Origin of the sequence: Dactylosporangium sp. NPDC000555 (assembly GCF_040300025.1) — a bacterium.
Classification (GTDB): Bacteria; Actinomycetota; Actinomycetes; order Mycobacteriales; family Micromonosporaceae; genus Dactylosporangium.
Genome location: NZ_JBEPDB010000075.1, coordinates 1 through 47,348 on the forward strand (window position 1 = coordinate 1; position 47,348 = coordinate 47,348).

A 47,348-nucleotide genomic window follows, 5' to 3' on the forward strand; every position below is an offset into this window, starting at 1 on the left:
GGTGTGCGCGGTGACGTTGGGAGTCGCCGTGCACACCACGACCGCCGCCGCCACGCCGGTCAGGATCCGCCGCCGGCGACGAACCTGGCCGGCCCGCACCCACACCGCCTCCGCCAGCGCCGGCGCCCTGACGTCCGCGGACGCCTGCTCGAGCAATTCGGCCAGCTCACGCGTGCCCATCTCGGCCCTCCTGTCGCACCACGAGCAGTTCGCCCATCTCAGTGCTCCCGCCCCGCCGTGAGCAGTTCGCCCAGCTCAGGCGCGAGCACCCGCAGCCGCCGCAGCGCGACGCTGGTCTGGCTCTTCACGGTGCCGACCGACACGCCCAGCACCTCCGCGGTGCGGGCCTCGGTCAGGTCGTCGAAGAACCTCAGCACGAGCACCGCCCGCTGCCGCGGGGCGAGCCGGGCCAGCGCCGCCGCGAACACCACCCGGTCCGCCACCGGCTCGACGCTGTCGGAGCCCGCGGCCGGCGGTACCACGTCGACCAGCGTCTCCCGGCGGCGGCGCCGCCACCAGGACACGGCGTCGCGGTACATGATTTTGCGCAGGTACGCCTCCGGCTCGCCGTGCCGGACCTGCCGCCACCGCAGCGCGAGCTTGACCAGCGCCTCCTGCAGCAGGTCCTCGGCCCGGTGATGGTCGCCGCACAGCAGATACGCCGAGCGCAGCAGCCGGTGCTGGCGGGCCTGCACGAAGGCGACGAACTCGGCCTGCTCGTCACTGGGCGTGGGGTTCACGTGTGGTCAACGCACGAGTACCCCTGGATGGTTGGGGATCCGCCCGCGCCACTGCAACGAATTTCCGCGCAGCGCCGGTGCTGACTCCTCCCGCGGGCTTGCCGGCTCAGCCTTGAGGACCACTGATCGGCACCTCAGACGGAGGCACCGCGGGAGCGCGCCGGTCAGGGTGGTTGCCGTGACCCTCCTGCTGTCTGATCCACGCGTGTCCGCTGTTCCGGTCCGTGATGTCGACGAACCACTGGTCGCTCTCGACCGCGGGTTCGGGCCGGCCGGGGCCCTCGTGCGTCGCGAGCTGGCCAACCGGCTGGAGTCCGCGCGGGCGGCCCTGCCGCCGGGCATCTTCCTGCGGGTGGTGGAGGGCTACCGCCCTTCGCATCGGCAGCAGGCGATCATCGAGCGCTACTCGGCCGAGATCCGTACCGAACGCCCCGGCATCACCGATCCCGAGCTTCGCGTGCTGACCAGCCGGTTCGTGGCCCCATTGGAGGTGGCGCCCCACGTGGCCGGCGCCGCCGTCGACCTGACGCTCGTCGACTCGCACGGCAGTGAGCTCGATCTGGGCACGCCGATCGATGCCACCCCGGAACAATCCGGCGGACGCTGCTACTTCGCCGCCGAGGGGATCAGCGCCCCGGCCAGGGCCAACCGCGAACTGCTCGCCCGGGTGCTGGGCCGGGAAGGGCTGGTCAACTATCCCACCGAATGGTGGCATTACTCGTACGGCGACCGCTACTGGGCCCTGGCGACCGGAGCCGGCGCCGCGCTGTACGGCCCGGTGCTCGGCGACGCCACATGAGTGTGCTCACGCTGCGGCCGCGCGCCGCATGCGGCCGAGCCATCCTTCAGGTGGACCTGGCGGCCATCACCGCCAACACGCGCACCATCAAGTCCCGGACGGCCGGCGAGGTGATGGCGGTGGTCAAGGCCGACGGCTTCGGCCACGGTCAGGCGGACATCGCGCGTGCCGCGCTCGCCGGCGGAGCAACCCGGTTCGGTGTCACCAGCATCGACGAGGCTCTGTCGCTGCGCGCCGCGGGCCTGACCGAGCGCGTGCTGAGCTGGCTCAACCCGGTCGGCGCCGACTTCGCCACCGCGCTGCGCCAACACATCGAACTGGGCGTTCCGGGCCTGGAGCACCTGCGCGCGATCGCCCGCGGCGCACCCGGGGCGCGTGTCCATCTCCAGTTGGACACCGGCATGGGGCGCGACGGCGCCGAACCCGCCGAGTGGGAACGCCTGTGCCGCGAGGCCCGGGAGGCCGAGCGGTGCGGACAGGTCCGCGTCGTCGGGATCATGGGTCACCTGCCCTGCGCCGATCGTCCCTGCCACCCCGCCAACGCGGTGGGCCGCGACCGGTTCGCCTGGGGACTGCGTGTGGCCAGGTCGGCCGGGCTGCGCCCGGCGGACCATCATCTGGCCGCGACCGCCGCCACCCTCTCGGACCCGCTCGCCCACCACACCATGAGCCGTATCGGCGCGGGCCTGGTCGGCATTGACGAGTCGGGCACGGCACGGCTGCGGCCCGCTCTGACCCTGACCGCCCCGCTGGTGAGCGTCCGCAGCGTGCCGGCCGGCACACCGGTCGGCTACGGGCACACCTGGACAACGCCGCGCCCGACCCGGCTGGGTCTGATCCCGGTCGGCTACGCCGACGGCTTGCCCCGGCTCGCCTCCGACCGCGCCGAGGTCTGGGTCCGCGGGGAGCGCCGACCCGTCGTCGGCCGGATCTCGATGGACATGACCGTCGTCGACCTCGGCCTCGACCCGTTGGCGCCGCCCGTAGCCGTCGGCGACATCGTGACCGTCTTCGGTCCGGGCGACCGCGGTGAGCCGACCACAGCCGAATGGGCCCGGTGGGCCCAGACCCTCGAACACGAGATCGTCACGGGCCTCAGCGCCCGCCTGCTACGAAGGAGTGCCCCTTGACCCACATTCGCCTCGCTGTGATCGGCGGCGGCCGCAACTGCGAACACGAAGTCTCCCTCGCCTCGGCCGCCGCGGTCGCGGAAGCTCTTGCCGAGGCCGGACACGACGTGGTTCGCCTCACCATCGATCCCGAAGGCGTCTGGCGGGAGCGGGAGAACCGCCCGATCGGCCTGGCCGGGGCGTTGCAGGTGCTGTGTTCCTGCGCGGTGGTGTTCCCGGTGCTGCACGGTCCGCACGGTGAGGACGGAACGCTCGCGGCGCTGTGCGACCTGGCGGACCTGCCATGTGTGGGTTCGCCGCTGGGCGCGGGGGTGCTGGCCATGGACAAGTGGGCGACCAAACTCGTCGCCGGTGCCATGGGCATCGGCACCGCGCCGGCTCGGTTGCTCACCCGGCGCACCGCGGCGTCGTACGCCTTCAACCGCCCGGTCGTCGTCAAACCCGTCGCCGCCGGGTCCAGCCACGGCGTGACCCTCGTGCGCGGCGCCGACGGGCTGACGGCGGCCCTGGATGCCGCGTTCGCCCTCGGCGACCGGGTCCTGGTGGAGGACGTCGTGGCCGGTCGCGAGATCGACGTGGCGGTGCTGGGCCGGCCCGACGGATCGCGGATGGTGGCGCCGCCGCTGGAGATCGTCGTCCCCGACGGCGAGATCTTCGACCACGCCGCCAAGTACGCCGGCTCGCCGCGGTTCCTTCTCCCGGCCCCACTGGACGACGCGGCCCGCAAGGACCTGGAGCGGGCGGCGGTGGACATGTACGACGCGCTGGGCTGTGCCGGGGTCGCGCGGGTCGACTTCTTCCTGACCGATCGGGGACCGGTCCTCAATGAGGTCAACACGATGCCCGGCTTCACCGCACAGTCGCAGGCGCCGCGGATGTTCGCCGCCCTCGGGATGTCCTTCCATGAGCTGCTCGATCTGCTGGTACGCGATGCGCTGTCCGCCTGACCACCGGCCCGCTGCGTGGCGACCGTCACCTCCGTGGTTCCCTTACCGGGACCTTCCCCCCACGTAGCTGGACGGACGCATGAGCGAAACAGGGTGGCGCCCCTGGCTGCCCGGGGCGATCGCGGCGTTCACCGTGCTGGTGATCGGATTCACCGAGACACAGCTGACGTGGGCGCTCATGGGTGGCCGTAAGGCGGAGGGCTACGCCCTGGCGATCGGCGTGGCGGTCGCCGTCGGCCTGTGCCGCCGCGCGCCGGGTGCCGCGCTCGGACTCGTCTGGGCGATGGGCCTTTTTCACATGGCCCTCGGCACGCCGATCATGCTGTTCGAATTCACGCTCACCGCCGTGTTCTTCGCCGGCGCCCGGTGGGGGAGCACCGCGACCGTGGTGCTGAGCGCGCTTTCGGTGCCACTGACCATGGTCGTGGCATTCGCGCTGCACGGGGGTGCGATCCTCAACCGACTCGTCGGCAGTTCGAGGCTGGACGACATCATCGGGTACGGATCGGCGATCAGGCTGGGCGTACCGCTCATCGGGGTCCTGCTGGTCGCCGGCCCTTGGCCGGCGGGCATGGTCATGCGTTTCCTCGAACGGGCGAGCACCTCGCGGGAATCCATGCTCGCCGCCGAGGAGGCCGCCGCCGGGGCCTGGCGCGAGACGGAACATGCCCGTGAGATCGCGCATCTGCGTGACCAGCAGACCCGGCTCGCCCGCGACGTCCACGATGTCGTCGGCCACTCGCTCGCGGTGATCCTGGCCCAGGCCGAGTCCGGGCAGTACGTGGAGGACACCGCGAAGCTGCAGAAGACCCTGCAGACGATCGCGACCTCGGCGCGCTCCTCCCTGCAGGACGTGCGCCAGGTGCTCTCCTCCACCCAGCACGCGACCACCATGCCCGGCGACGTCGGCAGGTTCGACGGTCTCATCGACGGGGTGCGCAGCAGCGGACATGAGATCCTCGCGACAGAGCTGGGCACACCGCATCAGCTGCCGCGCGAGACCGAGGCGGTGGCCTACCGGGTGTTGCAGGAGATGCTGACCAATGCGATCAAGCACGGCCGGCGGGACCAGCCGATCGTGGTCGAGCGGCACTGGCCCGCGGCGCAACCGGCCGGTGGCTTCGCCGACACATTGCGGATAGAGGTCAGCAACATGGCGGAGGCTTCCCCTCGGACCGACGGCGATGCCGGGCGCGGTTTGGACGGTATGCGACGCCGCCTCGAATCCATCGGTGGCCACCTCGACGTGCGCCGCCGCGACCAGCCCGAAGGGACGACCTTCACCGTGACCGCGTGGGTGCCGGCGCGGGGCGCGGCGCGATGAGCGACGAGATCACGGTGCTGCTCGTCGATGATCAGAAGCTCTTCCAGGAAGGGGTACGCGTCATCGTCGACGCCCAGGAAGGCATGCGCGTGGTCGGCACGGCCGGCGACGGGGTGGAGGCGGTCAGGCTGGTAGAGCAGTTGCAGCCCGACGTCGTGCTGATGGACATCCGGATGCCCGAGATGGACGGCGTCGAGGCGAGCCGGCAGATCTTCGCCCCCGAGCGGGTCGCGCAACGGACCAAGCCCGTACGGGTGATCGTGCTGACCACCTTCAACCTCGACGACCGGGCGGCGACCGCGATCCGCCACGGCGCCAGCGGCTTTCTCCTCAAGGACACCACGCCGCTGATGCTGCGCGACGCGATCCGCACGGTCTACAGCGGGAACGCCGTCCTCGCCCCGCAGGACCTCGCCACCTTGCTCGACAACCAGTTCCAGACCGAGGCGCCGCCGCCCGCGGCGTTCCTGGGGCTGACGGACAAGGAGCGCGAGGTGTTCACCGCTGTGGCCCGTGGGATGTCCAACGCGGAGATCGCCAGGACCGTGTACCTCAGTGAGTCGACGGTCAAAACCCATGTGGGCGCTATCCTTCGCAAGCTCGCGCTTCGCGACCGGGTGCAGATCGTCGTGTTCGCCTACGAGCATGGTCTGGTGTAGCACGGCGGCCGGCCCTTGCCGGGGGCGTCGGACCGGCCGCCCATCAGGTCAGTGCCTGCGGCCCAGTGTCTCGCGCTTGATGAAGCCGAAAACGCTGGTGGCCACGAAGAGGATGACGCCGATCACCAGCAGCCAGAGAAGGCCCTTCACCGCGGCCCCCAGAATGATGAAGGCCAGCCAGACCAGTAGCAACAGCACCAAGAGAGCAATCATGTTCTTCACTCCATGCTCGGACGAGCGCCCGTTACAGGCGGGGGTACATGGCAGGTGCCCACACGGCACATTGACCAAACGTCGGCTCAGTGAGGTGCGTGCGCGGCGAGCGCGGCGCGTACCTGCTCGGCGGAGGCGCCGATGCGTTTCAGCGTGCACAGGGCATATCCGGTGACGTCGGGCCGGTACCGCCGGCCGGTCAGTGTCGCTCCGTCGTTCGGGCCGAGGTGGGTCCGCACGATCAGGGCGGGCTCGACGCCGCGGCGTGACTGTCCTGGCCGGTCAGCAGGGCGCCGCCGGGCTCGGCTCAGATCGCCGAGGACAACAGCGGTGTGGCGTCGAAACTCAGCGGCCTCGTGCTGCCATCCGGCCTCGCCAGGACCGCCACGGTGTGCGATGAACCGTAGTCGACGCTGAGCCGCCACCCATCCACGACCACCCATCCTACGACCGGCCAACAGGGCCCGGCGCGGCGCGTCCAGACCGTCGCGCACCCGTATGCGGCGGCGTCACCCGGCCTTGATCGGGCGGTACGCCGGCTGCCACATGGCGTCCTGCACCTGCTGCACCGGATCGGTCAGCTCGGCGAGCGCGAGGGTTCAGCGGTGCCGGGCCGGGTCAGGTTGACCGGGACGACGACCCGGTCGTACAGCTCCTCGCTGACGCCGCGGTCGAGCGCCGCGGCCCTGAGGGTGAGGCCGCCGTCGATGGCGTGGTGGGCGATCTGCGATGCGTGGTCGTAGCCGATCACCGGCGACAACGCGGTCACCATCATGACCGACCGGTCCACGTTGTGGCGCAGCCGTTCCTCGTCGAGCTCGGCGCCTTCGACGAGGAACCGGCGAAAGTGGTCGGCGGCGTCGGCGAGGATGCGGATCGAGTGCAGAACGTTGTTGATGACGATCGGCCGGAAGGCGTTGAGCTCGAAGTTGCCCTCGCCGCCCGCGATGGCGACGGCCGTGTCGGCGCCTTGCACCTGGATGCAGACCATGAGCATGGCCTCGGCCTGGGTCGGGTTCACCTTGCCGGGCATGATCGACGAGCCGGGCTCGTTGGCCGGCAGGTTCAGCTCGTGCAGCCCGGTCCGCGGCCCCGACCCCAGCCAGCGCATGTCGTTGGCGAACTTGAACAGTGCCACCGCGATGCCGCGCAGCGCGGCCGACGTCCGCACGAGCGCGTCGAGCGAGCCCTGGGCGGCGAACTTGTTGGGCGCGGTCACGAACGGCTTGCCGGTCAGCTCGGCGATGGTCTTGGCGGCGGCCTCGTCGAAGCCGGGTGGGGCGTTCAGCCCCGTGCCGACGGCGGTGCCGCCCATGGCCAGCCGGTACAGGCCGGTCATCGTCGCGATGAGATGGGCCATCGCGTCGGCGAGCTGGGCGGCGTAGCCGGACCACTCCTGACCGACGGTCAGCGGGGTCGCGTCCTCCAGGTGCGTGCGGCCGATCTTGACGACGGCGGCCCATTTCCGGCTCTTCTCGGCGGTCGTGTCGTGCAGCCGGGCCAGCGCCGGCAGCAGCTGCTCGTCGATCGCGGTCACGGCGGCGATGTGCATCGCGGTCGGGAACGTGTCGTTGGAGGACTGGCCCATGTTGACGTCGTCGTTGGGGTGCACCGGAGTCTTGGCGCCCAGTTGTCCGCCGACGAGCTGGATCGCCCGGTTGGAGATCACCTCGTTGACGTTCATGTTGGACTGGGTGCCGGAGCCGGTCTGCCACACGTACAACGGGAACTCAGTGTCGAGGCGGCCGCGGATCACCTCGTCGGCCACCCTCGAGATCAGGTCCGACTTCCACTCCGGCAGCCGTCCGGCCCGCGCGTTGACCATCGCGGCGGCCTTCTTCACATATCCGTAGGCGTGGTACACCTGCTTCGGCATGCGGTCGTCGCCGATGTCGAAGTGCACCAGCGAACGCTGCGTCTGGGCGCCCCAGTAGTGCTCGGCCGGCACCTCGACCGCGCCGAGCGAGTCGGTCTCGGTGCGAGTGCCGGTGGCGTCCAGACCGATCGGCACGTCGCGCACCCGGTGTTCCACGGCGTCACCCGGCCTTGATCGGGCGGTACGCCGGCTGCCACATGGCGTCCTGCACCTGCTGCACCGGATCGGTCAGCTCGGCTCGGGCGAGGCCCTCGGCGGCGGCGCGCTTGGCCACCGCCACGGCGACCGTGGCCGAGACCATCCGCAGGTTCTCCACCAGGGGCAGCAGCGAGGCGCCCGGCGCGCTCACGTCCACCAGCCGGCCCACCGCGCCGGCCGCCGCGGCGAGCATCCCGTCGCTGACCTTCCGGGCGCGGGCCACGATCGTGCCCAGCCCCAGGCCGGGGTACAGCAGCGCATTGTTCGCCTGCCCGATGGCGTACGTGACGCCGTTGTGCGTGACCGGCGGTACCGGAATGCCGGTGGCGATCAGGGCGTGACCGTCGGTCCACGGGATGAGCTGGTCCGGCATCGCCTCGATGCGCTCAGTCGGGTTGGACAGCGGAAAGATGATCGGCCGGTCCACGTGATGGGCCATCGCCCGGACGACGTCCTCCGTGAACGCCTGATGCACCGTCGACGTGCCGACGAGCATGGTGGGCCTGACGTTCCCGACCGTCTCGCGCAGCCCGACGCCGCCGTCGCGGCGCCAGCCGGCCACCTCGCTCGCCGGCCGGGCGTACGGGACCTGGAAGTCCAGCAGGTTGCTCATGTCGTCGGTGAGCAGGCCCTGCCGGTCGATACACCAGATCCGCCGGGTCGCCGCGTCGCGGTCCAGGCCGTCGCGGACCATCGCGTCGCGCAACTGGTCGGCGATGCCCACTCCGGCCGTACCGGCGCCGAAGATGACGATCCGCTGGTCGCGCATCGGCGTGCCGGTGACCCGGGTGGCGCTGAGCGCGGCGGCCAGCACGATCGCGCCGGTGCCCTGCATGTCGTCGTTGAAGGTGCACACCCGGTCGCGGTAGCGCTCCAGGATGCGCCGGCCGTTGCTCGGGCCGAAGTCCTCCCAGTGCAGGAGGGCGTTGGGGAACAGCTTGGTCACGGCCCGCACGTAGGTGTCGATGAAGTCGTCGTAGCGCTGCCCCCGGACGCGGGCGTGCCGGTTTCCGACGTACCTCGGGTCGTTGAGCAGCGCTTCGTTGTCCGTACCGACGTCCAGCGACACCGGGATCACCCGGGCCGGGTCGATCCCCGCCGCCGCGGTGTACACGGCCAGCTTCCCGACGGCGATGTCGATGCCGCCGACGCCCCAGTCGCCGATCCCGAGGATCTCCTCCGCGTCGGAGGCCACGAGCAGATCCACCTCGTCGGGGCCGAGCCCGAGGTCGGCGAGGGCCGTCTCCACCAGGTCGGGTTCGTCGATGGACAGGTACACCCCGCGCGGGCGGCGGTACTCGTGGCTGTACCGCTTGATCGCCTCGCCCACCGTCGGGTCGTACACCACCGGCAGCATCTCCCGCAGATGCTCGCCCAGCAGGCGGTAGAACAGCACCTCGTCGCTGTCCTGCAACATCGTCAGGAACACGTTCTTCTGCAGGTCGGTCGGCTGCTCGTGGTACTGCTCGTACGCCCGCGCGACCTGATCCTCCAGGCTCTGCACCGCCGAGGGCAACAGCCCCACCAGGCCCAGCGCCCGCCGCTCCGCGCGACTGTACGCCGTGCCCTTGTTCAGCAACGGGATCTCCAGCAGCTCCGCCCCGCGCGCGTTCGTCACGTAGGTGCCGTCCTGCGCGCGGAACTTCCGCCGCGTCGCGATGTTCGCCATCGCCGTCATACGCTCGCCCCCCGACATCCCGGCCCAGCGGCAGACCCGCTTCGGCGTCCCTGTCCACCCGCCTGCCTACCCGCAGCGCCGCCGCCGCACCCGCCATGCCCGCGATTCACCTCCGCCGGTGACCGGCGGACGACGGGCGTCGTGCCGGCCCCGCGCTCATCCCGCGCGGGTGAACCGTCCCCGCCGATGGCAATGGTCTGCTGTGACGAGTGGCGATTGGCGATGCCGCACCGCGCGCACCGCCGGACAGCACCATCGAAGTAGGAGAAGCATGCGAGCCGGAACTTCCACCGCCACCGTGACCGCCGCGAACACCGCACCCACGCAGGGCCGCCGCCGACGGTGGAGAAGGACGGCGGCCGTCATCGGTTCGACCATCGCCCTGCTCCTCGGCGTCGCCGTCGGCGGAGCGGTGCTCTACTACCGCAGCATCGACTCGAACATCCGGCGTACCGACGCGTTCGGCACCGGCGTCCAGCAGTCGCACGCGCCGGCGGCGACAGCGACGGCGACCCGGCCGCCGGTGGAGGTCGTCGGCGCCGAGAACATCCTGCTGCTGGGCAGCGACTCACGCGGTCCCGACGACCCGGGCAGCCGGGGCGACGCGGGCCTGGGCCGCACCGACACGATCATCCTTGTGCACGTCGACGCCGCCCACAAGAAGGCGTACCTGATCTCGTTGCCGCGCGACCTGTACGTGCACATCCCGCCGAACCCGGCCAACCCGAGCCTGGGAAACAGGGACGCGAAGATCAATGCGGCGTTCGCGTGGGGCGGTGTGCCGCTCGCGGTGCAGACCGTGGAGGCCTACACGGCGGTGCACGTCGACCACGTCGTCCTGGTGGACTTCGCCGGGTTCCAGCAGGTGACCGACGCGCTCGGGGGCGTCGACCTGTACATCGAACAGGCCGTCACCGGGGTCGGCAAGGGGGGCCGCCACTTCAACCAGGGCATGCAGCACCTGAACGGATCGGAGGCGCTCGAGTACGTCCGCCAGCGCGAGCAGTTCCTGGGCGGGGACTTCACCCGGATGTGCCATCAGCGGGAGTTCCTCAGCGCGCTGCTGGACAAGGCGAGCAGCACCGACACGCTGAAGAACCCGCTCAAGCTCAACGCGTTTCTCAAGTCGGTGGCCAAGGCCATCACCGTCGACAAGGAATTCTCCCTCGCCGACACGGCGTTCGCGTTCCGCAACATCGGCAGCAGCGACCTGACCATGCTGGTCAGCCCGAACCGCGGATCGGCGACGATCAAGAAGGAGAGCGTGGTGCTCCCCGACCCGGGCCGGGCGAGTGCGCTCTACAGCGCGGTCGCCAATGACAAGCTCGCCGACTGGCTCGCGCAGAACCCGCCGGCCACGCCCCCGAACTCGAAGAACGGATGCACCGGACCGTGATGCGCTTCGCAACGAACCACGCTCGCGGCGTGCCTGCCGCTCAGACCGAAGCGCGACGCGATCGCATGCCGTTGGTCGCGCTGCTGTTGCTCTCGACGCTGCTCGCGGCCTGTAATGCACAAGCCGGCGGCGACGTGCGCAGCGCCGGCGGGACGCCCTCGGCGGCGTCGAGCCCGTCCCTCGCCGGGCCGAGCAGCATGCCGCTGCGGGGGAGCGGCTCGCCCTCGAAGTACCGCGACCGCCTGCCGGCGTTCGACAAGGCCCCGCCCGCACAGCCGGTCACGCTTCCGGACGGCGGCAGCGCCGCGTGGATCTCGCGCGTGCCGACCGACCAGCCGGTGGCGTTCGTGACCATCGACGACGGCTGGGTCAAACACCCGGAGGCGGCCGAGCTGTTGCGGGAGGCGCACGTGCCCGTGACGCTGTTCCTCACCGTCAACGCGATCAGCGACAAGCCGGCGTACTTCAAGACGCTGCAGGACATCGGCGCCGTCGTCGAGGCGCACACCATCACCCACACCAACCTCAGCGGCAAGTCGTACAGCTTCCAGAAGGAGGAGATCTGCGGCTCCGCCGACCAGCTCGCCACCCTCTACGGCCGGCGGCCGACGCTGTTCCGCCCGCCGGGCGGGATCCAGGACGCGACGACCCTTCGAGCCGCGCACGACTGCGGGATGAAGGCCGCGTTCTTCTGGAAGGAGACGGTCAACCGGGGCAGCGTGCAGTACCAGGAGGCCCGAGTCGTCAAGCCGGGCGACGTGATCCTCATGCACTTCCGCGACCAGTTCGTCGAGGACTTCATCGCCGCGTTGAAGGCCATCAAGGCGGCCGGGTTGACGCCGGCCCAGCTGGAGGACTACTTCCCCTGACGGGTGCGGGCGGCGGCCCGGTAGCCCGGGGACGCGGGGGCGTCACGGCCGCGCCGCCGCCAGGGTGAGGGCCATCGACAGCGCGCCGATCAGGGGTGCGTCGTCGACGAAGGAGGCGGCGGCCAGGCGGGGCGGGAACGGTACCGAACGATCCAGCGCCGCAGCCACGCGCGGCAGGATGTGGTGCGCCGCGCCCATGAGGCCGCCGCCGATGACCACCCGCTGCGGGTCCAGGACGATGCTGAGGTTGGCGACCGTGCGGGACAGGGTGTCCAGGGCCTCGTCGAGCAGGCCGGCGACGCTCGGGTCGGGATACGCCTCGAACAGCTCGGCGGCGGTGACCGGGCGGCCCAGCAGGGCCGAGCCGCGGCGGGCCAGGGCGCTGCCGGAGATCGTCTCCTCCAGCGGGGCGCGGTTGTCGGCGAAGGCGGGCGCGTCCGCGGAGTCGCGCAGGTAGGCGATCTCTCCGGCGGCGCCGTTCGCGCCGGGCACGATCCGGCCGCCGGCCACGAGGGCGGCGGCCAGGCCGGTGCCCACGTTGACGTACAGCCCGGTGTCGGTGCCGCGCAGGGCGCCCCAGCGCAGTTCGGCGGTGGCGCCGGCGTTGACGTCGTTGTCGATGGCGAGCGGGGTGTCGCCGAACGCGGCACGCAGCAGGCCGGGCAGCGGCAGGCCGTCCCAGCCGGGCACGTTCGGGGCGAGGCGGACCACGCCGTCGCGCAGGACGCCGAACGTGGCGACGCCGACCGCGGCCGGCTCGGCGACGAGGTCGCGGGCGGCGGCCAGGGTGCGCTCGACGACCTGAGCCGCGCCCTCGGCACCGCGGGTGTCCAGCCGCACCGTGGCGTGCGGCCGGCCGTCCGTCGCGCCGACCGCCGTCGCGCCCAGCGCGACCTTGGTCCCGCCGAAGTCGATCGCCAGTACCTGCCGCGTCACCGGGGCCGGCCCGGCCGGGCGAGGGAGTCGATCGCGACGGCGACGGCGAGCACCGCGGCGGTGACCATGTACCGCACCGAGGAGTCGACGCTGAGCAGCAGCATGCCGTTGGTGATCGACTGGATGACGAGGATGCCGAGCAGCGCGGCGTAGGCGCGGCCGCGGCCGCCGAAGAGCGAGGTGCCGCCGATGACCGCGGCGGCGATGGCCATGAGCAGGGTGTCGCTGCCGCCGGAGCTCTGGTTGACCGCGGCGAGCCGGCTGGCCGCGAGGATGCCGCCGAACGCGGCCAGCGCGGCGGAGGCCATGAATGCGATGGTGCGGACGCGCACGATGCTGATGCCGGCGCGGCGGGCCGCCTCGGCGTTGCCGCCGACCGCGTACATGTGCCGGCCGAAGACGGTGTGGCGCAGCATCAGGTCGAGGACGACGACGAGCGTGCCGAAGATGACGAGCAGCAGCGGTACCCCGCGGTCGGCCGACAGTACCGCGACGGCGACGGCCAGGACGGCGGCGAGCCCGCCCAGCCGCAGCGCGAGCCCCAGCCCGGAGCCGACGGGCAGGTCAGCGGCGCGGCGCAGGCGCCGCTGGACGAGCGAGCCGGCGCTCCATCCGCCGACGATCGCGCCCGCGAGCAGCCAGCCGGCCCACGGGGGCAGCCAGGTGTCGCTCAGCCCGGCCAGGAACCCCTCGAAGGGCAGGTTGATGGTGCCGCCGCGGCCCAGGAGGTACAACATGAGGCCCTGCCACCCGATGAGCCCGGCCAGGGTGACGACGAACGACGGCATCCGCAGCCGGGTGAACATCCAGCCGTGCAGCAGGCCGATCAGCGCGGCACAGCCCAGTGCCACGCCGACCGCGGCGACCGGGTTCCAGCCGTGCCGCACCGACAGGATTGTCATGACGACCGCGCACAGGCCGCTGACCGAGCCGGCCGAGAGGTCGATCTCGCCCAGCAGGATCACCATGATGACGCCGAGCGAGATGGTGCCGGTCGCGGCCATCTGCAGGGCCAGGTTGGTGAGGTTCTCGGCGGACAGGAAGTGCTCGTTGAGCGAGCCGAACACCGCCGCGATGGCGACGAGGCCGCCGACGACCGGCCACGCGCCGAGGTCGGTGCGGCCCGTGCCGCGCAGCGGGATCAGCGACTGGTACAGCCGCCCGGTCGTGGTGGTCACGCGCTCTCCTCGCTTCGCTGCGGACCGGTGGGGGTCTCCTCGGGCACGGCGGCGCCGCCGGTGATGGCGGCGACGACGGCCTCGGGGGTGGACTCGGCGGTGGCGAACTCGCCGGCGTTGCGGCCCAGCCGCAGGACCACGATCCGGTCGCTGACCGCGCGCACGTCGGCGAGGTTGTGGGAGATGACGAGGACGGCCAGGCCCCGGTCGCGCAGCCGGCGGATCAGGTCGAGCACCTGCGCGGTCTGCTCGACGCCGAGGGCGGCGGTGGGCTCGTCCAGGATCACGACCCGCGGCTCGCCGATGAGGGCCCGGGCGATCGCCACCGACTGGCGCTGGCCGCCGGAGAGCATGGCGACCGGCACCCGGATGTCGCGGATGCGCACGTCGAGCGAGGACAGCAGGTCGCGCGCCACACGCTCCATCCGGATGTGGCTCAGCACGCTCCAGCGGCGCCGCTCCGCGCCGAGGAAGAGGTTGCCGACGACGTCGAGGTTCTCGCACAGGGCGAGGTCCTGGTGCACGGTCGAGACGCCGAGCCGCTGCGCGTCGTGCGGGCTGCCGATGCGCACCGGGGCGCCGTCGATCCCGATCGAGCCGCCGTCGGTGGTCACGACCCCGGACAGGACCTTGACGAGGGTCGACTTGCCGGCACCGTTGTCGCCGACCAGCGCGACCACCTGGCCGGACGGGAGGTCCAGGCTCACCCCGTCGAGAGCCTGGACCGCGCCGTACCGCTTGCTGACATTGGTTGCCCAGAGCACTACTGGATTCCCGCCGTGGTGCAGGCCGCCGCGGCCGGGCCGGTGCAGATCTCGGAGGCCTTGTAGAAGCCGTCCTTGACGATGGTGTCCTTGATCTTGTCCGCGGTGACCGCGGTCGGGTCGAGCAGGAACGCGGGGATGTCGCCGGTTCCGTTGGCCACCTTCGTCGGCGCGGCCGGCTTCTCGCCCTTCGCGAGGGCCACGGCCAGCTCCGCCGACTGCTCGGCCTCCCGCCGGATGTCGAGGTAGATGGTCATGTACTGCTCGCCGGTGAGGATCCGCTGTACCGCGGCGAGCTCGGCGTCCTGGCCGGTGATGGGCGGCAGGGTCGCGTATCCGGCGCGCTTCATCGCCGCGATGGCGCCGCCGGCCATGCCGTCGTTGGCGGAGAGCACCCCGACGACGTTGTCCCGGCCGAGCGCGGTGATGGCCTGCTCCATCTCCTGCTGGGCCTTGTCCGGGCTCCAGTCCGGGGTGTCGAACTCGCGGCCGATCTGCACCTTGCCGTCGAGGACCTTGTGCGCGCCGGTCTTGTAGTCGGCGGAGCTGGGGTCGGTGGGCGAGCCGTTGAGCATGACGATCTTGCCGGCGGTCGCCTTGCCCGCCTTGTTCAGCGCGTCGAGCAGCGCCTTGCCCTGCATCTCGCCGACCCGGACGTTGTCGAAGGAGACATAGTACTCGTACGTGATCCCGGAGATGAGCCGGTCGTAGGCGATGACCGGCACCTTCTTCTGCTTGGCCTGGTTGACCAGCGACGCGACCGCGCCGGCGTCGACGGCGTCGAGCACCAGCACGTCCGCGCCCTGGGCCAGGGCGGCCTCCACCTGCTGCTGTTGCTTGGCTGCGTCCTGGTCGGCGTTGGAGTACAGCACCTTGCAGGCCGCGCAGAGTGCGTGCACCTTGGCCTCGAACAGCGGCCGGTCGAACGCCTCGTAGCGGGTCGTCTTGGACTCCGGCAGGAACAGCGCGATCGTCGGCGCGTCCTTGCCGCCCTGCTTGCCACCGGTGCTGCCGCCACACCCGCCGGCGAGGACCGCCGCGGCGGTCAGCACTGCGACGAACCATCTGGCTCTCACGGAGGGCACCTTTCCTCGGAGGGTTCTCGCGAGGATGTTCGGCCACTCGGCCGGGCCTTGGCAAGGTCCTTTACGAAATTGATAAGGGACCTTTCTGAACTCGTGTGGCACGCTGGACCCCGTGCAGACCACCGCCACCGCCAGCACGACCAGCGTGCTGCGGGTGATGAACGAGCGAGCCGTCTTCGCCGAGACCTTCCGTCTCGGCGCGGTGTCGCGCCCCGAGCTGGCACAGCACACGGGGCTGTCCAAGCCGACCGTGGCCGGTGCCCTGGCAAACCTGGAGCGCGCCGGGCTGCTGCGCCAGGTCGGGATGCGCGCCGGCGCCGCCGGCCGCTCCGCGGTGCTGTACGAGGTGCGCCCCGAGGCCGGCTGGGTCTTCGCCGTCGACGTCGGCCGCTCCTACGTCCGCGTCGCCCTGGCCGATCTCGTCGGGCGGATCGTCGCGCGCAAGGACGAGCCGTCGCGCAGCATGCGCGCCGGCGACCTCGTCGCGCAGCTCACCCGCCTCGCCGAGGAGCTGGCCACCACGGCCGGCATCACCCGCGAGGACATCACCCTGGCCGTCTTCGGCACCCCGGGCATCCACGACAAGGCCACCGGCGCCCTGCACCTGGCGCCGAACCTGCCCGGCTGGAACCGCCGCGGGAGCGTCGAACGCCTGGCCGGCATCGCCGGCGCGACCTACGTCGTGGAGAACGACATCGACCTGGCCGCCGTCGGCGAGGCCACCTACGGCCTCGGCCGCGGCGTGCGGCACTTCGTCTACGTCTCCATCGGCACCGGTACCGGCATGGGCATCATCATCGACGGCAAGCTGTACCGCGGCTTCCGCGGCGCCGCCGGCGAGATCGGCTACCTGCCGGTCGGCGAGGACGACCCCCTCGCCGACGAGCCCGCCGCCCGCCGCCGCGGCATGTTCGAGTCGGTCGCCTCGGCCGACGGCGTGGTCGCCATGGCCCGCCGGCTCGGCCTGACCAGCGTGAGCACCGCGAAGGACGTCTTCGACGCCGCCCGCTCCGGCGACGAGATCGCCCGCCGGGCCGTCGCGCGCGAGGTCGACCACGTCAGCCACGCCCTCGCCGGCATCACCGCGGTGCTCGACCCAGAGCTCGTCGTCCTCGGCGGCGGCGTCGGCAGCCAGCCCGGCGACCTGCTCACCGCCCCGGTCGCCGAACGCCTCCGCGACCTGGTCGCGTTGCGCCCGCCGCGCATCGAGGTCTCCACCCTCGGCACGGACGCCGTACTGCTCGGCGCCCTGGCCGTCGGCCTGGCCGACGCCAGGAACCTGGTCCTGGACACCGCGGCCGCCGCCGGCTGAAGCCCGGTCGGGGCGGCGTCGGGTCTACTCGTCGGCGACGAGGTGCCGGGCGGCCGCGGCGATGTGGCCGGCGTCGATGCCGGCCCACGCGAGCAGCTCCTCCGGGCTGCCGGAGCCGGGCATGTCGCGGACGGCCAGGTGGGCGATGCGCGGGTTGGCGATGCCATCGGTGACGAGACTGTCGATGACGGCGGAGCCGAGGCCGCCCTCGGGGTGGTGGTCCTCGGCGACGACGATCCGGCCGCCGGTCGCCGCGGCGGCCGCGGCGAGGGTGGCGCCGTCGATGGGCTTGACGGAGTACGCGTCGATGACCCTGGCTGTGATGCCGAGTCCGGCGAGGTCGTCGGCGGCGGCGAGACAGGCGTGCAGGGTGACGCCGGCACCGATCAGGGTCACGTGGTCGTGGTCGCTCGCGCGCAGGACCTTGGAGCCGCCGATGGGGAAGGCCTCGCCGCCGGGGTACAGGACGGGGTAGCCGCCGCGGGTGGTGCGCAGGTAGCTGATGCCGGGGATGGTGGCCATCGCGTTGGTCAGGGCGACGGTGCTGGTGGCGTCGGCGGGGTAGAGCACGGTGGAGCCGTGCACGGCGCGGATCATCGCGATGTCCTCCAGGCCCATCTGGGAGGGGCCGTCGGCGCCGATCTCGAGGCCGGCGTGCGAGCCGACCAGGCGGACGCCGACGCCGCTGACGGAGCCCATGCGGATGAAGTCGTAGGCCCGCGTGAGGAACGCGGCGAAGGTGGAGGCGTAGGGGCGGTAGCCGCGCACGGCGAGGCCGGTGGCGGCGGCGACCATCTGTTGTTCGGCGATGAACATCTCGAAGTACCGGTCGGGGAAGGCACGGGCGAACTCGACGGCGTAGGTGGAATTGTTGACCTCACCGTCGAGGGCGACCACCCGCGGATCGCGGGCGCCGAGGGCGGCCAGGGCGTCGCCGTACGCCTTGCGGGTGGCGACGTTCGCGCCGAGCTCGTAGCGGGCCGCGGCGGCCGGCGAGGCGGGCGCGGTGGTGGGCGGCCGCTCGGCGTCGCCGCCGGTCTCGGGCAGCGGGCCGCGGACGGTGAGGTGACGCGGGCCGCCGAGCTCGGCGATGGCGCGTTCGGCCATGTCGGCGGGGAAGGGCTTGCCGTGCCAGCCGGGGCTGTCCTCGACCTCGGAGAAGCCCTTGCCCTTGACGGTCTTGGCGAGGATCACGGTGGGCCGGCCATCGGCATCGGTGCCGGTCGCGGCGCTCAGCGCCTGGTCGATGGCGGTCAGGTCGTGGCCGTCGACGGTCAGCACCCGGGCGCCGAAGGCCCCGGCGCGGGCCGCGTAGGCGCCGAGGTTCCAGCCGAGCGCGGTTTCGCCGCGCTGGCCGAGCCGGTTGACGTCGACGATGGCGGTGAGATTGGACAGCCGGTAGTAGGAGGCCTTGTCGAGGGCTTCCCAGATGGAACCCTCGGCGAGTTCGCTGTCGCCGCACAGGACCCAGATCCGGTAGGGCAACTTGTCGAGATACTTGCCGGCCAGGGCGACACCGACGCCGTCGGGCAGGCCCTGGCCGAGTGAGCCGGTGGCCACGTCGACCCAGGGCACCACGGGGGTGGGGTGGCCCTGCAGGCGCTGCCCGAAACGCCGGTAGCCGTGCATCAGCTCCTCGTCGGTGACCACGCCGACGGCTTTGTAGACCGCGTACAGCAGGGGTGAGGCATGACCCTTGGAGAAGATCAGGTGATCGTTGGCGCCGTCGGCCGGCTTGTCCCAGTCGTAGCGCAGGTGCCGGGCGACGAGCACGGCGAGCAGGTCGGCGGCGGACATGCTCGACGTCGGGTGGCCCGATCCGGCGCTGGTGGACGAGCGGATCGCGTCGACCCGCAGCTGTGCGGCGACCTGGGCGACGGTGTCCAGGGTCGCGCCGGGCGAGGTGATCGTGGTCATGACGTTTCCTTGTCGCGGAAATCCTGCGCGGAATCGGAACGGCCTGATGCAATGCGTCTACCCGCCCTTCGCGACGGCTAACGGCGAGCGGTGCGCCTGGCGCCGGATGTCCTGGCCACCGACGCTGTCATCACCGGCGGCTGCACAAGACCACGGCCAAATCGTGATGGTGCGACGGCCGGTCGGCGCTGCGGCCTCACCGTCCGGTGAGAAGGTGGCGGCGGACCTTACCGCTGGGGTCGGCGCGAAGTTGGTCGGCACGTGCGGTGAAGGTGTCCGGGTCGAGGATGGCGAGGGCGCGCCATGCCTCGCCGCGGATTCGCACGTTCGGATGGCCGAGGAAGGCGACAAGCCGGATGGCATCGTCGCGGGTGCCCATGTCGGCCAGGCCGGCGAGTGCGCCGATGGTTGCGTCCCGGGTGGCATCAGCGTTGGTGAGTGTCGTGCGGTAGAGCGCGGCGGAGCCGGTGTGGCCCAGAGCGCGCAGGCTGGTGCGGGCCAGGTAGCGCACCCGTGCGTCGGGGTCGAGCAGGGCGCGGCGGAGGTGCGGTTCGCTGTCGGGGTGGTGGGTGCGGGCCCGCAACGCCTTCCACCGGATACGGGGGTTGGGGTCGGATTCGAGCAGCGGCAGCAGCCCGCGTTGGACGGCCGGGTCGAGGCTGCGTGCGGTGGCGACCCCGGTGGCCCAGTGCCGCAGGGCCGGGTCGCCGGTGGCGACGGCCTGCTCGATGGAGGCGGCCGGCTCGACGGTGGCGAGCATGCGCAGGCAGCTCGCGGCGACCGCGGTGTCATCGCCGCGGGCGCCGGCCCACAGGGCGGCTCGACCGGCCGGGTCACCGTCGGTGAGCAACTCGCCGATGATGCGCACGATCGGGCCGGCGCGGTGGCGCGCGCCGAGGCCCTCGATCAGCGGGAGGAGCTGCACGAGCAGGGTGCCGTGGCCAACCGTGAGCCGGGCGTGCACCGCGGCGGTGGCCTGTTGGCGGACGGGGTCGACCGGGTCGTTGAGCCGCAGCAGCAGGAACGGCAGGGTGAACAGCTCGTCGCTGGTGGCCAGCCACCGGACACCGGCCTCACGCAGGTATCCGGACCGGTCGAAGGTCAGCAGCGCCGCGACCGCGGCGGCATGCCGGCCGTAGACCTCGGTCAGCGCGCCGACGTCGGTTCCGAGCATCGCAGCGAGCGAGCGGCGACGGCCGCGGTACGCGCCCTCCAGGACGACGACGGCGCGCGGGGTGGCCACGCGCAGCAGGCCGCTGAGCCTTTCGGCTGTCCGCGCTGGGTCCTGCTCCCACCAGCACAGGACCTCCTCGACGCCGACGATCAGGCGCTCGGCGTTCCAGCGCTGCGCCCATTCGTCGTGTTTCCACCGCATCCTTCTACCCGTCCCGCAGCCGGATGGCGATGCGGCTGCCCTGCTTGCGCAGGATAGCCAGGGACACCAAGGCGCCGCCTCGGATATTGCACGTCGAGGGCAGGGTCGGCCCGGACCTGTCGGTCGCCGCGATCCGCGAAGACCGCATCCTCGACGGAGCCCACGCCACCGGCTGCGACGTCCGCCGCCTGGCAGACCTGTTCGGCCTCAGCATCCGAGCCGGCACCCGCTACACCGATACCGTTGACATGCCGAGCTGACCCAGCAGGAGTAGCCAGCGGACGGTGCCGCGCCGAGAGCAGAATGAGGTAGTGAGATCGCCGCTTTCTACCCCGGCCGCCATCCCCGCCGGAGCCCTCGCCGGGCGCCCGCAACCAGTCCTTGCCGCACCGGGCGGCATCGTCCTGCGCCCCTGGGAACCTTCCGATGCGGCGGTGTTCCTTGCTGCGTACCAGGATCCGGCGATTCAGCACTGGCACACCCGCCAACCGGCATCCGAGGCCGAGGTAAACGACTGGTTCGAGCAGTACCGTCGAAGCTGGGAGCAGGAAGAGGGCGCGAGCTGGGCGGTAACCCGCGGCGGCGAGGAGGTGCTCGGGCGTATCGCCCTGGGAGGCTTGAATCTCGACGACGGCGTCGCAGGATGCGGCTATTGGGTGCTCCCCGCTGCCCGCGGCGCAGGCGTGGCTCCCCGCGCGCTGGCAGCTGTCAGCGCCTGGGCGCTCGGCGAGGCCGGGTTCCACCGTCTGCATTTGAGCCACTCGACGCGCAACAACGCCTCCTGCCGCGCCGCTGTCAAAGCCGGATTCCGGCTGGAAGGCACCAAACGCAGCGAGGCCATCCACTCGGACGGCCGCCACGACATGCATCTGCACGCCCGCATCCGCGGCGACGACTGACCCTTCGCTGACAGGAGATGAAGCCGGCCGGCAACGGATGTTCGTAGTCGAGGAAGCTGCGGAATGCGCGAACCCGAGCGCTCTGGTCCGCTATGGATCTTCGGGCAGCACCACGCCGAAGCCGTGCCGGGCCAGGCGCAGCAGCACCTGTCCCGGCCTGGTCAGCTCGACGAGCTTGGCCTCGCACGATCGCTCCAGGTTCGCCAGGACCGCGGCATACCGCTGCGGGCCCTCGCGCCGGGCCCGGTCCAGGACGTCCGCGTTCTGCCACACCTTCGCCCGCGACTCGGCGAGCAGCCGGCGGGTGGCGGCCCGGTTGAGCGGACCCAGCAGCCGGTCGAGCGGGGTGACCCGGCTGCTGGCCCGTACCTCGTCGTCCTCCGCCCCCACCAGGGCCAGCAGTACGGTGTCAACGTGCCCGTGGTCATGGGCCCGTGACGCACGGGTGGCCGGGTCGTCGAACTCCTCGGGCGTGATGACCGCGATCAGCGCCTGCGGCAGGTCGTAGTTGATGTGCGCGTTCATGCCCAGCAGGATGTGCCGCAGCGGCGGCAACTCCGGACGAGTGCGGGCGACGTCGAAGGCGATCCGCCACGGCGCCGAAACCGGCTCCCCGGCCAGCTCCGCGTCGAACGCGTCGAGGTAGAGCTGCGCGAACACGAGGTCCCACCGCTCCAGCCAGGCACCGTCGAGGAACCCACCCCGGCCGATCTCCTCGGCAACCGCCCGAGTGGTGCGCAGGTAGGTGCTGTGGAAGAACCGGCGCGCGTCGCCGGCCGGTAGCCGGTCCTGGTCGGCGGCCATACGCTCGAGCAACGCTGCGATGCTCTCGTACACGGGCCGATCATCGCACGACCGATCGCGGATGCGGCTCTGCCTCGGCGCCGGCCCTCGCGCGGGCGGGTCGCTTGGCGAGCGTCCTCAGGACGGTCAGCCCGATCAATCCGGTGGCGATCGGGTTGAGTCCCACGATGAGGAACTGGACGGCCAATGGAACTGCGGCGAGCAGCCCGATGGTGGCCGTTCCGGCCGCGGCGGCCGTGATCTTGAGGCCCGCGCCGATGGTGAAGACCTGCGCCCGGACCTCTTCGGGTGACAGCGCGTTGCGAGCGGTGAAGAGCGCGCCGACCAACGGCCCGAGGAAGAACCCGGAGAGCGCGAGCGCGACGGTCAACACGGGCAGCGAGGTTGTGATGGCGCCGACCAGCACGGGCAGACCCGTACCGCACATGGCGAGCATGACCACGGCCGGGGCGCGCGGCGTGGGTGCCGGGCGGGCGGTCCACAGCAGCGAACCGAGCAGGCCACCGACCGCGACCGCGGTGAGCATGAACCCGGACGCCGAGGCGTGGTGGTGAGCCTTCGCCGCCAATGCGGCCACGACCGGCACCGCGCCGGGACCGAGTTGGCCGACGGCGCTGGCCAGGATCACCGTGGCCAACGTCTTGTTCGCCACGACAGCCCTGGCGCCGGCGGTCAACGACGGTCGACCGGTCGCTCCGGCCGCCCGCTCCTGCCGCACCGGCAGTACTGCTGCCAAGACGGCGCCGGCGGCGGACAGGCCGGCCATCAACAGTGCTGCCGCTGTACTGCTGACCAGGCTCGCCGTGAGGCCGGACAGTGCGGGCCCGGCGATGCCGGCGAGGTTGTAGGTCAGCGCGTCGACGCCGAAGATGCGCGGCAGTGCCTCCGGCTTGGCGAGCCGGGAAACCTGGCTGCTGAGACCCCCGGTGAGCGCCGGCCCGCAGGAGCCGCCCAGGAGCAGGACGAGCAGGGACGTGCCCAGTGGTACGTGACCCAGGGTGATCGCGGTGAGCGCCAGCGAGGCCGAAAACCCGGCGGTGAGTCCGGCGAGTGCTAGGACGGTCGCCGTGACCAGTCCGTCAGAGCCCCGACGAGCGGCGCGGCGACGACGTGCGGAATCATCAGGCAGGCGACGAGCAGGCCGGTGGCGCCGTCGCGGTGCAACCGGTCAAGGGCCAGCAAGATCAGGGCGACACGCCCGCCCTCGTCGGCCGTGCGAACCATGACGGCGGCGCCGGCGTACGCTACCAAACGGGACGCGGCCACGCGCCATCCTAAGGGTCAGCCGAGACGCGAGTCCGCCCGATTACCGCAGCCGCTGTACTTCGCGGTCCTGGGCCGCATCGTCCAGGACCATCACCATCACCTGGTCGGGCAGGTCGATCCCTCCGGATCCGGACGGATCTAGCCGCTGTTGGCGCCTACCATAGCGGCGCGCACCGGGCCGCTGTTTGGCGGATAAGGTCGGTGTCTAGGTCGGTACTGCCCTCCGGCAGGTTCCGTTCCGGCCACTCAGACCACAGTTGCAGGGCCGTTGCGCCGTCCGGGAGTTCGAACCACATCTTGAACTCGAAGCTCCCGTCTCCGCCACCGCCCCCGGCCGTATGCACCGGAACGTCCATTGCACCGGACGCTGTCTGCGCCCGAACGCCGAGCCGCAGATCCCCTGGACGTAGCAGATGCGGAAGGTCGAACGCCAGGTTCGGATTCGTGCCGCCGTCGTTGTCCTTGAGCCGGATCAGAAACTGAAAGACGAGTGCCGTGGGCAGGACCCGAGCTGCCGCCATCGCGACCACGGTCCGTTCGTCAGCCAGCAACAACCGATCGAACTCGGCGACCGTTACCGGCAGCACATCCGACCGCGTGATCTGCCCGTCGTCTGCCATGGTCAGTAACTGTACCGACACGCATTGCCGACGCCGACCACCGGCGCGAAGTACACCCACAGCGTCACGGCACTGGTCAGCACCTTCCCGCGCCGGTCGCCGTAGCCGCTCAGGTAGTCGACCATGCCCGACCAGTACAGGCCACCGGAACCCCGGCTCAGAGACTGGTTGGCCGCGACCCGGCTGCTGGTTGGGCTGGTCGGGTCGCGACGTTCTTCGCCTGGCGCGGACTGCGTGCCTACCGCCCGTGGGCGCACCGGTTGGCGCGGGGGCTGGCATGGGTCTACGTCGCAGCCAACGCGGCGACCGCCGTCGTGTGCGGCGTGTACATGTCGGACTGGGGCCTGCTTGCCGTGCCGTTCGCGGTGTACGTCGCGTCGGTCGCGGTCGCGGTCATGGTGCTCCGCCGGCTGGCAGCCTATCGTGCGTTGCTGACGCGACGGCCTTACATGGTCGAGGCGCGGTAGATGCCGGCGATGGAGGTGTCGAGCGTCCGGTTGAATTCGTCGTCGGTCTGCTGGTGCCGCAGATCCTCGGTCAGCGCTCGGGAGAAACTGGCGATCAGGCCGTGGTTGCGAGCGAGCCGGGCGTCGGCATCCTGCCGAGAGTAGCCGCCGGACAGGGCGACCACCCGCAGGACCTTCGGATGCTCGATCAGCTCGGCGTAGAAGTCGTCCTGGGTCGGAATGGAAAGCTTGAGCATCACCTGCCGCCCGTCCGGCATTGCCGGCAGGCGATCGAGGATGCCCTGTCGCAGCAACCCCTCGGCCTGCTGCTTCTGCTCGCTGTGGATGTCGACCTCCGGCTCGATGATCGGCATGAGGCCGGCGTCGAGGATCCGCTCGGCGTAGCCGAACTGCTGGTCGAGCACGGCGGCGACACCGGCCGGGTCGGCCCGGGAGACGAACGAGCGCATCTTGGTGCCGAACGCGCGGCGGCGGGTGGCCCGCGCCAGCAGGTCGTCCAGCCTGGTGAAGGGCTTCATCAGCCGTACGCCGTCCTGCTCGTCGGCGAGGCCCTCGTCCACCTTGACGAACGGGACGACCTGCTTGTGCTCCCACAGGTACTGTGGAGCGGCCGTGCCGGCCACGTCGCGGTCCATGGTCTGCTCGAACAGGATCGCGCCGAGGACGCGGTCGCCGCCGAACGACGGCGCGGTGATGATCCGTGACCGGAACTCGTGCATGAGGTCGAACATCTCGTGCTCGGTCGCGTAGCCCGACTCCGCCACCCCGTACTGTGCCAGCGCCTTCGGAGTGCTGCCGCCGCTCTGGTCGAGGGCGGCGAGGAAGCCGCGGCCGTGCGCGATCTTTGACCGTTGCTCCTGGTTCATGCCCCGATCCTGGCACCGGAGCCGACCGGCCGGCGGTGTTATCGCGCATCACCACGGCGCGATTTCGACCGCGTGGCCCCATGAAGCAGCGTGGCCCCCGTGAAGCAGCGTGGCTCCATGAGAAGTGGCTCCATGAAAACGGACCGAGGGACGCTCTGCGGCGTTCGGCGTGGTGTAACCCGGCGGTCATGTCGTCGGGGAAAGGTCGGGAGTTTGTCACATGGCTGCGGGGCGGATGCATCGTAAGAAGATCCAAATCAGCATGATCATCCCGGCTTGTGGCGATTTACCCCTGGTCAGGGCCCATATTGGCGGCCGGGATGAACAGGTACGCTGTGCCCCAGCGATTGCGCTCCCTACCGCTTGACGAACCTGTCAGGCAGCACGATCCACAACGGTGTGGGCCGAGCCGCTGATGCGGCTGGGGTGGAACCACGTCACACCGGAGGTGGCCTTGTCGACGCAGACCAAGCTCGAGTCGATCTTCAATACGGTCGTGCACCGCAACCCCGGTGAGCACGAGTTCCATCAAGCGGTGCGTGAGGTGCTCGACAGCGTCGCCCCGGCGCTGGACAGGCACCCCGACTACGTGGACGCCAAGATCATCGAGCGGATCTGTGAGCCCGAGCGCCAGATCATCTTCCGGGTGCCGTGGGAGGACGACCGCGGCGAGGTCCACATCAACCGTGGGTTCAGGGTCGAGTTCAACAGCGCGCTCGGGCCCTACAAGGGCGGGCTGCGGTTTCACCCGTCGGTGTACCTGGGCATCGTGAAGTTTCTCGGCTTCGAGCAGATCTTCAAGAACGCGCTGACCGGCATGCCGATCGGTGGCGGCAAGGGCGGCTCCGACTTCGATCCCAAGGGTCGTTCGGACCGCGAGGTGATGCGGTTCTGTCAGTCCTTCATGACCGAGCTGTACCGGCACATCGGCGAGTATACCGACGTTCCGGCCGGTGACATCGGCGTCGGTGGACGTGAGATCGGCTACCTGTTCGGTCAGTACAAGCGCATCACGAACAGGTATGAGTCGGGTGTACTGACGGGGAAGGGCTTGACCTACGGCGGCGCGCAGGTGCGCCGGGAAGCGACCGGATACGGCGCGGTCTTCTTCGCCGAGGAGATGCTGCGCGCCGTCGGCGACAGCTTCGACGGTAAGCGTGTCGTCGTCTCCGGCTCGGGCAACGTCGCGATCTACGCGATCGAGAAGGTGCATCAGCTCGGCGGAACCGTCGTGGCCTGTTCGGACTCCTCGGGCTACGTCTACGACGAGAAGGGCATCGACCTCGACGTGCTCAAGGACGTCAAGGAGGTCCGCCGGGCCCGCATCGACGAATACGTCGAGGCGCGACCGCACGCGTCCTTCGTCGCGGGCCGTGGCGTGTGGGAGGTGCCGTGCCAGGTCGCGGTGCCGTCCGCGACCCAGAACGAGATCAACGAGGCGGACGCCATCAGCCTCATCAACGGCGGATGCCTGATCGTGGTCGAGGGGGCGAACATGCCGACCAGCCCCGAAGCGATCCGCGCCTTCGAGCAGGCCGGTGTCCGGTTCGCGCCCGGCAAGGCCGCCAACGCCGGCGGTGTCGCCGCCAGCGCATTGGAGATGCAGCAGAACGCCATCCGCGACTCGTGGACGTTCCCGTACTCCGAGCAGCGCCTGCAGACCATCATGCGCGACATCCACGCCCGCTGCCATGCCACCGCCGAGGAGTACGGCATGCCCGGCAACTATGTCGCCGGCGCCAACATCGACGGTTTCCGGCGGGTCGCCGAGGCGATGCTGGCCCAGGGCCTGATCTGACGCCACGCCGCTGATGGGCGGCGACGATGCCCTCGGGCTCGTCGCCGCCCGCGGCGTCGGCATGCGTTCATGCGTCGCGCAGCGGCACGGGCACGCTGGCGACGATGACGCCCGGGCGGGTCTTCAACGCGGCGGCGAGCGCGACCTCGAGATGGTTGTGCAGGAAGCGGTACCGCAGCGGCTGCGGCAGCGCCACCGGGATCAGCACGACGATCCGCTCGTCGTGCCGCTCGTGGAGTTTGTCGATGAAGGCCACGATGGGCCGGGTCACCGAGGCGTACTCGGTGTGCAGGATCTTGAGCGGCACGCCAGGGTTCCACCGGGCCCACCGCCGGTCCAGTTCGCGGTCGCGCGCGCACATCGGTCTGGCAGAGTCCTCGATGACACGCCCGATCCGCCGAGTAGACGACGATCGGCGCGTTCAGATCGAGGAGGGCGCTGCGGACTTCCTCGTCGGAGTGCTCCGCGAACACATTGATCGCACCGGTTACGTGGCACCGGGCGTACGCCGGTGCGGGAAGCGCGTCGACGATGGTCGCCAGCGCCGAATTCAGTCTTCGCGCTCGACGGACCCGATCGTGTGCGTCGACACGCCGCCGTACGAGATCTCGTTGCCGTCCGGATCCGCGTAGACCAACTTGCTCATGCCCTCCTCGTAGTTCTCGATCCGGTGGGGTTCGAGGCCACGCTGGGTGAGCCCGGCGACTGTGGTGTCCAGATCCGCGGCCATGATCATCAGCATCGAGCGGCCCGCGCGATCGGGCAGGCGTTCGATGTAGACGTAGCTGTGCTCGCCGACTGCCCACACGGCCTCGATGTCGTTGGGGTAGAAGCTCGGCTCGACACCGAAGAACTGCTGGTACCAAGCCAGCGAGTGATCGAAGTCGGCGACGGGGATGCCTGCGAACAAGTCCTGTGCTATCGACGTACCGGTCATGATCGCACCTTTCGTGGGGGCGGACCTATGATGGCCCGCCTCCTGGAGGCGACCTGGCGGCTGACGCACCGTCTCGGGGCGGTCGTGATCGCGGCGAGCGGTGTGCTGGCGCCGGAGGAGGTGTGCCGTGTGCACGAGGGGCCAGCTCGCCGGGTGCACTTACCGACGGCTTCGAGCAAGATCTACTGTCAGAGAGGAACATCCACTGTCACGGGACACGAGCCCGCCGGGCCCTGTGTCGTCTGCCAATCTTGTTGAGGCACCAGGTTGGCCAGATTGAGTGGCGAGTCGACGGGGCTCCGTGCCACTCAGGCTGAGGCATCCCGGCGTCCCGTCGGGTCAGGGATGATCTGGCAGGCGTTGGCGATCTCGCCTTCTCGAACCAGCCCATCGATCGCCTCGATCATCGCGGTGATGCCCGGCCTGGGCGTGATGACGAGGTCCGTGGTGAAGAAGTAACTGCCGCCTTCGCCGGTCTGTGACCACCGGCGGAGCACGGCGTCGATCGCGTCGAGGGTCATGAGGCTTGCGTAGTAGGTCGGCCCGTCGGTGAGCGTGACGTAGAAGTCCTGGTCCTGGAGCTCTTCCAGGTCATCGGCCAGAGCAGCAGGAAAGCGCACGATGAACCGCTCGCGTTCGATGATGAGGAATGGACCGTCTTGCGTGATGTTCATGCGAGCCTCATCGGGTGTCAGGTGGTCATGACTAGGTCGGGGTTGGGCGGGCTTCGGCACTCGGCCGCGGTCTTCGAACCGTTCCGGCGGCAGTGGGACGGCGCCAGGTGCGGTAAGCGTCAGGGTCTCAAACGGCTCGAACTTCGTCCATCCACGCGCTCGCGGTGAACTTGGTGACCAGGAAGATCACGGTGGCCACCGCCGTCGTGGCCGTGCCGACACCGTTGACGTGTTGGCGGCCAGCATGAGGACCACGGTGATGGTCAGGGCATCACGTAGTACGCCCAGTTCCGGCCGACGGCGAGGGCGATGACCTGGCTCAGGACGGTCTCACCGGGGCAGGGACCGATGTGCGCGTCGGGGGAGAGCGCGGGAAGTCCCTCGATCGGAGTGATCTGCTCCTTGGCCGCCTGCCGCGCCCGCAACGGTGGCCCGACGAGGAAGCGCCACACCGCCGCCGCTGCGCCCACTGCCCGACCGCCCGCCTCAGCCCGTCGTCGGTACAACACTTGACAGCCTGGCTGCCCAGATCGGATGGATGCATGCCGCCGGGCCGTCTTGCGGGCGGGCTATACGAGCGTATAGTGAGCTGTCGGGGCGGATAGTCCGCCACACGTACGTATAGGGGGTGCGGGTCATGGCGCGCCCGGTTGGCGATCCGGCGTTCGAGGACCTGACCGCTCGGGCGCGGATCAGGGACGCCGCGATCCGGCTGTTCGCCGAGCGCGGCGTGGACGGCACGACGGTCCGCGACATCGCTGCGCAGGCCGGCGTGTCACCGGGCCTGCTCCGGCACCATTTCGGGTCCAAGGAGGCGCTGCGCGAGTCGTGCGACGCCTACGCGCTGGACCGGCTCATGAAGATCAAGGAGGAGTTCGTCCTCGACGGCAAGGTGGCCAACGCCGGCTTCCTGCCGTCCGCCCACCCGGCGATGCTGCTGCTGTACAAGTACATCACCCGGTCCCTGCTCGACGGCTCCGCCGGCACCGCGGCGCTGTTCGACGACATGGTGGCTCTGGCCGAGCAGTGGGTCGGCAAGCATGCGCCGGAGGTCACCGACGACTACCGGGCCTATGCCGCGGTGCTCGTCGGCATGCAGTCCGGGCTCCTCGCGATGCACGACCACGTGTCCCGAGCGCTCGGCGTCGACGTCCTCACCACCGAGGGCTACCTGCGCATGGCCGGCGCGATGGCCGACCTCTACTCCCACCCACTGCTCGACCCCGAGTTCGTCGCCAAGGCCCGCCGGGCGATGGAGCCGCTGCGGGCCCCCAATCCGCCTACCGCCGCCGGGACCGAACCCGCGGCCGAAGGAGCATGAGGAAATGACCGAGGCGATCCGCGCAGACGCACTGGTCAAGACGTTCGGGCGCACCCGCGCGCTCGATGGGCTCGATCTCGCTGTACAGACGGGGGAGGTGCACGGCTTCCTCGGCCCAAACGGTGCGGGGAAGTCCACCACCATCCGGGTCCTGCTCGGCCTGCTGCACGCCGACGCCGGCACCGTCCGGCTGCTCGGCGGCGACCCGTGGCGCGACATCGCGAACCTGCATCGCCGCCTCGCCTACGTGCCCGGCGACGTCACACTGTGGCCCAACCTGTCGGGCGGCGAGGTCATCGATCTGCTCGGCCGGCTCCGCGGCGGCCTGGACACCAGGCGCCGCGCCGAGCTGCTGGAGCGCTTCGACCTCGACCCGAGCAAGAAGGGCCGGACCTACTCGAAGGGCAACCGGCAGAAGGTCGCCCTCGTCGCCGCGCTCGCCTCAGACGTCGAACTGCTCATGTTCGACGAGCCCACCTCCGGCCTCGACCCGCTGATGGAGGAGGTCTTCCGTCAGGTCGTCCGCGAGGAGCAGGAGCGCGCCGGCCGCACCGTCCTGCTGTCCAGCCACATCCTCGCCGAGGTCGAGGAGCTCTGCGACCGGGTCACCATCATCCGCGACGGGCGGGCGGTCGAGACCGGCACGCTCGCCGGCATGCGGCACCTGACCCGCACCGCGATCCAGGTCGACCTCGCCGGGCCGGCGACCGGGCTGGACACGCTGCCCGGCGTGCACGACCTGCGGACCCACAACGGCACCGTGCGCTTCGACGTGGACAACACCGCCCTGGACGCGGTGCTGCGGCAGCTCACCACGGTCGGCATCCGGAGCCTGACCAGCCAGCCGCCGACCCTCGAGGAGCTGTTCCTGCGCCACTACGACCGGGCGCAGGCGGGCGGCAAGCAGCGCACGGAGGCGGCTCGGTGAACGGCCCGATGAACTCGCTGACCGGCACGCGCGCCCTGGCGCGGCTGGCGCTGCGGCTCGACCGCGTCCGGCTGACCGTGTGGGTGCTCGGGCTCGCGGTGATGCCGATGGCGACCGCGGCGAACTACTTCAAGCTGTACCCCACCGAAGCGGACCTGCGCGCGGTGAGCGCCGTGTTCACCAACCCGTCGCTCGTCGCGCTGAGCGGCCCGCTGTTCGACCTCTCGATCGGCGGGCTCACCGCGTGGAAGATCGGCGCGACCGAGTTCGTCCTGGTCGGGCTGATGAGCCTGCTGACGGTCGTGCGGCACACCCGGGCCGAGGAGGAGACCGGCCGGCTCGAGCTCATCCGCGCGACGGTGGTCGGGCGGCACGCGCCGCTCACCGCAGCCCTGCTCGTCACCGCGCTGGCGAACCTGGCCATCGCGGTACTGACGGCGCTGGGTCTGATGGCGACCGGCCTGCCGACGGTCGGCTCGGTGGCGTTCGGCCTCGCGACCGGCCTGGTCGGGATCCTGTTCGCCGCGGTCGCGGCGGCGGTCGCGCAGCTCACCGAGGGCGCCCGGACGGCAAGCGGCATCGCCAGTGCCGTCCTCGGCGGCACCTACCTGCTGCGCGCCGTCGGCGACACCGGGCCGGCCTGGCTGAGCTGGCTGTCGCCGACCGGCTGGGCCCTGCACCTTCGCCCGTACGCCGACGAACGGTGGTGGGTGGCCGCGCTGTTCATCGGGTTCGCGGTCCTCTTCACCGCGGCCGGATACGCGCTCGCGGGTCGCCGGGACGTGGGCGCCGGCCTGCTCCCGGAGCGGCCCGGGCCCGCCACGGCGTCCCCGGGCCTGCGCAGCCCGCTCGCGCTGGCCTGGCGGCTGCACCGCGGCCTGCTGCTCGGCTGGACCGTCGCCCTGGCGGTGACCGGGGCGGTCCTGGGTGGCGCCGCGGCCGGCTTCGGGGACCTGCAGTCGCCGAACCAGCAGCTCGCCGACGTCCTGAGCCGGATGGGCGGGCGCACCGACCTCACCGACGCGTTCCTCGCCGCGATCTTCGGTATCACCGGCATGGTCGCCGCGGCCTACACGGTCCAGGCGACGCTGCGGCTGCGCCAGGAGGAGAGCAGCGGCCGGGTCGAGGCGCTGCTGGCCACGGGCATCGGCCGGCTGCGCTGGGCGGCGAGCCACCTGGTGTTCGCGCTGCTGGGCACGGCGCTGCTGCTGGCCGTGGCGGGCGTCGCCGGCGGTCTCGTCTACGGCGCGCAGGTCCACGACGTCGGCGGGCAGGTCGGCCGGCTGCTCGAGGCCGCGCTGGTGCAGGTGCCGGCGGCCTGGGTGCTGGCCGGGTTCGGTACCGCCCTGATCGGCCTGGCCCCGAGGCTCAGCGCGCTGGCGTGGGGCGCGCTCATCCTGTCCGTCCTGCTTTTCGAGCTCGGCGCGCTGTTCGGGCTGAGCCAGTGGGTCCTCGACGTCACCCCGTTCGCGCACGTGCCGAAGCTGCCAGGCTCCGCCTTCACCGTGACGCCGATGCTGTGGCTCACCCTGATCGCCGTCGCCCTGGGCGCGGCCGGCCTCGCGGGGCTGCGCCGCAGGGACATGCCGGTAGCGTGACGACGCCTTGAGCGAGGGCCGCGCGGGCTCGATCCGCGCGACCCTGCCTCGGTTCTGGGAGCGGGGCGACGGTGCGGCGGCGTCATGAGACGCACCAGTCGGCACGCGTGCCCGCGGTCGTGGATGACCCGTGGGACAGTTCGGCCGGCGGCTCGAGGGGCAGTTCCGCCCGCAGCGTGGTACCCCGGCCGGGCGGGCTGCTGACGGTGATGGACCCTTTGAGGGCCTCGACCCGGTCGGTCAGCCCGAGCAGGCCGGCGCCGCGGGCCGGGTCGGCGCCGCCCACGCCGTCGTCGTGCACCGCGACCTGCAGCCTGCCGTCATGGACCGTCAGTTCGAGGCGGGCGTACGAGGCGCGTGCGTGCCTGGCCGTGTTCGTCAGCGCTTCCGCGGCGATGTGGTAGGCCGCCATCTCGATCGGCTCGGGGAGCCGGTCGTCGACGTGCGCGTCGAGCTCGACCGGGACGGCCGAGCGCCGGGCCAGCGCCTTGAGCGCGGGTCCCAGGCCGCGGTCGGACAGCATCGTGGGGTGGATGCCGCGTGAGATCTCCCGAAGGTCGTCCAGCACCCCGTTCAGCCCGTCGGGCAGCGCGGACAGGGACCGGCGCAGCTCCCGCATCTCGGGCGGGACGCTCGACACCGCGCCGCCCGCCTGGATGGTGATCGCGATGAGCTGCTGGATGCCGTGGTGCAGATCGCGTTCGATCTGGCGGCGAGCCTGGTCGGCGGCGACCACCACGCGGAGGCGGGAAGCCGCCAGATCGCGGCGCGCCCGGGTGTTGGCGATGGCGGCGGCGATCAGGTCGGCGAACTCCGCGAGCCGTGCTTCGGCGTCCGGGGCCAGCGACCGCCCGTCCGTCACGGTGGCGTTCACGGCTCCCCAGAGGCGCCCCTCGACGAGGATCGGAGCGCCGACCGCCCCGCGGATGTGATGCCGGCGCAGGCAGGCGGCGATCGCGCCGAGGGCGTCGGCGTAGCTGTCCATCCGGGCCGGCCGGCCGGTCCTCAGGACCGTCGCCGTGACGCTGTGGCCGTCCAGGGGCAGCCGCGTGCCGATCGGTATGCCGATGCCGTCGGACCGCCATGCGCCGACGAACGTAGCGGTGCCGTCCGTCTCGTAGCGGACCGCGTGCGCGCCGTCGCTGCCGATGAGCCGCCGGAGATCCGCGGCGGCGGCGTCCAGGACCGCGGCCGGTGCGGCACCGCGTGCCACACGGGTCGCGATGCGCCGCACCGCGGCCTGTTTCCTGGCGGTGCGCAGAAGTGTCCGCACGCGTCGCTGCACGGCGTCACCCATCATGTTGAACGAGCGCGCGAGGTCACCGACCTCACCCGCACCGGTCTCGGGCACCCGCTTGTCCAGATCGCCCCGCGCGAGGTGGCCGGCCATGGCGGCGGCCCGGCGAATCGGCCGGACGATGACCTGGGCCGTGTACCCGACGACGACGCTGCCGAGCAGGAACGCGCTTGCCATGCCACCGACGACCGCCGCGACCGCCAGCCTGACGGTCGCCTGCGCACGCTGGTCGCGATCGGCCGCGAACCGAGCCTCGGTGCTCGCGAGGCGGTCGAGCTCGGCCTCCAGCTCGACGATTCTGCGCTCGTCCTGCTGCAGCGTCGCGATGCTGTGTGCGGCGGGATCGCCGCGCTGGGCCGCCTGCAGCATCGGCGTGGCGTGGTCGCGGATGTACGAGTGGCCGTCCCGCGTGATCTCCTGAGCCTGACGAGCCTGGTCCGGCGTATGGGCCAGCCGCTGCAACCTGGCATACGTGTGGTCCAGCTCGGCCTCCTTCCGGTGCCATCTTCCGAGCAATACCGGATCCCTGGTGACGATGAAACCCCGCGCGGTCCGGTCAAGGTCGAGGATCTGCTGTTCAGCTTCCGCCTCGGCGGCAAGAATCTCTACGGAACGTGCCGACGTCCGGTCCGTTTCGCGATGCTGAAGAATCGCGACGAGCAAAGTGCTGAACGCGGCACCGAAAACGAATATGAGTACTACGCAGCTGATGATGAAGCGCGGAATCAGCCCGCCACGCACGGCAGCCTCCGATCGTGATTTGCGGTTCGATCGCCGCTATCAGGGCCGGCGAGTGGCCCGCAGGGCCTTTGAGCCGGAAAGAACGCAAAGCCGAGATCGCGGGCGAATGGGGCAACCGGGCGCAATCAGCGCAGTCGGTGACCGGATCCACAACCCGTCGGGCGGGGGCGCCGGTCGCACCATAACGACAGTGAACCGAAACGCATTCAGGCCATTTTAATCTGCTTTCCAGTGCCGCGGCGCGCTTCTTGCGTATCGCGTCTCGGGCGAATCAACGAAATGCCGGGGTGAGATGACGCATGGGCCCAGGAATCGAACACGCCGTACGGCGGATGGCCCGGAGCCGTCCGGCCGGGGAGCCTGGCCGTCCGTCCCGCCCGGGTGGGGCGTTCGCCGCTGACCGGTGCCGGCGACCGGGGGCACGGTGGAGGGTGACCGATCGTCGACCGGGCCCGCCCGAGCCGCCTTGCCCGCCCGGCCCGGTGAGCCGTGCAGGCTGTGCCAGCTCGGCGCGACGGCCCACCGGACTGCGCCGATTCCGAGTTGCGTGCCGGGGTCGCGTGCCGGCGGTGAGCGGGTATGCGGCAGTCTCCTATCCCTCGTTGCGAAGATATCTTCGTTACCGATATATTGCGGCCATGACCGTCCCCATGCGTGAACCGACCTTTCTCATCCTCACCGCGCTGGCCCGGGCGCCGATGCACGGCTATGGGCTGATCACCGAGGTCGCCGAGCTGTCCGGCGGACGCCTCGAGCTGCGGCCCGGCACGCTGTACGGCGCCCTCGACCGGCTCGCCGACGACGGCCTGGTGGCCCTCGACAGGGAGGAGGTCGTCGACGGGCGGGCCCGCAAGTACTACCGCCTCACCGACCGGGGCGACGCGGCCCTGCGGGCCGAGACCGAACGCCTGCGCCGCAACGTCGAGGCCGCGAGCGCCCGCCTCGCCGCCCGCACGTCGCTGCGCCCGGTCACCGGCGTGGCCCGCACCGGCCTGACCGCGCTGGGTGGTGCCGCATGACGGGCACGCTGGGCGACCGCTACCGGGCGCTGCTGCGTTGGTACCCGGCCGCCTACCGCGCCGAGCGCGGCGAGGAGATCATCGACACCTACCTCGACCTGGCCCGGCCCGGGCAGCGCTGGCCCCGCCCGGCCGACGTCGCCGACCTGGCCCGCGGAGGCATGCGCCAGCACCTGCGGGCGAGGAACGCGCTCGGTCTCGCCGACGCCCTGCCGTTCGCCGCCTCGCTGGCCCTCGCGGCCGCCGCGGCCCTTGCCGGGTTGTGGCTGGTCCGCGCCGAGCTGGTCAACCTCCCGGACGGGGCCGGCTGGCACTCGGTCGGCCGGTTCGTGGGCCTCGGCGCGGTGGCGTGGATCGTCTGGCTGCTCACGCCCGTGGCGGCCTTCACCGGGCACGGCCGTCCCGCGGTCGCGCTCGCCCTGCTCGTCACCGCCGCGATGATCCCGGCCGCCGCGCTGAGCTCATACGCCCGTCCGCCGATGTTCGTCCTTGTCCCGCAGTTGGCGCTCGGACTCGTCGCCCTCGCCGTGCCGGCCCGGCGCTGGTCGCCCGCGGCCGCGGCCGGCTTCGTGGTCGCCGCCGCGATCGCGGGGCTCGCGGCGCTGATCCTACCGGCCGACCACTACTTCTACTACGACTACTATGCGCTGCTCAGCGCGATGCCCTACGCCGCACTCGTGCTGACGCTGGCGATCGGCATGGCCGGTGTCTACTTCACCGGCCGGCGGGACCCGCGTGCCTGGTGGCCGGCGTTGGTGCTGCTCGGCCCGACGCTCCTGCTCGGCCTGACCCTGCCGGGTGGCTCGCATCAGCAGTACCCGGACTGGTCCTTGGCGGTCGGCTGGGCCGCCGCGGCGGCGCTGATCGCGGTCGCCGCGGTACCGGCGGCGTTGTGGCTGCGGGCGCGACGGACACCCGGGGCGCACGAACGCTGCCCCACCTGCGGCCGGTGACCTGACGCGCCATTCCAACGGGGCGGCCGGGCCGGTATGTTCGGAGCGGCACGTGGAGGTGGATCATGAGGACGGTGACCCGTCGACTCGCGCTCCGGCGGGCGGATCTCGACGGTGCCGGCTGCGCCGCCCCGCAGGAGTGCGTCGAGGTCCTTCGCGACCGGCCCTTCGTCACCGTCGTGCTCGAGCACCGCGTCCGGGGAGTCACGCCGGCCAGGCAGGTCTTCGAGACCTCGCTGCACCAGGACGGTGAGCTGCGCCAGGACGGCGAGTGGCGGTTCAGCGGCATCGACTGGCCGGCGGATCTGCGACCCGGTGCGCTGGTCAGCGTCTCCTGGCAAGCCGCCCGGGACGAGGTCGTCATGCGCACCGTCGCGCTGGACGAACCGATGCGGATCGACGGCGTCGACTACTTCCACGAGTACGACCCGAGGGTCGTCACCCACGAGTATGCCCCGGGCACGTCCAACCGGGGCAAGGTGCTGCACGCGGTGCGCCGCCTGGGCCGCGTCTTCGACGACGGCAGCGCCGTGTTCGCCGAGTCGGACCTGGCGGCGCGCTGCGGGCTCGGCCGGGGCGCCCGCGGGTCGTTCCTGCTCCGCAACGCCGTCGAACAGCTGATCCGCGAGGGCTACGTCACCCGCGTGCCCGGCAGCGTCGACTCGGCGGGGCATCCCTCCTATCCCGCCGTCGACGGCCAGGAGGCCGCCGAGATGCTGTTCTACGCGCCGCTGATCGAGCCGGCCCCGCGCCCCGGCGACGCCGAGTCCGAGGAGGCCGACCGGCGCGACCACTGGGTCAACGGCTTCGTCCGCAAGCTTCCGCCCGGCGCCCAGCCGTCGCGGAAGCAGCTCGCGCTGCACCAGCGGGCCGTCGAGAACGAGCAGATCACCGACGGCCCGCTGGCCCCCGGCTACACCTTCGTGCAGAAGCACCACCGCAACGGGTGAGCGCGGCTCACGACCCGATCCGGTGCCGATCCGCGCCGGCCCGGGCCCACGGCAGCAGGTGGTCACGCAGCAGCGGCGCCAGCGGCAGGTCTCCCGGCTCGGTCAGCTCGACCCAGCGTGCCTCCTCGATCTCGGCCAGCGGCTCGACCGGGCCGCCGAGCGGCGCGGTGAAGACGTCGGCGTCGACGGTGAAGCCCGCCTCGTTGGCCGCCGGTGCCGTGAACCGGCCGACGTGTCCGAGCTGGTCGGTCCGGACCCGCAGCCCCAGCTCCTCGGCCAGCTCCCGGACCAGCGCGTCGGCGGCCGTCTCACCCGGTTCGAGCTTGCCGCCGGGCTGCATGAATACGCTTGTCCCGCGCTTGCGGACCAGCAGCCACCGCCCCCCGGCATCGCGGATCACGGCGGCGACGATGCGAATCGTGGGCATCGGATCAGGCTATTGGGCGTGCTCGCCCTGTGGGCGCTGGGCGGCCTCGTCGCCGGCTGGCTGCTGCTGGTGAGCCGGGACGCGTGAGGGTGGTGCCGCCCGCGGCCCCGTGACGGATGCTGGACGGCGGTGAACGTCGTCGGTGTGAAGCGGCTCTACGAGGACCCGCCGGGCCTCGTGCCGGTCGCGTACCTGCCCGTCGGCGACCTCGCCGAGGCGCTCCGGGACGCGGACGGCTGGCGGGGCAGGGCGAACGTGTGCCTGTCGTTCCTGGCCCGGGTGCGGCTCGCCCCGCTGTACGTGCTGACCGTCATGGTCATCGGTCTCGTCCTCGACCACGCGGTCAGCCCGCGGACCAGGCTCCGGGTGGTGCTCGCCAACTCCAGCAACGTGGACAACCTGCGCCAGCACCGGGTCTGGACCCTGGTCACCAGCGCCTTCGTGCTCGACGGGCGGGTGCTCGTGTTCGTGATGGTCCAGCTGTTGCTGCTGCTGGCCGTGGCAGAGGTGATGTGGGGGTGGCGCCGCCTGCTCGAGGTGTTCTTCGTGTCCAACGCGGTGGCCAGCTGCCTGGTGTACGGCCTGTTGCTGGCGGGCGTCCGCGCGAACCGGATCGGCACCGAGATCACCATGGCCGGCGACGTCGGCACGAGCTACGGCACGCACGCCGTCGCGGGCGCGCTCGCGTTCACCCTGCCCGTGCGTGCGCGGCGCCTCCTGGTGCCGCTGGCGCTCGGCGTCGCCGTCGTGCCGCTGCTGTCCGACGCCACCTTCACGGACGTCGGGCACCTGCTCGCCACGCTCCTGGGCTTCCTCGCCGGCTGGCAGATGCGCCGCCGCCCGCTGGCCGGGCGGGTGCGCCGGCCGGCCCCGCTGCGGACCGGCCGGACGACGGCCTACGCGTTCGCGGACGTGGCGCAGGCCCGGGCGGCGCTCACGACGGCGCTGCGGCTGCAGGAGCGGCTCCGGTTGCGCCTCGACGACGCCGTTGTCGCCTGGTCGGACGGGGCGCGCCGCACGCACCTGCGGGAGACCCGGGAGATGAGCGCGATCGACGGCGCCTGTGCGGGCGGTTGCTGGGGCGTGGTGCTGGGCACCTTCGCGGGCCTGCCACTGATCGGCCTGGTCGTCGGATCCGTCGTCGCCGCGGCGGTGGCGCATTGGCACGACGCCGGCCTTCGCGACTCCACGGTGGACGCGACCGTGCGCGCGCTGCCCGCCGGCCGGGGCGTGCTCCTGTTGCTGGGCGAGGCGGCCGACCGGCCGGCGCTGGCCGGTGCGCTCGCCGGCATCGGCGGAACACCCGTGCCCGGGATCGCCGAGGGCGCGGGTGTTCCGGACTCGAGGTAGGCAGGGACAGGACCGGCGGCGGGCCGTCACCCGCCGGTCGTCGCGTAGTCGATCGCGTCGAGCATCGCGCCGAGCACGTCGCACTTGAAGCGCAGTGCGGCGAGGGCCGCCTGCTGCTGCTCCGCGCTCTGGCAGTGGGTGAGCACGAGGCCGAGCGTGTCGGCGCTCTCGCCGCGGGCCACCGCGATCCTGGTCTCGAAGTACGTGAGGCCGTCCGGCTTGATCCAGTCGTAGTGCCGCCGCCACGCGTCGAGGCGCCGGCTCATCAGCTCCGGCGAGAACAGCTCGGTCAGCGCCGCCGCGAGCCCCTCCGTCCACGGCCGGGTCTGGCAGAAGTGCAGGTACCCGTCCACGGCGAAGCGCACGCCGCGCAGCACGTGCCGCTCGTCGAGGACCTCCTCCCGGGACAGGCCGACCGCGTCGGCGAGGACGAGCCACTCGGCCAGCCCGCCCTCCTCCTCGTGCGCGCCGTCGTAGAACCTCACCCGCGGCAGCCACATCCGCCGCACCTCGGGCAGCGGGCACCGCGAGATGATCGCGGCGTTCTTCTGCGCCAGGCAGCGCTGGTAGTACCAGCGGTTGGCCACCCATGACCGGATCTCGTCCGGTCCGCAGCCGCCCTCGTGCAGCCGTACGTGGAACGGGTGCCGGTCCCAGTAGTACTTCGCGAGCCCGCGCAGCGCGCCGGCGAACGCGTCCTGGCTCAGCGCGGCCGGCGGTGCCACGGGTCTGCCGTGCCGGAGTAGGCGGAGATCTCGGGCCGGGTCTCCAGGCATTCCACCCGCGGCGCCTGCCACTGCCGGCGGTCCGCGACGGAGGTCGACGGCTTCTGGTCGGTGCTGGTCAATGTTCGCTCCGATTCTGGGTGTCGTCTTCGTGCCTGCGAGCGCGCTACCCGGCCGCGCCATCCCGAAACGCGCGGCGATGAGCTGCGCGCCGCGCTCAGGCCGGTCGTAGGGTTGGTCAGATGACCATGACGAACAGGGCGATCGTGCACACGGAGTTCGGCGACGCGTCGGTGCTGCGTGAGATCGAGCGGGAGATCGTCGCACCGGGCCCGGGCGAGGTCCGGGTGCGGGTGGTGGTGTCCGGGGTCAATCCGACCGACTGGAAGCAGCGCACCGGGGCCACTGCCACGTCCGAGGTCCCCGCCGAGGGGGCCGTGCCCAACCAGGACGGGTCAGGGGTGGTCGACGCGGTCGGCGACGGGGTGACCGGGCTCGCGGCCGGGGACCGGGTGTGGCTCTTCCTGGCCGCGTATCAGCGGCCCGGCAGCGGTACGGCGCAGCAGTACACGGTGGTCCCGGCCGATCGGGTGGTGCCGCTGCCCGGCGGGGCCGGGTTCGAGGCGGGGGCGAGCGTCGGTGTGCCCGCGATGACGGCGCACCGGGCGCTCACCGTTCACGACGGCGCGCCGGCGCGGCTGGGACCGGGCGCGCTCGACGGCGTCAACGTGCTCGTCGCCGGTGGGGCCGGGGCCGTGGGCAACGCCGCGATCCAGCTCGCCACGTGGGCCGGAGCGTCGGTGGTGGCGACGGTCAGCTCGCCGGAGAAGGCCGCGCTGGCCCGCGCCGCGGGGGCCGGGCGGGTCGTGAACTACACCGAGCCCGGCGCGGCGGCCCGGATCCGCGACGCGTTCCCCGACGGGGCCGACGTGGTCGTCGAGGTCGCCGCCGCGCACAACGCCGAGCTGAATCTGTCGGTACTGCGGCCGGGCGGCACGATCGCCGTCTACGCCAACGACGGCCGCGGCGGGCCGCTCGCCGTCGATGTGCGCCGGCACATGGTGCTCAACGTCCGCTACCAGTTCGTCCTGCTGTACACGGTGAGCCGGGCGGCCCTCGCCCACGGCGCCGCGGCCGTCAACGCGGCCCTGGCCGGCGGCGGCCTGCGCTTCGGCGCTGACGCGGGCGTGCCGTTGCACGTGTTCCCGCTGGCGGAGACGGCCGCCGCCCACGCCGCCGTCGAGGCCGGCACGGTCGGCAAGGTGCTGATCCGGGTCGACCAGTCCGCCGCCGGCTGACCCTATGACGGGTCCGTGTGCCCGACAGGGCCGGGACCTTCGGCGCTGGGCGGCGCCGCCCGCACCGGCGAGCCTTGCGGGTAAGGGGGCGACAGGGATGCCGGTCTGTGTCAGCGCGCCGCGGCGCGACGAGCGACGGTCGTGGCCGCGGCGCCTGTGGGCGGCCCGGGAGGCCGGCCTGTTCGGCGCGGCGACCGTCCTACTCCTCGCCGGTGTCGCGGCCGCCGCCGCGGGCGCCGGGGAGTGGGCGCCGGCGCTGTGGGTCGCGGCGACCGGGCTGGGGCTGGTGTACTCGACGGTCACCATCGCCGTCGCGCTGCGCCACCGCCGGCCGTCGGTGGACGTCATCGCCTGGCTGGCGCTGGTCGGCGCGCTGCTGGTGGGCGAGCCGCTGGCCGGTGCGGTGATCGCGGTGATGCTGTTCACCGGCGGGATGCTGGAGACGCGCGCGTCGGCCCGGGCCCGCCGGGAGCTCAGCCGCCTGGCCGCGGGTGCGCCGCGAACCGCGCGCCGGGCCGGTCCGGACGGGGTGGCGGTGGTACCGGTGGACCAGGTGGCGGCCGGCGACCGGCTCGTGGTCGGGTCCGGCGAGATCGTGCCCGTCGACGGGCGGCTGCTCGACGGCGGCGTGTTCGACGAGTCGGCGCTGTCCGGCGAGGCGGTGCCGGTCGAGCGCCGGGCGGGGGAGGACGTCCGCAGCGGTGTCGTCAACGCCGGGTCGGCGACGTGGATGCTGGCCACCGAGACCGCCGCCAGGTCCACCTACGCGGGCGTGGTGCGCCTCGTCGAGCAGGCCCAGGCGGCCAGCGCGCCGTTCGTCCGCATCGCTGACCGGTTCGCGCTCGCGTTCGTCCCGTTCACCCTGCTCGCCGCCGCTCTGGCCTGGGCGTTGTCCGGGCAGCCGGTCCGGGCCGTGGCCGTGCTCGTCGTGGCGACCCCCTGCCCGCTGCTGCTCGCGGCCCCGATCGCGATCATGTCGGGGCTGTCCCGCGCGGCCCGGCACGGCGTGATCCTCAAGGGTGGCGCCGCGCTGGAGCGGCTGGCGGCCGGGCGGGTCGTGCTCTTCGACAAGACCGGCACCCTGACCCGCGGCCGGCCGGTGCTGACCAACGTGGTCACCGCACCCGGCGTATCGGCCGGCGACGTCCTGCGGCTGGCGGCCTCGCTCGACCAGGCGTCCGCCCACGTCGTCGCGGCGACCGTCGTCACCGCCGCCCGGGACCGGGGGCTCGGGCTCGCGCCGGCGTCGGAGGTGCGCGAGCGGCACGGTTACGGCATCGAGGGCGTCGTGGACGGCCGGAAGGTACGGCTGGGCAAGGCGGGCTGGGTCGTCGACGGCCCGGTCCCGGGCTGGGTCCGCCGGGCCCGCCGCCGGGCCGCGCTGGACGGTTCGCTGACGGTGTTCGTCTCGGTGGACGCGAGCCCGGCCGGGGTACTGCTGCTGACCGACCCGCTGCGGCCGGACGCGCCCCGGATGATGCGCGCGCTGCGCCACGCCGGCATCGCGCGCACGGTGCTGGTCACGGGCGACCGCGCCGACATCGCCGAGACCGTCGGGCGCATCGTCGGCGTCGACGCCGTCTACGCCGACCGCGATCCGGCCGACAAGCTCGCCGTCGTCCGCGACGAGCAGGAGCACGCGCCGACGATCATGGTCGGCGACGGGGTCAACGACGCGCCCGCCCTCGCCGCCGCCGGCGTCGGGGTGGCCCTCGCGGCGCGTGGCGTCACCGCCTCGGCCGAGGCCGCCGACGTGGTCCTCACCGGCGACCGCGTCGACGGTCTCGCCGACGCGATCCTCATCGCGCGGCGCAGCCACCGCATCGCCCGCCGCGCCGCCGGTGCCGGCATGGCGCTGTCACTCGCGGCGATGGTCCCGGCCGCGGCCGGGCTGCTGTCGCCGACCGCCGGCGCGATCCTGCAGGAGGTGATCGACATCGCCGCGATATCCCTCGCCCTGACGGTGCTGCTGCCGGGCCGCACCCACACCGTCACCCTCAGCGCCGCCGACCTCGCCACCGCCCAGCGGCTGTACGCCCAGCACGCCGCCGTCCGGCCGCTGGTCGAGCAGGTCCGCGCGGTCGCCGACGGCCTGTCGGTGCTCGAGCCGGACCTCGCCCCGGTGCGCGAGCTGCTGGACCGGCTGGAGACCGACCTGCTCGAGCACGAGCGGGCCGAGGAGGCGCAGTTGCTGCCGATCGTCGCCCGGGCCCTCGGCGGCCCCGACCCGATCGGGGCGCTCAGCCGCACCCACGCCGAGATCGAGCACCAGGTGCGCCGGCTGCGCCGCGCCGTGCGGGACATCGGCGACCCGGCCGAGCCCGAGGAGGTGACCGACCTGCGCGGCGGCCTCTACGGTCTGTACGCCATCCTGCACCTGCACAACGCCCAGGAGGAGGAGAACGCCTTCAGCCTCATGCCGGCGGCCGCGTCGCCGCCGGCGCGCGACGATGCTCCGCGGCGCTCAGCGCGCCGGGGGCGTGATCGCGACGACCAGGGCCGAGCGCGGTGAGCGCTTGCCGAGCATGTTCTGGGCGTACACGGCGTAGGTGTACTCCGTCGAGCCCCGCAGCCGCTCGAGGGTCACGCCGGGGTGGTTGGTCGTCGCGACCCGCGTCTCTGCCGCGCCGTTGACGGCCACCACCTGGTACGTCGTGCCGCCGATCCGGCTCGGGCGGGGCTGCCAGGCCAGCCGGACGCTGTTCGAGGTCACGTCCGTCACGGTCAGCCCCCGCGGGGCGCCGTCGCTGCGGTCGGCGACGGCATCGGCCGTACCGTTGCGGAACACCGTCGCCTCCCGCGTGTCCGTGCGAAGACCGTTTGGGCCGTTGATGAACCGCTGCCCCCAGGCCGTGCGGCTGTTGCCGTCGAAGTTGTTCACCAGGTCCAGATAGCTGTACTGCTTGTCGTTGCCGCTCCAGGACCAGCCGAGGAAGCCCAGGTGCTGCGCCTGCGCGTAGGCCATGATGGCGTCCTCGTCCGGCTTGCCCCACTCGTGCTGGCTGGAGAACTCGCCGATGACGATCGGCAGGCGGCGCTTGGTGTACGAGGTCAGATAGCTGTTGACCTTCGCGGCGGTGTTGAACATGCCGTACATGTGGATGTCGAACACGGTATTGCCGGTGGGGTCGGCGGCGACGATCCGCTCGGCGCTGTCGCGCATGACGAACGACTCGTCCTGGCCCCAGCCGGGACCGTCGACCAGCAGCGTGTGCTTGAAGCCGGCGGCGCGCAGCCGGCGGATCGCGTCGGCGGTCTGCTGCGCCCAGGGCCACGTGGTGCCGTTGGCGAACGGTTCGTCGGCGATGTTGACCAGGACGTAGTCCTCGTGGCCGACCATCCGGTCGCGCAGGCTGAGCCAGAACCGCACCGCCTCCGCCATCGGCGCCGCCTTCTTGTCCTGGCCGAAGCCGGCGGTGTCGTGGGCGTCGAAGATGCAGATCAGCCGGTTCTTCTGGCACAGGTCGATGACGGTCGACACCTCCGGGCCCGTGGCCCGCCGCCACTGGTGGCCGATGCCGAGGGTGACCCGTACCGCGTTGGCGCCGGTCGCTTTGATGGCCGCGAACGCGTCGTTCTTGTTCGGGTACCACATGAAGTCGTGGTTGATGCCGCGCAGCACGAGGTCGCTGCCGTCGGCCTCGACGAGCCGGCCGTCGCGCACGCGGATGCCGATGTGCGGCTCGGCGGCGTGCGCACGGGCCGGCGTCGAGAGCACGCCGAGGCCGGCCAGGAGCGTGGCGACCACCAGCAGCGCCTTGGGCCGGCCCGGACGGGGCCTGAGTGAGGCCTGGGCATCGGTTCTCACGGCCCCTCCGGCTACCCGGGGCCGGCCGCCCCTACCCGCACCGCCGGGTGAACCGGCACCTCGGTGTCCAGCTCCGCCGAACTCGCCGGGCTCAGCCGACGGGTACCGTGCGGGCGGCGGTCATGAACGCCTCCAGCTCGCGGGCGACGTCCGGCCCGGTCGGCTGGTAGATGATCTCGGTGATGCCCTGCTCGGCGTATCCGGCGAGGCGGTCGGCCAGTTGTGCGGCCGATCCGGTCACCGTCGTGGCCGGGATCGCGGCCCAGCTGCCGGCTGCCCAGGCGGCCTGGTCGGCGGCGTTGAGGGCGACCAGATGGTGGTCGTGGACCGCCAGGTGCCGCTCTCGTCCGGGAGTCCGGTTGACCACGTCCAGCCATGCCTGCCCGCCGGGCAGCGCGGTCACATCGCCGCCGAACTCGTAGGCGGCGTGGTAGGCCAGCGCGTTGCCCGGTCCGGCGGCGGCGCGGACCCGGGGTGAGTCCAGGGCCTCGCCCTCGGCCAGCACGGTGCCGTGCACGCCGAGCGCCGCCCAGCCGAACTCCTTGGCGAAGGCGGTCTGCTCGTTGATGGTGAACAGCCCGTCGGCCAGTTCCTTGGCGACGGCGAGACCCTTGGGGCCCAGCGCCGAGATCAGCACGGGCACGTCGATCGGGCGGGCCGGGGCGTGGCCGGCCGGGTGCAGCATGCGCATGCGGCCGCCGTCCCAGTCGACGGTCTCGCCGCGCAGCAGGGCGCGGAAGACGCGGACGTACCCGCCGAGATAGGCCCAGGTGCTGGGCCTGGCACCCATGGCGCGGGCGCCGGTGAACCCGGTGCCGAAGGCGACGGCGACCCGCCCCGGCGCGAGGGCGGCCAGGGTGGCGGTGCCCGTTGCGTTGACCATCGGGTGGCGGAGGTTGGGCACCAGCACGCCCGGCCCCAGCCCGATGCGGTGGGTGCGTTTCGCGGCCAGCGCCAGCATCATCCACACGTCCGGGCTCTGCTGCGGGGTGTCGAACAGCCAGGCTCGCTCGTAGCCCAGCAGCTCGGCGACGGCGACGTGCTCCGGCGCGTCGAGGGAGGTCGGGAACTGGCTGGAAATCCTCATGACCATCTCCGGGTGCTGCGCTGCTCCTTGCGGGTCGTGCGCCTGATACCCCACGCACCCGCCGCCACGCCACCGGCTACGAGCGTGGTTCCGGCGTGGCCGCGTCGAGCCGCATCCCGGCCCGGTCGCCGGCTCGCGGTCCCGATGTGGCCAGGACGACGGCTCTGGCGAGCGCGGCCCGGTATCCGTCGACCATCCGACGCACCGAGAACCGCTCGCGGACGTGCCGCCGGCAGCCCTCCGGCGTCAACCGGTCGAGCGCCCGGACGGCGCGGCACATCTCGTCGGTGGAGTCGACGATGTACCCGCTGACGCCGTGCGCGACGATCTCGGGTACCGCGCCGCGGCCGAAGCCGATCACCGGAACGCCGTGGGCCATCGCCTCGATCATCACGAGCCCGAACGGCTCCTGCCAGCGGATCGGCATGAGCAGGGCGGAGGCGCCGGCGAGGTGATCGGCCAGCCGGTTGTGCGGGACGTGGCCCCGATATCGGATGCGGGCACCGAGGTGGGGCCGGATCCTCCCGTCGAAGAACCGCCGATGCTCGTCCCGGACCGGGCCGAGCAGGTCCAACTGGGCCCCGGTCCGGGTCGCGACCTCGACGGCGATGTCGGGACCCTTCTCCGGGATGAGCCGGCCGAGGTACACCAGCCGGGCCGGGCCGTCGCCGCGGGTCGTCGGGGCGGGGCCGGCGGGGCAGTCGATGCCGGGGTGGACGTAGAAGTCCAGCTCGTGTCCCCGTTCGGCCAAGACGCGGGTCAGCTGGGCCGCCAGCTGCATGGGCGAGTAGATGATGTCGGCCGGGGCGGGCGTGCGGACGCACCCCTTGACCATCATGGCGATCCGCATGCATCTCCTCCTCGGCCCGGCCAGCCCGTCATCGACCATTATCATCGGCGCCGAGGGGATTTGGGCGTTACGTCGCTGACATCACCGATCGCACGATGATTTCCCGGTACTTCACCCGGCGTTCGCCTGGCGCTCCTAGATTTTCCGGCGTAGGCCGAATGTCGAAGGAGTCCAGAAATGTCCGCCCTGCTCTCCGCCATCGCGGTCGAGGTGGTCAGCGCCCTGCTGATCTCGCTCGTCGTCGCCGCGGTCCGTCGCCTGTTCAGCGG

Annotated in this window: 49 protein-coding genes and 2 pseudogenes; 21 read left to right on the top strand and 30 right to left on the bottom strand. The window is 71.9% G+C overall.

Annotation, left to right across the window (positions count from 1 at the left end; genetic code table 11):
* Both ABT297_RS32850 and ABT297_RS32855 read right to left on the bottom strand, forming a co-directional pair.
* A pseudogene (locus tag ABT297_RS32850) lies at positions 1-180 on the bottom strand (hypothetical protein); the annotation flags it as partial.
* A gap of 38 nt (positions 181-218) precedes the next feature.
* Positions 219-740: a SigE family RNA polymerase sigma factor gene (locus ABT297_RS32855; RefSeq protein ID WP_350556307.1), complete on the bottom strand. Its 522-nt coding sequence runs from the start codon at positions 738-740 to the stop codon at positions 219-221.
* Positions 741-945: 205 nt separating this feature from the next.
* On the opposite strand from ABT297_RS32855, the gene ABT297_RS32860 reads away from it, so the two are divergent.
* The 5 genes from ABT297_RS32860 (at position 946) to ABT297_RS32880 (ending at position 5,599) form a co-directional block, all read left to right on the top strand.
* Positions 946-1,539: a M15 family metallopeptidase gene (locus tag ABT297_RS32860; RefSeq protein ID WP_350556308.1), complete on the top strand. Its 594-nt coding sequence runs from the start codon at positions 946-948 to the stop codon at positions 1,537-1,539.
* Entirely contained in the window at positions 1,536-2,669 is a 1,134-nt protein-coding gene (gene alr, locus ABT297_RS32865; protein WP_350556309.1) for an alanine racemase, read from the top strand. The genes ABT297_RS32860 and alr overlap by 4 nt, the downstream gene beginning before the upstream one ends.
* On the top strand, positions 2,666-3,616 hold the full coding sequence (locus ABT297_RS32870) for a D-alanine--D-alanine ligase family protein (protein ID WP_350556310.1): 951 nt from the start codon (positions 2,666-2,668) through the stop codon (positions 3,614-3,616). The genes alr and ABT297_RS32870 overlap by 4 nt, the downstream gene beginning before the upstream one ends.
* A gap of 79 nt (positions 3,617-3,695) precedes the next feature.
* Positions 3,696-4,940, top strand: a complete 1,245-nt coding sequence (locus ABT297_RS32875) for a sensor histidine kinase (RefSeq protein ID WP_350556311.1) — start codon at positions 3,696-3,698, stop codon at positions 4,938-4,940.
* Entirely contained in the window at positions 4,910-5,599 is a 690-nt protein-coding gene (locus tag ABT297_RS32880) for a response regulator (protein WP_502885687.1), read from the top strand. Before ABT297_RS32875 ends, ABT297_RS32880 begins: the two co-directional genes overlap by 31 nt.
* Before the next feature lie 48 nt (positions 5,600-5,647).
* On the opposite strand, the gene ABT297_RS32885 is transcribed toward ABT297_RS32880, so the two are convergent.
* The 4 genes from ABT297_RS32885 to ABT297_RS32900 form a co-directional block, all read right to left on the bottom strand.
* On the bottom strand, positions 5,648-5,812 hold the full coding sequence (locus ABT297_RS32885) for a hypothetical protein (RefSeq protein WP_350556312.1): 165 nt from the start codon (positions 5,810-5,812) through the stop codon (positions 5,648-5,650).
* A gap of 86 nt (positions 5,813-5,898) precedes the next feature.
* On the bottom strand, positions 5,899-6,051 hold the full coding sequence (locus ABT297_RS32890) for a hypothetical protein (RefSeq protein ID WP_350556313.1): 153 nt from the start codon (positions 6,049-6,051) through the stop codon (positions 5,899-5,901).
* A gap of 338 nt (positions 6,052-6,389) precedes the next feature.
* Complete coding sequence (fumC, locus tag ABT297_RS32895; protein WP_350556314.1) at positions 6,390-7,844, bottom strand: class II fumarate hydratase; 1,455 nt, start codon at positions 7,842-7,844, stop codon at positions 6,390-6,392.
* 4 nt (positions 7,845-7,848) lie between these two features.
* Positions 7,849-9,564, bottom strand: a complete 1,716-nt coding sequence (locus tag ABT297_RS32900; protein ID WP_350556315.1) for an NAD-dependent malic enzyme — start codon at positions 9,562-9,564, stop codon at positions 7,849-7,851.
* A gap of 271 nt (positions 9,565-9,835) precedes the next feature.
* Between ABT297_RS32900 and ABT297_RS32905 the strand changes: the two genes are divergently transcribed.
* Together ABT297_RS32905 and ABT297_RS32910 are read left to right on the top strand one after the other, a co-directional pair.
* Positions 9,836-10,960, top strand: coding sequence for an LCP family protein (locus ABT297_RS32905; protein WP_350556316.1), 1,125 nt, complete (start codon positions 9,836-9,838; stop codon positions 10,958-10,960).
* Between the two features lie 29 nt (positions 10,961-10,989).
* Positions 10,990-11,829 carry a polysaccharide deacetylase family protein gene (locus ABT297_RS32910; protein ID WP_350556318.1) on the top strand — a complete coding sequence of 280 codons (840 nt, stop codon included), beginning with the start codon at positions 10,990-10,992 and terminating at the stop codon, positions 11,827-11,829.
* Positions 11,830-11,871: 42 nt separating this feature from the next.
* Here ABT297_RS32910 and ABT297_RS32915 read toward each other — a convergent pair whose 3' ends face one another.
* Genes ABT297_RS32915 through ABT297_RS32930 form a run of 4 tightly spaced genes read right to left on the bottom strand, consistent with a single transcriptional unit; the run spans position 11,872 to position 15,783 of the window.
* Positions 11,872-12,765 carry an ROK family protein gene (locus ABT297_RS32915; protein ID WP_350556319.1) on the bottom strand — a complete coding sequence of 298 codons (894 nt, stop codon included), beginning with the start codon at positions 12,763-12,765 and terminating at the stop codon, positions 11,872-11,874.
* Positions 12,762-13,943, bottom strand: coding sequence for a sugar ABC transporter permease (locus ABT297_RS32920; protein ID WP_350556320.1), 1,182 nt, complete (start codon positions 13,941-13,943; stop codon positions 12,762-12,764). Before ABT297_RS32920 ends, ABT297_RS32915 begins: the two co-directional genes overlap by 4 nt.
* Positions 13,940-14,707: an ATP-binding cassette domain-containing protein gene (locus tag ABT297_RS32925; protein ID WP_350556321.1), complete on the bottom strand. Its 768-nt coding sequence runs from the start codon at positions 14,705-14,707 to the stop codon at positions 13,940-13,942. Before ABT297_RS32925 ends, ABT297_RS32920 begins: the two co-directional genes overlap by 4 nt.
* A complete protein-coding gene (locus tag ABT297_RS32930) occupies positions 14,707-15,783 on the bottom strand; it encodes a sugar ABC transporter substrate-binding protein (protein ID WP_350556322.1) in 1,077 nt (358 codons plus the stop codon). The genes ABT297_RS32925 and ABT297_RS32930 overlap by 1 nt, the downstream gene beginning before the upstream one ends.
* 121 nt (positions 15,784-15,904) lie before the next feature.
* Here ABT297_RS32930 and ABT297_RS32935 point away from each other — a divergent pair, with 121 nt between their 5' ends.
* Positions 15,905-17,104 carry an ROK family transcriptional regulator gene (locus ABT297_RS32935; protein ID WP_350556323.1) on the top strand — a complete coding sequence of 400 codons (1,200 nt, stop codon included), beginning with the start codon at positions 15,905-15,907 and terminating at the stop codon, positions 17,102-17,104.
* Between the two features lie 24 nt (positions 17,105-17,128).
* Here the strand turns inward: ABT297_RS32935 and ABT297_RS32940 are convergent, their stop codons facing one another.
* Both ABT297_RS32940 and ABT297_RS32945 read right to left on the bottom strand, forming a co-directional pair.
* Positions 17,129-19,021, bottom strand: a complete 1,893-nt coding sequence (locus ABT297_RS32940; protein WP_350556324.1) for a transketolase — start codon at positions 19,019-19,021, stop codon at positions 17,129-17,131.
* A gap of 196 nt (positions 19,022-19,217) precedes the next feature.
* Positions 19,218-20,396, bottom strand: a complete 1,179-nt coding sequence (locus ABT297_RS32945; protein ID WP_350556325.1) for a HEAT repeat domain-containing protein — start codon at positions 20,394-20,396, stop codon at positions 19,218-19,220.
* A 23-nt stretch (positions 20,397-20,419) separates the two neighbouring features.
* On the opposite strand from ABT297_RS32945, the gene ABT297_RS32950 reads away from it, so the two are divergent.
* Together ABT297_RS32950 and ABT297_RS32955 are read left to right on the top strand one after the other, a co-directional pair.
* Positions 20,420-20,656 (top strand): hypothetical protein, encoded by a 237-nt coding sequence (locus tag ABT297_RS32950; RefSeq protein ID WP_350556326.1) that lies wholly within the window; start codon positions 20,420-20,422, stop codon positions 20,654-20,656.
* A gap of 51 nt (positions 20,657-20,707) precedes the next feature.
* Positions 20,708-21,295: a GNAT family N-acetyltransferase gene (locus tag ABT297_RS32955; protein ID WP_350556327.1), complete on the top strand. Its 588-nt coding sequence runs from the start codon at positions 20,708-20,710 to the stop codon at positions 21,293-21,295.
* Between the two features lie 90 nt (positions 21,296-21,385).
* Here ABT297_RS32955 and ABT297_RS32960 read toward each other — a convergent pair whose 3' ends face one another.
* From ABT297_RS32960 to ABT297_RS32980, 5 genes are all read right to left on the bottom strand, one after another.
* Entirely contained in the window at positions 21,386-22,132 is a 747-nt protein-coding gene (locus ABT297_RS32960) for a DUF5995 family protein (protein WP_350556328.1), read from the bottom strand.
* 7 nt (positions 22,133-22,139) lie between these two features.
* Positions 22,140-23,228: an MFS transporter gene (locus tag ABT297_RS32965; RefSeq protein WP_350556355.1), complete on the bottom strand. Its 1,089-nt coding sequence runs from the start codon at positions 23,226-23,228 to the stop codon at positions 22,140-22,142.
* Positions 23,153-23,365, bottom strand: coding sequence for a hypothetical protein (locus ABT297_RS32970; RefSeq protein ID WP_350556329.1), 213 nt, complete (start codon positions 23,363-23,365; stop codon positions 23,153-23,155). Before ABT297_RS32970 ends, ABT297_RS32965 begins: the two co-directional genes overlap by 76 nt.
* Positions 23,366-23,520: 155 nt before the next feature.
* Positions 23,521-23,985 (bottom strand): hypothetical protein, encoded by a 465-nt coding sequence (locus ABT297_RS32975; RefSeq protein ID WP_350556330.1) that lies wholly within the window; start codon positions 23,983-23,985, stop codon positions 23,521-23,523.
* Between the two features lie 2 nt (positions 23,986-23,987).
* Positions 23,988-24,110, bottom strand: coding sequence for a hypothetical protein (locus ABT297_RS32980; RefSeq protein ID WP_350556331.1), 123 nt, complete (start codon positions 24,108-24,110; stop codon positions 23,988-23,990).
* A gap of 135 nt (positions 24,111-24,245) precedes the next feature.
* On the opposite strand from ABT297_RS32980, the gene ABT297_RS32985 reads away from it, so the two are divergent.
* On the top strand, positions 24,246-24,452 hold the full coding sequence (locus ABT297_RS32985; RefSeq protein ID WP_350556332.1) for a hypothetical protein: 207 nt from the start codon (positions 24,246-24,248) through the stop codon (positions 24,450-24,452).
* Here the strand turns inward: ABT297_RS32985 and ABT297_RS32990 are convergent.
* Complete coding sequence (locus ABT297_RS32990; protein ID WP_350556333.1) at positions 24,431-25,318, bottom strand: fructose bisphosphate aldolase; 888 nt, start codon at positions 25,316-25,318, stop codon at positions 24,431-24,433. The two genes, ABT297_RS32985 and ABT297_RS32990, sit on opposite strands and share 22 nt — an antisense overlap.
* Before the next feature lie 397 nt (positions 25,319-25,715).
* Here ABT297_RS32990 and gdhA point away from each other — a divergent pair, with 397 nt between their 5' ends.
* Positions 25,716-27,116, top strand: a complete 1,401-nt coding sequence (gdhA, locus tag ABT297_RS32995; protein ID WP_502885688.1) for an NADP-specific glutamate dehydrogenase — start codon at positions 25,716-25,718, stop codon at positions 27,114-27,116.
* Between the two features lie 67 nt (positions 27,117-27,183).
* Here the strand turns inward: gdhA and ABT297_RS33000 are convergent, their stop codons facing one another.
* From ABT297_RS33000 to ABT297_RS33020, 5 genes and pseudogenes are all read right to left on the bottom strand, one after another.
* A complete protein-coding gene (locus ABT297_RS33000) occupies positions 27,184-27,477 on the bottom strand; it encodes a hypothetical protein (protein WP_502885689.1) in 294 nt (97 codons plus the stop codon).
* 76 nt (positions 27,478-27,553) lie between these two features.
* A pseudogene (locus ABT297_RS33005) lies at positions 27,554-27,670 on the bottom strand (rhodanese-like domain-containing protein); the annotation flags it as partial.
* Complete coding sequence (locus tag ABT297_RS33010; RefSeq protein ID WP_350556335.1) at positions 27,667-28,053, bottom strand: VOC family protein; 387 nt, start codon at positions 28,051-28,053, stop codon at positions 27,667-27,669. The gene ABT297_RS33010 and the pseudogene ABT297_RS33005, both read right to left, overlap by 4 nt.
* A gap of 308 nt (positions 28,054-28,361) precedes the next feature.
* On the bottom strand, positions 28,362-28,727 hold the full coding sequence (locus ABT297_RS33015) for a hypothetical protein (RefSeq protein ID WP_350556336.1): 366 nt from the start codon (positions 28,725-28,727) through the stop codon (positions 28,362-28,364).
* A gap of 263 nt (positions 28,728-28,990) precedes the next feature.
* Complete coding sequence (locus ABT297_RS33020) at positions 28,991-29,197, bottom strand: hypothetical protein (RefSeq protein ID WP_350556337.1); 207 nt, start codon at positions 29,195-29,197, stop codon at positions 28,991-28,993.
* 167 nt (positions 29,198-29,364) lie between these two features.
* Here ABT297_RS33020 and ABT297_RS33025 point away from each other — a divergent pair, with 167 nt between their 5' ends.
* From ABT297_RS33025 to ABT297_RS33035, 3 genes are read left to right on the top strand one after another with little or no spacing between them, the layout of a single operon-like run.
* Positions 29,365-30,048 carry a TetR/AcrR family transcriptional regulator gene (locus tag ABT297_RS33025; RefSeq protein WP_350556338.1) on the top strand — a complete coding sequence of 228 codons (684 nt, stop codon included), beginning with the start codon at positions 29,365-29,367 and terminating at the stop codon, positions 30,046-30,048.
* A 4-nt stretch (positions 30,049-30,052) separates the two neighbouring features.
* Positions 30,053-30,976, top strand: coding sequence for an ABC transporter ATP-binding protein (locus ABT297_RS33030; RefSeq protein ID WP_350556339.1), 924 nt, complete (start codon positions 30,053-30,055; stop codon positions 30,974-30,976).
* Complete coding sequence (locus ABT297_RS33035; protein WP_350556340.1) at positions 30,973-32,574, top strand: ABC transporter permease; 1,602 nt, start codon at positions 30,973-30,975, stop codon at positions 32,572-32,574. Before ABT297_RS33030 ends, ABT297_RS33035 begins: the two co-directional genes overlap by 4 nt.
* Before the next feature lie 82 nt (positions 32,575-32,656).
* Here ABT297_RS33035 and ABT297_RS33040 read toward each other — a convergent pair whose 3' ends face one another.
* On the bottom strand, positions 32,657-34,612 hold the full coding sequence (locus ABT297_RS33040; protein ID WP_350556341.1) for a HAMP domain-containing protein: 1,956 nt from the start codon (positions 34,610-34,612) through the stop codon (positions 32,657-32,659).
* A gap of 638 nt (positions 34,613-35,250) precedes the next feature.
* On the opposite strand from ABT297_RS33040, the gene ABT297_RS33045 reads away from it, so the two are divergent.
* From ABT297_RS33045 to ABT297_RS33055, 3 genes are all read left to right on the top strand, one after another.
* The gene (locus ABT297_RS33045) at positions 35,251-35,631 is read left to right on the top strand and encodes a PadR family transcriptional regulator (RefSeq protein ID WP_350556342.1); all 381 of its coding nucleotides are present in this window, start codon (positions 35,251-35,253) and stop codon (positions 35,629-35,631) included.
* Positions 35,628-36,584 (top strand): hypothetical protein, encoded by a 957-nt coding sequence (locus ABT297_RS33050; RefSeq protein ID WP_350556343.1) that lies wholly within the window; start codon positions 35,628-35,630, stop codon positions 36,582-36,584. Before ABT297_RS33045 ends, ABT297_RS33050 begins: the two co-directional genes overlap by 4 nt.
* A gap of 65 nt (positions 36,585-36,649) precedes the next feature.
* Entirely contained in the window at positions 36,650-37,534 is an 885-nt protein-coding gene (locus ABT297_RS33055) for a hypothetical protein (RefSeq protein ID WP_350556344.1), read from the top strand.
* A gap of 7 nt (positions 37,535-37,541) precedes the next feature.
* On the opposite strand, the gene ABT297_RS33060 is transcribed toward ABT297_RS33055, so the two are convergent.
* Positions 37,542-37,961 carry an NUDIX hydrolase gene (locus ABT297_RS33060; RefSeq protein WP_350556345.1) on the bottom strand — a complete coding sequence of 140 codons (420 nt, stop codon included), beginning with the start codon at positions 37,959-37,961 and terminating at the stop codon, positions 37,542-37,544.
* 129 nt (positions 37,962-38,090) lie between these two features.
* Between ABT297_RS33060 and ABT297_RS33065 the strand changes: the two genes are divergently transcribed.
* On the top strand, positions 38,091-39,311 hold the full coding sequence (locus tag ABT297_RS33065; protein ID WP_350556346.1) for a rhomboid-like protein: 1,221 nt from the start codon (positions 38,091-38,093) through the stop codon (positions 39,309-39,311).
* A gap of 26 nt (positions 39,312-39,337) precedes the next feature.
* On the opposite strand, the gene pqqC is transcribed toward ABT297_RS33065, so the two are convergent.
* Together pqqC and ABT297_RS33075 are read right to left on the bottom strand one after the other, a co-directional pair.
* Positions 39,338-40,036 (bottom strand): pyrroloquinoline-quinone synthase PqqC, encoded by a 699-nt coding sequence (gene pqqC, locus ABT297_RS33070; RefSeq protein WP_350556347.1) that lies wholly within the window; start codon positions 40,034-40,036, stop codon positions 39,338-39,340.
* A complete protein-coding gene (locus ABT297_RS33075) occupies positions 40,015-40,158 on the bottom strand; it encodes a hypothetical protein (RefSeq protein ID WP_350556348.1) in 144 nt (47 codons plus the stop codon). The genes pqqC and ABT297_RS33075 overlap by 22 nt, the downstream gene beginning before the upstream one ends.
* 120 nt (positions 40,159-40,278) lie before the next feature.
* Between ABT297_RS33075 and ABT297_RS33080 the strand changes: the two genes are divergently transcribed.
* Complete coding sequence (locus ABT297_RS33080) at positions 40,279-41,334, top strand: zinc-binding dehydrogenase (protein WP_350556349.1); 1,056 nt, start codon at positions 40,279-40,281, stop codon at positions 41,332-41,334.
* Between the two features lie 97 nt (positions 41,335-41,431).
* Positions 41,432-43,846 carry a heavy metal translocating P-type ATPase gene (locus ABT297_RS33085; protein WP_350556350.1) on the top strand — a complete coding sequence of 805 codons (2,415 nt, stop codon included), beginning with the start codon at positions 41,432-41,434 and terminating at the stop codon, positions 43,844-43,846.
* On the opposite strand, the gene ABT297_RS33090 is transcribed toward ABT297_RS33085, so the two are convergent.
* The 3 genes from ABT297_RS33090 to ABT297_RS33100 all read right to left on the bottom strand — a co-directional run bounded on the left by ABT297_RS33090 (position 43,799) and on the right by ABT297_RS33100 (position 47,079).
* Positions 43,799-45,142 carry a cellulase family glycosylhydrolase gene (locus tag ABT297_RS33090; protein WP_350556351.1) on the bottom strand — a complete coding sequence of 448 codons (1,344 nt, stop codon included), beginning with the start codon at positions 45,140-45,142 and terminating at the stop codon, positions 43,799-43,801. The two genes, ABT297_RS33085 and ABT297_RS33090, sit on opposite strands and share 48 nt — an antisense overlap.
* Before the next feature lie 91 nt (positions 45,143-45,233).
* Positions 45,234-46,229 carry an LLM class flavin-dependent oxidoreductase gene (locus tag ABT297_RS33095; RefSeq protein WP_350556352.1) on the bottom strand — a complete coding sequence of 332 codons (996 nt, stop codon included), beginning with the start codon at positions 46,227-46,229 and terminating at the stop codon, positions 45,234-45,236.
* A 76-nt stretch (positions 46,230-46,305) separates the two neighbouring features.
* On the bottom strand, positions 46,306-47,079 hold the full coding sequence (locus ABT297_RS33100) for a glycosyltransferase (RefSeq protein WP_350556353.1): 774 nt from the start codon (positions 47,077-47,079) through the stop codon (positions 46,306-46,308).
* Positions 47,080-47,348: the final 269 nt, after the last annotated feature.

Excerpts from the sequence above, each read along its gene's own strand:
- ABT297_RS32950 (WP_350556326.1), top strand. The coding sequence starts at position 20,420 with ATGGCGATGCGGCTGCCCTGCTTGCGCAGGATAGCCAGGGACACCAAG.
- ABT297_RS32900 (WP_350556315.1), bottom strand. The coding sequence starts at position 9,564 with ATGACGGCGATGGCGAACATCGCGACGCGGCGGAAGTTCCGCGCGCAG.
- ABT297_RS33050 (WP_350556343.1), top strand. The coding sequence starts at position 35,628 with ATGACGGGCACGCTGGGCGACCGCTACCGGGCGCTGCTGCGTTGGTAC.
- ABT297_RS33000 (WP_502885689.1), bottom strand. The coding sequence starts at position 27,477 with ATGTGCGCGCGCGACCGCGAACTGGACCGGCGGTGGGCCCGGTGGAAC.
- ABT297_RS32980 (WP_350556331.1), bottom strand. The coding sequence starts at position 24,110 with ATGGTCGACTACCTGAGCGGCTACGGCGACCGGCGCGGGAAGGTGCTG.
- ABT297_RS32885 (WP_350556312.1), bottom strand. The coding sequence starts at position 5,812 with ATGATTGCTCTCTTGGTGCTGTTGCTACTGGTCTGGCTGGCCTTCATC.
- ABT297_RS33055 (WP_350556344.1), top strand. The coding sequence starts at position 36,650 with ATGAGGACGGTGACCCGTCGACTCGCGCTCCGGCGGGCGGATCTCGAC.
- ABT297_RS33030 (WP_350556339.1), top strand. The coding sequence starts at position 30,053 with ATGACCGAGGCGATCCGCGCAGACGCACTGGTCAAGACGTTCGGGCGC.
- ABT297_RS33095 (WP_350556352.1), bottom strand. The coding sequence starts at position 46,229 with ATGAGGATTTCCAGCCAGTTCCCGACCTCCCTCGACGCGCCGGAGCAC.
- ABT297_RS32990 (WP_350556333.1), bottom strand. The coding sequence starts at position 25,318 with ATGAACCAGGAGCAACGGTCAAAGATCGCGCACGGCCGCGGCTTCCTC.
- ABT297_RS33080 (WP_350556349.1), top strand. The coding sequence starts at position 40,279 with ATGACCATGACGAACAGGGCGATCGTGCACACGGAGTTCGGCGACGCG.
- alr (WP_350556309.1), top strand. The coding sequence starts at position 1,536 with ATGAGTGTGCTCACGCTGCGGCCGCGCGCCGCATGCGGCCGAGCCATC.
- ABT297_RS33045 (WP_350556342.1), top strand. The coding sequence starts at position 35,251 with ATGACCGTCCCCATGCGTGAACCGACCTTTCTCATCCTCACCGCGCTG.
- ABT297_RS32945 (WP_350556325.1), bottom strand. The coding sequence starts at position 20,396 with ATGCGGTGGAAACACGACGAATGGGCGCAGCGCTGGAACGCCGAGCGC.
- ABT297_RS33060 (WP_350556345.1), bottom strand. The coding sequence starts at position 37,961 with ATGCCCACGATTCGCATCGTCGCCGCCGTGATCCGCGATGCCGGGGGG.
- ABT297_RS33085 (WP_350556350.1), top strand. The coding sequence starts at position 41,432 with ATGCCGGTCTGTGTCAGCGCGCCGCGGCGCGACGAGCGACGGTCGTGG.
- ABT297_RS32905 (WP_350556316.1), top strand. The coding sequence starts at position 9,836 with ATGCGAGCCGGAACTTCCACCGCCACCGTGACCGCCGCGAACACCGCA.
- ABT297_RS32875 (WP_350556311.1), top strand. The coding sequence starts at position 3,696 with ATGAGCGAAACAGGGTGGCGCCCCTGGCTGCCCGGGGCGATCGCGGCG.
- ABT297_RS33100 (WP_350556353.1), bottom strand. The coding sequence starts at position 47,079 with ATGCGGATCGCCATGATGGTCAAGGGGTGCGTCCGCACGCCCGCCCCG.
- ABT297_RS33010 (WP_350556335.1), bottom strand. The coding sequence starts at position 28,053 with ATGACCGGTACGTCGATAGCACAGGACTTGTTCGCAGGCATCCCCGTC.
- ABT297_RS32975 (WP_350556330.1), bottom strand. The coding sequence starts at position 23,985 with ATGGCAGACGACGGGCAGATCACGCGGTCGGATGTGCTGCCGGTAACG.
- ABT297_RS33015 (WP_350556336.1), bottom strand. The coding sequence starts at position 28,727 with ATGAACATCACGCAAGACGGTCCATTCCTCATCATCGAACGCGAGCGG.
- ABT297_RS33025 (WP_350556338.1), top strand. The coding sequence starts at position 29,365 with ATGGCGCGCCCGGTTGGCGATCCGGCGTTCGAGGACCTGACCGCTCGG.
- ABT297_RS32940 (WP_350556324.1), bottom strand. The coding sequence starts at position 19,021 with ATGACCACGATCACCTCGCCCGGCGCGACCCTGGACACCGTCGCCCAG.